The 54,613-nt window shown below is 65.9% G+C and carries 56 protein-coding genes and 2 tRNA genes (1 of these 58 running past the window's edge); 23 read left to right on the plus strand and 35 right to left on the minus strand.

Translation table 11 applies throughout. From position 1 onward, the window contains the following. Positions 1-904, minus strand: partial view of a gamma-glutamyltransferase family protein gene (locus ACP7AB_RS09645; RefSeq protein ID WP_425992336.1) — the 5' portion only. 851 nt of this gene lie to the left of the window's left edge; 904 of the gene's 1,755 nt are visible here — the first part of the coding sequence; its start codon is at positions 902-904; its stop codon lies off the left edge, out of view. Between the two features lie 168 nt (positions 905-1,072). Here ACP7AB_RS09645 and ACP7AB_RS09650 point away from each other — a divergent pair. Then, a tRNA-Arg gene (locus tag ACP7AB_RS09650) sits at positions 1,073-1,149 on the plus strand. Between the two features lie 86 nt (positions 1,150-1,235). Here the strand turns inward: ACP7AB_RS09650 and ACP7AB_RS09655 are convergent. The 6 genes from ACP7AB_RS09655 to ACP7AB_RS09680 all read right to left on the minus strand — a co-directional run bounded on the left by ACP7AB_RS09655 (position 1,236) and on the right by ACP7AB_RS09680 (position 9,429). Continuing rightward, positions 1,236-2,258, minus strand: coding sequence for a site-specific integrase (locus ACP7AB_RS09655; protein ID WP_426046137.1), 1,023 nt, complete (start codon positions 2,256-2,258; stop codon positions 1,236-1,238). A gap of 936 nt (positions 2,259-3,194) precedes the next feature. Further along, positions 3,195-3,608: a hypothetical protein gene (locus tag ACP7AB_RS09660; protein WP_425992308.1), complete on the minus strand. Its 414-nt coding sequence runs from the start codon at positions 3,606-3,608 to the stop codon at positions 3,195-3,197. 463 nt (positions 3,609-4,071) lie between these two features. Further along, entirely contained in the window at positions 4,072-4,884 is an 813-nt protein-coding gene (locus ACP7AB_RS09665; protein ID WP_425992334.1) for a class I SAM-dependent methyltransferase, read from the minus strand. A gap of 412 nt (positions 4,885-5,296) precedes the next feature. After that, positions 5,297-7,420, minus strand: coding sequence for a TonB-dependent receptor (locus tag ACP7AB_RS09670; RefSeq protein WP_425992307.1), 2,124 nt, complete (start codon positions 7,418-7,420; stop codon positions 5,297-5,299). A gap of 322 nt (positions 7,421-7,742) precedes the next feature. Continuing rightward, on the minus strand, positions 7,743-8,720 hold the full coding sequence (locus ACP7AB_RS09675; RefSeq protein WP_425992305.1) for a FecR family protein: 978 nt from the start codon (positions 8,718-8,720) through the stop codon (positions 7,743-7,745). A 106-nt stretch (positions 8,721-8,826) separates the two neighbouring features. Further along, positions 8,827-9,429: an RNA polymerase sigma factor gene (locus tag ACP7AB_RS09680; RefSeq protein WP_425992303.1), complete on the minus strand. Its 603-nt coding sequence runs from the start codon at positions 9,427-9,429 to the stop codon at positions 8,827-8,829. 176 nt (positions 9,430-9,605) lie between these two features. Between ACP7AB_RS09680 and ACP7AB_RS09685 the strand changes: the two genes are divergently transcribed. Beyond that, positions 9,606-10,559 carry a glucosamine inositolphosphorylceramide transferase family protein gene (locus ACP7AB_RS09685; protein WP_425992301.1) on the plus strand — a complete coding sequence of 318 codons (954 nt, stop codon included), beginning with the start codon at positions 9,606-9,608 and terminating at the stop codon, positions 10,557-10,559. Further along, positions 10,556-11,710: a glycosyltransferase family 4 protein gene (locus tag ACP7AB_RS09690; RefSeq protein WP_425992299.1), complete on the plus strand. Its 1,155-nt coding sequence runs from the start codon at positions 10,556-10,558 to the stop codon at positions 11,708-11,710. The genes ACP7AB_RS09685 and ACP7AB_RS09690 overlap by 4 nt, the downstream gene beginning before the upstream one ends. Positions 11,711-11,746: 36 nt before the next feature. On the opposite strand, the gene ACP7AB_RS09695 is transcribed toward ACP7AB_RS09690, so the two are convergent. After that, a complete protein-coding gene (locus ACP7AB_RS09695) occupies positions 11,747-12,337 on the minus strand; it encodes a class I SAM-dependent methyltransferase (protein WP_425992297.1) in 591 nt (196 codons plus the stop codon). A 310-nt stretch (positions 12,338-12,647) separates the two neighbouring features. Between ACP7AB_RS09695 and ACP7AB_RS09700 the strand changes: the two genes are divergently transcribed. Next, positions 12,648-13,157 carry a hypothetical protein gene (locus ACP7AB_RS09700; RefSeq protein ID WP_425992296.1) on the plus strand — a complete coding sequence of 170 codons (510 nt, stop codon included), beginning with the start codon at positions 12,648-12,650 and terminating at the stop codon, positions 13,155-13,157. A gap of 486 nt (positions 13,158-13,643) precedes the next feature. Here the strand turns inward: ACP7AB_RS09700 and ACP7AB_RS09705 are convergent, their stop codons facing one another. Together ACP7AB_RS09705 and ACP7AB_RS09710 are read right to left on the minus strand one after the other, a co-directional pair. Beyond that, positions 13,644-14,066: a PilZ domain-containing protein gene (locus ACP7AB_RS09705; protein WP_426046138.1), complete on the minus strand. Its 423-nt coding sequence runs from the start codon at positions 14,064-14,066 to the stop codon at positions 13,644-13,646. Positions 14,067-14,395: 329 nt separating this feature from the next. After that, complete coding sequence (locus tag ACP7AB_RS09710; RefSeq protein ID WP_425992294.1) at positions 14,396-14,935, minus strand: tyrosine-protein phosphatase; 540 nt, start codon at positions 14,933-14,935, stop codon at positions 14,396-14,398. 381 nt (positions 14,936-15,316) lie between these two features. Here ACP7AB_RS09710 and ACP7AB_RS09715 point away from each other — a divergent pair, with 381 nt between their 5' ends. The 7 genes from ACP7AB_RS09715 (at position 15,317) to ACP7AB_RS09745 (ending at position 25,211) form a co-directional block, all read left to right on the plus strand. Then, positions 15,317-16,570: a TolC family protein gene (locus ACP7AB_RS09715; protein WP_425992292.1), complete on the plus strand. Its 1,254-nt coding sequence runs from the start codon at positions 15,317-15,319 to the stop codon at positions 16,568-16,570. Beyond that, positions 16,567-17,541, plus strand: coding sequence for a hypothetical protein (locus ACP7AB_RS09720; RefSeq protein WP_425992290.1), 975 nt, complete (start codon positions 16,567-16,569; stop codon positions 17,539-17,541). The genes ACP7AB_RS09715 and ACP7AB_RS09720 overlap by 4 nt, the downstream gene beginning before the upstream one ends. Before the next feature lie 3 nt (positions 17,542-17,544). Further along, positions 17,545-20,649: an efflux RND transporter permease subunit gene (locus ACP7AB_RS09725; RefSeq protein ID WP_425992288.1), complete on the plus strand. Its 3,105-nt coding sequence runs from the start codon at positions 17,545-17,547 to the stop codon at positions 20,647-20,649. Further along, the gene (locus ACP7AB_RS09730) at positions 20,624-21,295 is read left to right on the plus strand and encodes a winged helix-turn-helix domain-containing protein (RefSeq protein WP_425992286.1); all 672 of its coding nucleotides are present in this window, start codon (positions 20,624-20,626) and stop codon (positions 21,293-21,295) included. The genes ACP7AB_RS09725 and ACP7AB_RS09730 overlap by 26 nt, the downstream gene beginning before the upstream one ends. A 37-nt stretch (positions 21,296-21,332) precedes the next feature. After that, complete coding sequence (locus ACP7AB_RS09735) at positions 21,333-22,700, plus strand: sensor histidine kinase (protein WP_425992285.1); 1,368 nt, start codon at positions 21,333-21,335, stop codon at positions 22,698-22,700. Between the two features lie 41 nt (positions 22,701-22,741). After that, positions 22,742-23,899 carry an MFS transporter gene (locus tag ACP7AB_RS09740; RefSeq protein WP_425992283.1) on the plus strand — a complete coding sequence of 386 codons (1,158 nt, stop codon included), beginning with the start codon at positions 22,742-22,744 and terminating at the stop codon, positions 23,897-23,899. Between the two features lie 365 nt (positions 23,900-24,264). Then, positions 24,265-25,211, plus strand: a protein-coding gene (locus ACP7AB_RS09745; protein ID WP_425992281.1) for an IS630 family transposase whose coding sequence is annotated in 2 segments (ribosomal slippage) — positions 24,265-24,601 and positions 24,601-25,211 — 948 coding nt in all. Because the reading frame shifts where the segments join, the coding sequence is not laid out codon by codon here. Positions 25,212-25,517: 306 nt separating this feature from the next. Here ACP7AB_RS09745 and ACP7AB_RS09750 read toward each other — a convergent pair. Next, a complete protein-coding gene (locus ACP7AB_RS09750) occupies positions 25,518-25,673 on the minus strand; it encodes a hypothetical protein (RefSeq protein ID WP_171981852.1) in 156 nt (51 codons plus the stop codon). Between the two features lie 116 nt (positions 25,674-25,789). Continuing rightward, positions 25,790-26,008 (minus strand): hypothetical protein, encoded by a 219-nt coding sequence (locus ACP7AB_RS09755; RefSeq protein ID WP_425992279.1) that lies wholly within the window; start codon positions 26,006-26,008, stop codon positions 25,790-25,792. 627 nt (positions 26,009-26,635) lie between these two features. On the opposite strand from ACP7AB_RS09755, the gene pyrC reads away from it, so the two are divergent. Further along, entirely contained in the window at positions 26,636-27,706 is a 1,071-nt protein-coding gene (gene pyrC, locus ACP7AB_RS09760; RefSeq protein WP_425992277.1) for a dihydroorotase, read from the plus strand. A gap of 32 nt (positions 27,707-27,738) precedes the next feature. Here pyrC and ACP7AB_RS09765 read toward each other — a convergent pair whose 3' ends face one another. From ACP7AB_RS09765 to ACP7AB_RS09780, 4 genes are all read right to left on the minus strand, one after another. Continuing rightward, the gene (locus ACP7AB_RS09765) at positions 27,739-27,969 is read right to left on the minus strand and encodes a hypothetical protein (RefSeq protein WP_425992275.1); all 231 of its coding nucleotides are present in this window, start codon (positions 27,967-27,969) and stop codon (positions 27,739-27,741) included. 24 nt (positions 27,970-27,993) lie between these two features. Further along, a complete protein-coding gene (locus tag ACP7AB_RS09770) occupies positions 27,994-28,935 on the minus strand; it encodes a DUF6671 family protein (RefSeq protein WP_425992273.1) in 942 nt (313 codons plus the stop codon). 6 nt (positions 28,936-28,941) lie between these two features. Next, complete coding sequence (locus ACP7AB_RS09775) at positions 28,942-29,451, minus strand: SgcJ/EcaC family oxidoreductase (RefSeq protein ID WP_425992271.1); 510 nt, start codon at positions 29,449-29,451, stop codon at positions 28,942-28,944. Between the two features lie 77 nt (positions 29,452-29,528). Beyond that, positions 29,529-30,503, minus strand: coding sequence for a sodium-dependent bicarbonate transport family permease (locus ACP7AB_RS09780; RefSeq protein WP_425992269.1), 975 nt, complete (start codon positions 30,501-30,503; stop codon positions 29,529-29,531). Between the two features lie 96 nt (positions 30,504-30,599). Between ACP7AB_RS09780 and ACP7AB_RS09785 the strand changes: the two genes are divergently transcribed. Beyond that, the gene (locus ACP7AB_RS09785) at positions 30,600-31,469 is read left to right on the plus strand and encodes a LysR substrate-binding domain-containing protein (RefSeq protein ID WP_425992267.1); all 870 of its coding nucleotides are present in this window, start codon (positions 30,600-30,602) and stop codon (positions 31,467-31,469) included. Positions 31,470-31,532: 63 nt separating this feature from the next. Here ACP7AB_RS09785 and ACP7AB_RS09790 read toward each other — a convergent pair whose 3' ends face one another. Then, positions 31,533-32,597 (minus strand): TerC family protein, encoded by a 1,065-nt coding sequence (locus tag ACP7AB_RS09790; RefSeq protein WP_425992265.1) that lies wholly within the window; start codon positions 32,595-32,597, stop codon positions 31,533-31,535. Positions 32,598-33,093: 496 nt separating this feature from the next. Here ACP7AB_RS09790 and ACP7AB_RS09795 point away from each other — a divergent pair, with 496 nt between their 5' ends. The 3 genes from ACP7AB_RS09795 (at position 33,094) to ACP7AB_RS09805 (ending at position 34,706) form a co-directional block, all read left to right on the plus strand. Continuing rightward, on the plus strand, positions 33,094-33,348 hold the full coding sequence (locus ACP7AB_RS09795) for a YdcH family protein (protein ID WP_425992263.1): 255 nt from the start codon (positions 33,094-33,096) through the stop codon (positions 33,346-33,348). A 97-nt stretch (positions 33,349-33,445) separates the two neighbouring features. Continuing rightward, positions 33,446-33,916 (plus strand): tellurite resistance TerB family protein, encoded by a 471-nt coding sequence (locus ACP7AB_RS09800; RefSeq protein WP_425992262.1) that lies wholly within the window; start codon positions 33,446-33,448, stop codon positions 33,914-33,916. A 193-nt stretch (positions 33,917-34,109) separates the two neighbouring features. Then, positions 34,110-34,706, plus strand: a complete 597-nt coding sequence (locus ACP7AB_RS09805; protein ID WP_425992260.1) for a carbonic anhydrase — start codon at positions 34,110-34,112, stop codon at positions 34,704-34,706. Positions 34,707-34,780: 74 nt separating this feature from the next. On the opposite strand, the gene ACP7AB_RS09810 is transcribed toward ACP7AB_RS09805, so the two are convergent. The 12 genes from ACP7AB_RS09810 to ACP7AB_RS09865 form a co-directional block, all read right to left on the minus strand. After that, positions 34,781-35,380 (minus strand): NAD(P)H-dependent oxidoreductase, encoded by a 600-nt coding sequence (locus tag ACP7AB_RS09810; protein ID WP_425992259.1) that lies wholly within the window; start codon positions 35,378-35,380, stop codon positions 34,781-34,783. Between the two features lie 241 nt (positions 35,381-35,621). After that, positions 35,622-36,221, minus strand: a complete 600-nt coding sequence (gene fixJ, locus ACP7AB_RS09815; protein WP_425992257.1) for a response regulator FixJ — start codon at positions 36,219-36,221, stop codon at positions 35,622-35,624. Then, positions 36,214-37,671: a PAS domain S-box protein gene (locus tag ACP7AB_RS09820; RefSeq protein WP_426046139.1), complete on the minus strand. Its 1,458-nt coding sequence runs from the start codon at positions 37,669-37,671 to the stop codon at positions 36,214-36,216. The genes fixJ and ACP7AB_RS09820 overlap by 8 nt, the downstream gene beginning before the upstream one ends. An 80-nt stretch (positions 37,672-37,751) precedes the next feature. Further along, positions 37,752-38,390: a helix-turn-helix domain-containing protein gene (locus ACP7AB_RS09825; RefSeq protein ID WP_425992253.1), complete on the minus strand. Its 639-nt coding sequence runs from the start codon at positions 38,388-38,390 to the stop codon at positions 37,752-37,754. Between the two features lie 86 nt (positions 38,391-38,476). Continuing rightward, positions 38,477-38,863 carry a c-type cytochrome gene (locus ACP7AB_RS09830; RefSeq protein WP_425992251.1) on the minus strand — a complete coding sequence of 129 codons (387 nt, stop codon included), beginning with the start codon at positions 38,861-38,863 and terminating at the stop codon, positions 38,477-38,479. Between the two features lie 151 nt (positions 38,864-39,014). Then, complete coding sequence (locus ACP7AB_RS09835; protein WP_425992249.1) at positions 39,015-39,428, minus strand: BLUF domain-containing protein; 414 nt, start codon at positions 39,426-39,428, stop codon at positions 39,015-39,017. 184 nt (positions 39,429-39,612) lie between these two features. Beyond that, entirely contained in the window at positions 39,613-40,380 is a 768-nt protein-coding gene (locus ACP7AB_RS09840) for an SDR family NAD(P)-dependent oxidoreductase (RefSeq protein WP_425992247.1), read from the minus strand. A gap of 149 nt (positions 40,381-40,529) precedes the next feature. Continuing rightward, positions 40,530-41,312: an LOG family protein gene (locus ACP7AB_RS09845; protein WP_425992245.1), complete on the minus strand. Its 783-nt coding sequence runs from the start codon at positions 41,310-41,312 to the stop codon at positions 40,530-40,532. Then, positions 41,309-42,910 (minus strand): MBL fold metallo-hydrolase RNA specificity domain-containing protein, encoded by a 1,602-nt coding sequence (locus ACP7AB_RS09850; RefSeq protein WP_425992243.1) that lies wholly within the window; start codon positions 42,908-42,910, stop codon positions 41,309-41,311. Before ACP7AB_RS09850 ends, ACP7AB_RS09845 begins: the two co-directional genes overlap by 4 nt. Positions 42,911-42,924: 14 nt before the next feature. Further along, complete coding sequence (locus ACP7AB_RS09855; protein ID WP_425992241.1) at positions 42,925-43,551, minus strand: LysE family translocator; 627 nt, start codon at positions 43,549-43,551, stop codon at positions 42,925-42,927. Further along, the gene (locus tag ACP7AB_RS09860) at positions 43,548-43,853 is read right to left on the minus strand and encodes a hypothetical protein (RefSeq protein ID WP_425992239.1); all 306 of its coding nucleotides are present in this window, start codon (positions 43,851-43,853) and stop codon (positions 43,548-43,550) included. Before ACP7AB_RS09860 ends, ACP7AB_RS09855 begins: the two co-directional genes overlap by 4 nt. Position 43,854: 1 nt before the next feature. Beyond that, a complete protein-coding gene (locus ACP7AB_RS09865) occupies positions 43,855-44,718 on the minus strand; it encodes a universal stress protein (RefSeq protein ID WP_425992237.1) in 864 nt (287 codons plus the stop codon). A gap of 229 nt (positions 44,719-44,947) precedes the next feature. Here ACP7AB_RS09865 and ACP7AB_RS09870 point away from each other — a divergent pair, with 229 nt between their 5' ends. After that, positions 44,948-46,111, plus strand: a complete 1,164-nt coding sequence (locus ACP7AB_RS09870) for a patatin-like phospholipase family protein (protein WP_425992236.1) — start codon at positions 44,948-44,950, stop codon at positions 46,109-46,111. 88 nt (positions 46,112-46,199) lie between these two features. Here the strand turns inward: ACP7AB_RS09870 and ACP7AB_RS09875 are convergent, their stop codons facing one another. Next, positions 46,200-46,721 (minus strand): pyridoxamine 5'-phosphate oxidase family protein, encoded by a 522-nt coding sequence (locus ACP7AB_RS09875; protein ID WP_425992234.1) that lies wholly within the window; start codon positions 46,719-46,721, stop codon positions 46,200-46,202. 315 nt (positions 46,722-47,036) lie between these two features. Next, a complete protein-coding gene (locus ACP7AB_RS09880) occupies positions 47,037-47,774 on the minus strand; it encodes a cyclic nucleotide-binding domain-containing protein (RefSeq protein WP_425992232.1) in 738 nt (245 codons plus the stop codon). A 212-nt stretch (positions 47,775-47,986) separates the two neighbouring features. On the opposite strand from ACP7AB_RS09880, the gene ACP7AB_RS09885 reads away from it, so the two are divergent. The 4 genes from ACP7AB_RS09885 to ACP7AB_RS09900 are packed head-to-tail and all read left to right on the plus strand — an operon-like array spanning position 47,987 to position 49,976. Next, a complete protein-coding gene (locus ACP7AB_RS09885; protein WP_303696883.1) occupies positions 47,987-48,112 on the plus strand; it encodes a hypothetical protein in 126 nt (41 codons plus the stop codon). A 24-nt stretch (positions 48,113-48,136) separates the two neighbouring features. Then, positions 48,137-48,976, plus strand: coding sequence for a universal stress protein (locus ACP7AB_RS09890; RefSeq protein WP_425992230.1), 840 nt, complete (start codon positions 48,137-48,139; stop codon positions 48,974-48,976). A 14-nt stretch (positions 48,977-48,990) separates the two neighbouring features. Further along, a complete protein-coding gene (locus ACP7AB_RS09895) occupies positions 48,991-49,392 on the plus strand; it encodes a hypothetical protein (protein ID WP_425992228.1) in 402 nt (133 codons plus the stop codon). Further along, positions 49,392-49,976, plus strand: coding sequence for an NAD(P)H-dependent oxidoreductase (locus ACP7AB_RS09900; protein WP_425992226.1), 585 nt, complete (start codon positions 49,392-49,394; stop codon positions 49,974-49,976). Before ACP7AB_RS09895 ends, ACP7AB_RS09900 begins: the two co-directional genes overlap by 1 nt. A gap of 87 nt (positions 49,977-50,063) precedes the next feature. On the opposite strand, the gene ACP7AB_RS09905 is transcribed toward ACP7AB_RS09900, so the two are convergent. From ACP7AB_RS09905 to cpdR, 3 genes are all read right to left on the minus strand, one after another. Next, on the minus strand, positions 50,064-50,870 hold the full coding sequence (locus ACP7AB_RS09905) for a tryptophan 2,3-dioxygenase (RefSeq protein ID WP_425992224.1): 807 nt from the start codon (positions 50,868-50,870) through the stop codon (positions 50,064-50,066). A gap of 200 nt (positions 50,871-51,070) precedes the next feature. Beyond that, positions 51,071-51,145, minus strand: a tRNA-Val gene (locus ACP7AB_RS09910). A gap of 169 nt (positions 51,146-51,314) precedes the next feature. Continuing rightward, the gene (cpdR, locus tag ACP7AB_RS09915) at positions 51,315-51,674 is read right to left on the minus strand and encodes a cell cycle two-component system response regulator CpdR (RefSeq protein WP_271084958.1); all 360 of its coding nucleotides are present in this window, start codon (positions 51,672-51,674) and stop codon (positions 51,315-51,317) included. A 169-nt stretch (positions 51,675-51,843) separates the two neighbouring features. Between cpdR and ACP7AB_RS09920 the strand changes: the two genes are divergently transcribed. Continuing rightward, positions 51,844-52,719 (plus strand): N-formylglutamate amidohydrolase, encoded by an 876-nt coding sequence (locus ACP7AB_RS09920; RefSeq protein ID WP_425992222.1) that lies wholly within the window; start codon positions 51,844-51,846, stop codon positions 52,717-52,719. A gap of 267 nt (positions 52,720-52,986) precedes the next feature. Here ACP7AB_RS09920 and ACP7AB_RS09925 read toward each other — a convergent pair whose 3' ends face one another. Next, the gene (locus tag ACP7AB_RS09925; RefSeq protein WP_425992220.1) at positions 52,987-53,688 is read right to left on the minus strand and encodes a DUF599 domain-containing protein; all 702 of its coding nucleotides are present in this window, start codon (positions 53,686-53,688) and stop codon (positions 52,987-52,989) included. A gap of 116 nt (positions 53,689-53,804) precedes the next feature. Between ACP7AB_RS09925 and ppa the strand changes: the two genes are divergently transcribed. Next, on the plus strand, positions 53,805-54,371 hold the full coding sequence (ppa, locus tag ACP7AB_RS09930; protein ID WP_425992218.1) for an inorganic diphosphatase: 567 nt from the start codon (positions 53,805-53,807) through the stop codon (positions 54,369-54,371). The last annotated feature ends 242 nt before the right edge of the window (positions 54,372-54,613 follow it).

The following is a 54,613-nucleotide window of genomic DNA, read 5'->3' on the forward strand; positions in this document are numbered from 1 at the left end:
CCACGCCGCTGGACGGCGGCGGCGGGATGCAGATCACATAGACACGGAACGGACGACACAGGGCGTCGCGGACGATGGGCCGATAGGCGGCGAGGTCGGCGTCGCTCAGCGAGCCCGGGCGCGGCTCGGCCCGCACCGTCTCGACGATGGCCTCGGCGATCGGACCGGTGCGCAGGGCTTGGATCCCGTCGCGGGCGATGGTCGCGACCGTCTCGGCGTAGGCGGGGTTTCGCAGGGTGTCGCCGGCGACGTAGCGGCTGCCGTCGGGCCTGGTGAAATACTCGGTGGCCCAGCGGGTGCGCGCCTGCCCGAATGTTCCGGCGATAAAACCGGCCAGACGCGGGCTGACCGTGAACCCGTCGCGGGCCAGACGCTCGGCGTCGGCGAACAGGGAGGACCAGGGCAGGCTTCCGTGCGTCGCCTGCGCCATCGCCAGGGCGGCCACGGCGCCGGGCGCGCCCGTGGATCGCCCGCTCAACACGGCGTCCACGAAGGGCAGGGGGCGGCCGTTCTCGTAGAACAGTTCGGGCGTCGCCGCCGAGGGCGCCGTCTCGCGCCCGTCATAGGTCGTGACCTCCTGCGTCCCGGCGTCATAGACCATGATGAAGGCCCCGCCGCCGAGGCCCGAGGACTGGGGCTCGACCAGCCCCAGCACCGCCTGCACCGCGACCGCGGCGTCCACCGCCGACCCGCCGCGCCTCAGAACCTCCATCCCCGCCTCGACCGCCAGCGGATTGGCCGCTGCTACGAACGGACCGCGCGCCGGACGGGTGGCGGGGGTCCCGGCGGCCTCGGCCGGGGCGGACGCGCCGCCGACCGTCGTGGTCTGGCAACCGGCCAGCGCCAGGGTCGATGCCAGCGCGAGGACGGCGACGAGCAACGGACGGAACGGCGAATTCGACATGATCATCTGGGAGGCGACCCGAAAACACTGGCGCGGACAGGCGCCTCCCCCCGACCTAAGCCCCGCCGTCCGCCTCTCCAAGCGCCCGTTTTACAAAGGCCTCGAAAACCGGGTTGCGCCCGGCAAGACGACCCGCTAGATACCCGCCCTCGCCGTAAAGGCCTGTGCGCGCCCGTAGCTCAGCTGGATAGAGCATCAGACTACGAATCTGAGGGTCGGACGTTCGAATCGTTCCGGGCGCGCCATTTCTTTTCAATGACTTAGCGGCCCTTTGGGCTGAAGCGGGCGGGCTGTTTTACAGTCTTTTTACACCCGGTTTTACAGTCGGCATTCACGCCTTGTTCGCGGCGTCTCGGGTCTTTCTGGCCTCTCTTAGGCTCACGACCTTGTCCACGCGGTCTTGCGCGCCGTCCGCCATGCGGCGGCGATCGGCCTGACGGCGGTAGATTTTCGCTGCTCGGTCAGTGGCGTGCTCAAGCTGGGACATGATCTCGGCATCCGATCCTCCGGCCATGGCGATTTCGACGCCCCGCGCGTGACGCAGGCCGTGGATGTCCAACGGGCAGTAAACCTCCCCCTTCTCGGTGACGGCCGCGCGGACCTTTCCTGCCTGGGCCAGCCGCGCCATCAGCCGATCGATGGCCTGGTTCAACTGGCGAGCCTTCCAGGGCATGCCGTCGGCGTTGTAGGCGATCGTCATGGCGACGTTGGGAGTTCGGGCCATGAGCGCCGTGAGTCGAGGGTCTTCGCGCTTGTCACACAGGATTTTCTTCTTTTCGGTCACCCAGAACAGGCGCGTGTGAGCCGCGCCATCATCGTCATAGCCGATGGGTCGAGCATTGAGAGGGATCGCGCAGATCGTCGCCCGGCGGAAGCCGCCCCAACGTCCAAGCCCGATGGCTCGGGCGAGGCCGGGGGTCTTGCGCGCGATCGCGTCCTCAATCGCGGCCTCAACTTCGTGGTCCTCCCAAATCGGGTGAGCCTCAGGCGCGCCGTGAGGACGCTTGACCTTGGCCAGCTTGTGGAAGGGGTCGCCCTTTATCCGCACGTCTGCCTGATCGTTGACTGCCGGCGCCAGCGCGTTTTTCAAGACCTGCATCCTGACGTTCGCCGCTCTGTGCCCCCGGATCGCCCAGGCGTCGCGCAGGTCGCGCAGCCAGGCCTGAGTGACCTCGAACAGCAGGACGTCGCCGAAGTCGGCGGTCATTTCGTCGATGTGGTCCTGGCAGGCCCGCTGTGTTGATCGGGCGTTCGAGAGGAACTCGGCCGATTTGTTGTAGGCCCTCAGCATGCCGCCGATGGTGTTCGGGGCGGGCTTAGAAGCCGCCTCCTGCGCCTTCGTCAGCCGGGCCAAGATCGTGTCGACTTCTGCCTGAAGCTCCAGCGTTCCGTCGGTCGATCCGAGAGGGCCTTCGTGGTAGTCGCCCTTGCGGAAGTAAAGATAGACGCGGCCCTGCCGATGGACACGGTGGATGTATCGGACCTTGATCAGGCCGTCTTCCGCCATTTCGAGCCCCCTGCGCGGGCGCGAACTCGGTCGAGCGCGGCCTCAACGCGGGTCTCCGCGACATCGGCCAACCCCCGCGCACTCGGCGATGCGGCAGTAGCATTTGCCGGCTGTTGGGAGACCATCAAACGCGGCGGCAGTGTAGCCACCCATTCGTCGATTTGGGCACGGCTGTAGCGCACTAGGCTTGCACCCATGTCCAACGGTCGCACGGGACAGACCTTAGTGATCGTCTCGACCCCCACGCCGATATAGGCGCAGAGCTGATCGCGGCTTAGCAAGGTCGGCCAGGTCTCCGGAACATGGCGGGGATGGCCGGGCTCGAACTCCGCTCGGCGCGGTCGAACTCTAACCTGAGACCCTTTGTGGTCCGCGCGGACCCGCTCATCGAGTGCGCTGCGCGGCTCGGTCGGGCGATACGGAGTCGGCGTAGACTCGAACGGCAACCGCGTCGCGCGACGGCCTCGTTCGTAGTCTGTCAGGTGCGTTACGCGTTCCGTGAACCCCATGGTGAGGCCTCCTATATCGGGTCGAAACCGGCGGCCGCGATCTTGTGGATGGGCTGCGGTTCGCCAAGCGGGTGATGGCCAGGGTCGAGTTCCACAATGCGGTCTGGGTTGGCGTCCCGCGCCAGCTCACCTGCCAGCCACTCATCGCTGACCAGTTCCGACCGACGCTCGACCCCGTGGGGCGGGAGCCAAGCAGCCAGGTCAAGAAGGGGCCGCTTCATCACCGTCGCGCTTCCCGTCAGTCTCAAGGTTGTGGTGGCCTCCAAGCGAAGCCTCAGTGACTGCGCTCAGTTGCCAGGACGATTGCAGCGGCCGCCACCTGCACATTTCGGTCAGAGAATTGCCCCCCGGGCGCGGGGCGAACCCCTCCGACGGCCACTACCGTTCCATCGGATAGGCTAGCAGACATGAAGGGGAGCAGCTTTTCGCCGGGGGCGAACGGAACCCAGAACGGCAGCTCATTGTAGACTTCCCCGCGATGCCAGATGAACCGGACCTCCCGCTCCAGCAGCACCGCTGCTCCTTGGGGGAAGAACCCGTCAGTGTCTGGACGATGCTCGTGAACGACAAGGTTCAGCATCAAGATGTTGTCGCTGAACGGCGGTAGGGGGCGCACCGCGCGCAGTGACGCCCAGACGGGTCGAGCGCCGAAATACGGCCGAGGTGGGAAAGAGGTGGCTTCCATCATAGGTTTATCTCTAGCACGACCCATAACCACGTGTCAAGAAACACGTTTATTTTCAACTACTTGTCAAGCGCATTTTTCGACACATGTCGCCTGACTAGGCGTCGTTGGCGGCATCCATGACCTGTGGATCGGCGTCGAAATCGGACCCCATCGAGTGGCAGCCTAGGTGGTTGAATTCGCCATGTAACAATACGTTGGCGCGCATGCTGATAGGCGTCTGTCGGGACCCCGTCTCGCCCCGAAATATTATTCTCATTCAGTATGTTATTTCATATCGGGTGGGGTCCCGCCTTCAACGCCGATCAACAGAGCAGACGCCTTTTGGACTGCCGGAAAGGGTGGAGACCGGACTGTCGCTTGAGGGTGGAAGACGGCCGTTCCGCAAAGCGACAATATGCGCGAGCCGATCCCGCTCTACGGGGCAAGGCGGTCGGTCCGGTGGCCCAAGGAACCGGTGGCCGGATTAGGCGCGGGTGCCGACGGCCAAAAGGTATTCCACGTCGAAGCGCGCCTTGTCAGCGCTCCCGCGGTTCCAGCGCGTGGTCAAAGCCTCAAGCGTGTCGTCGAGCTCACTTTCGCGCCCAGCGTTTTTCGCGTTGGCGCGGGCAACGATTGTCGGCCCGTAGGAGGCCGCCATATGGGCCGCGTAGTCGGTGGGCTTTTCGAAAGCAGTGACTTCGAGATTCTCACGATCCAGCTTTCGCCAACTCACCCGATCCCCGAACAGCTTTTCAATGTGCTGCTCACTTCCCCACAGCGGGGGCGGCTGGGCTCCCTGCGGCGGCGGCGGTGCAAACGGCCTCATCGTCGCGAACAGATCGCCGACCATGCCCTCTGGTGTCCAGTTAAGCATCCCAATGGTCCCGCCAGAGCGGCACACGCGGACCAGCTCGCCGGCCACTTTCTCATGTTGCGGAGCGAACATCGCACCGATTGATGACATGACGACATCGAAGGACTCGTCTTCGAAAGGCAAATTCTCGGCGTCGGCTTCTACCCATTCCAGATGGACGCCCTCACGCTTTGCACGTTCGCGGCCGGCGTCGAACAGCTCGGGAGTGAGGTCGCTCGCGGTAACGTGCGCGCCGGTGGCGGCGGCAGGGATCGCAGCGTTGCCCGTGCCCGAAGCAACGTCGAGAATTTTCATGTCGGAACGAATATCGCACGCTAGGACCAGGCGGGAGCCAAGCGGGAGCAGGAACGTCTCGACCATGCGAGGATAGTCGCCCGAAGCCCACATCTGGCGGTGGCGCATTTTGAGATCCGAATCGGACATCGCAGACACGGTTGACCCTCCCTCGCGACCTGCTGAACAGACACGTTTAACGGACACGTTTAACGGACACGCGCAGCCGCTTCAGCATATCGCCAACCGCGACAATGTGAAACAGCTAAGGGCCGCTTTGGGTCGGACTCAGCTCTTGGCTGTCGGCCCCAAAACAGAGATTGGGGCTACCGCCGCAAACCGGACCCGCCGAAGGGCTGTTCGGGGTGGGGAGCGGACCTACGCTTGGAACGGGACCGGAGCGGCTCAGCGCCAGAACAGGTCATTGGCGTCGGGCCGAAAAGCTGACTTTGCAAACCGCCGCGACGGGTCAGGCTCCGTCATTCCCGACCTGCCCGCTTTGCGCCCAAGCCCCATTCCGCGAAACAATACCGCGAGTACGTTGAGTGCGCTCATATCGCGGTTACCGATCGGTGAACGCCCATCGAAGGCTGACCCCCGCCGTTGTCGGCCTGAGCGGCGTGACCGCGTGTGAATCCGTCAGTCGGAACGGATCGCTGTAGGCAAAGGTATTCGCCTCTGTATCGAACACGTTGTCGATGAAGACGATCGCGGACCAGCTACCGCCCTCGAGGCCGACCGACGCCCGGGCCCTTGTGAAGTTTCCCTGGCGGTGGCGTTCTTCGGCGTCGAACGTCACATAGGAGGGACCCACGTAGGAGACGTCGCCGGTCACCGTTAGCCTGTGCTGACCCCAGATCGATCGGCGATACTCCACGCTGGCGTTGGCGGCCGCGCCGGGTACGCCGGGAAGGCCATTGTCGGCACTGGCATTGAAATCCGGGTCAGGGCGGGTGATCCGGGGATCGGCGACGAGGGCATTAACGCGGATTTTGAGATCATCGCTGACCTGCCAGTTCGCCTCGACTTCGGCACCCACATCGACCCCATCTCCGACATTGACAACGTAGCCGAGTCCACTGGGCAGAAACTGGTCGCTCTCGATGTCGATCCACCGGGAGGCGTAGGCCGATGCCCGGTATTGAACGCGGCCGTTCCATGCGAAACCCCGCGAGCCGACCTCATAGTTCCAAAGTCGATCGCCGGCGTATTCCCGGGCTGGCATTCCAGGAGCGCCGGTGAACCGCTGTCCGGCCGGACCGGCAGTATTGAATCCGCCCACGCGGTAGCCTTGACTGACCGAAGCGAACAAGGACTGGAAGTCATTTAATCGCCAGGACAGCGCAAGCTTGGGCGACAGCCCGGACGCATCGCCCGACCCGGCGAAAGTTCGGCCCACCTTCCTCTGTATGACAGAGGAATCGGTGCTGTAGTCGAAGCCATAGACGCGTGCTCCCGCCGTCATCGTCAGCACATCGGTCAGATCCCACGACGCTTCCCCGAACAGGGCCAATTCGAGCAGATCGTCCTTTCGCGTCTCGCCGTAGATGCGGACTTCGGACGTCGAGCGCAGGACCGACAGGATCGTCTCGGACCGGACGTGGCCGACACTGACGAAGGTGCCAGCCAGCCACTGAAACCCGTTGCGTCTGTTGGAGGCCAGTGTGGCCTCGGCCACGACCATCGAGATGCGCTTGCCCTCGTCAAGCGCGCCAGAGCGGGCACTGGACCCGAAGCGCGGCAGGGCGCTGGAAGCGTCATAGCGGCTATCGAAACGGTGATCGAGCCAGACCACGGAGCCATCGACCCGGCCCCAGTCCTGCAGGCCCTGTATGTTGACGAACCCCTCATTGAAAAGGTTGGTGTGCGGTTCACGTACCAGGTTGGCGCGACGCAGAGCGCCGCTGCCGCGATAGACATAGTGAGTGTCTTCAGTCTGGATCGTCTGGCTGACTCCGCCGACCTGAACGGTCCAGCCGGACCCCAGATTGACGAGGCCGGAAAGCCTCCCCCCGTATCTTCGTCCTTCATTGACCCTTCTAAGGGCCAGTTCGACGTCGTTGATATAGCCGCTGAAGGTCTCGTCGTAGGCGGCGGCCCGGACTGCGGCACGCCCTTCGAACAAAGGGAGGTTTCCGATCAACGAATAGTCTCGGTTGTCGCCAGCGGATCGTGTGCGTGAGAGCGTAGTCGCGAGTTCCAGATCGGTGCTCGTCAGATCGGGGCGCCGCGTGACCATTCGAACCACACCGCCGATGGGTCCGGCCCCGTAGAGCGTCCCCTGAGGGCCTCGCAACACTTCGACCCGATCGATGTCGATAAGCCTGAGATCAGGATCGGGCGCGTTGTAGGTGATCGGAACCTGGTCGAGATATAGCCCCACGGTCGATTGCGTCTGGCCCGTGAACGCGCCGTCAGACACGCCCCTCAGGAAAATCTTGTTGCGCCCGGGTCCGAGGTTGGTGACCGTCATTCCGGCTATCAGGGTCTCTAGATCACCCAGATCTACTGCGCTCCGACGCTCGATCCGGTCGCCGAGGATCGCGGTCAGACTGGCCGGAGCATTGCGCAGGCTCTCGGGGCGGCGCGAGCCCGTTACGACGACCTCGCCCAGATCAGCGATAGCAGGAACCGGCGGCACAGGATCGACGACCGGTGTTGGTCGCGAAGATGTCGCTTCCGCCACGCGACTGATGATGACTGCTCCGTCGGATCGGATGACGAAGCCACATCCCGATCCGCGAACGACCCGGCGAAGCGCAACGTTCAGGGACATGCGACCGCGCACCGCCGTCGTGGTGCCCCGACAGGCGGAAAGGTCGCCCCCCAATGTCACCCGCGCCTGAAGCGCAACATCGAGCAGTGCGCTCTCGACCGATTGGGACGGAATGTTGAAACCTGTGTCGAGCGATCCCGTGCGCGCCGATGTCGGGCCGGATAGAAGAAGCGATCCGGCGACCGTCAGCCAGAAGACCGAGCCGCGCAGACCTGCGGAAAACGCGCGGCTTCTAGCCCCCGTCACGCACAGTCAGGCGGATTTCAGACGCGGTCCGCTGCACCCGGACGGGCACGAAACCTTCAAGTTGTGCCAGCATGGTGGCCTCGTCGTCGATGCGCAGCGCCCCCGTAAACGACAGGCTGGCCGCAGAAGGGGATACCCTAACCGGCTTGTCGAAATAGCGCGACAGATCAAACGCCACCGATTGAATATCGCTGTCGCGATACACCAGAACCCCCTGGCGCCAGTCCGAAGCGTGAGACGGATCGATGCGCAACAGCCGGGGTCTGGAATCACTGACCTGCTCGAACCCCTGCCCCGCCGGCACGCGTATGAGGCCGAAGCCACCTGATCCAGTTACGGCCACGAGGCCGCGCGCGACATCGACCCTGAAATGGTGGTCGTGGCTGACGACATTGAACGCCGTGCCCAGCACCTCGACACGTCTTTGATCGGCCGACGAGACCACGAAAGGCCGGCTCGCGTCGTGAACAACATCGAAGGCGGCCTCTCCATCCTTCAGGTGAACCTGGCGAGCCCGTCCATTCAGCCGGACGCCTATCGTCGAATGCCGGTTGAGCTCAACATGGGAGCCGTCGCCCAGGACGACCGAGCGCGGGGCTTCATCGGCCGTATAGATCACCTCGGAACCCATCGGCATGAACTGGAACCACAGGCCCAACCCGAGCAAGCCAGCGAAGGCCGCGGCGATCGCAGGGTAGACGACTGAACGGCGTGATCTCGGGTAACTGACAGCCAGGGGCACGGACGATGGCCCGGGCGCGTTGGCGGCGGTGGGCTGGCCGACACCGTCGAGCGTGGACCACAGAGATTCTGCGTCGTCATAGGCGAGCCCATGGGACGGGTCGGCCTCCAGCCAGTCCTGGAACGCCAACCAGACGGCTTCAGGAGCGTCTTCGTCCCGGAGAGCGGCGAACCACACCAGAGCCTCCTCGGCGGGATCCTGATCATCCGGAATCGCGATCATGAAGTCACTGTGTCCAGCAGATGCCGCAAAAGGCGGACGCAAGGTTTAGACGGCACCGATCGGCTGCCACCTCCCTTGCCGTTCGAGCTTCCCTGCCCGGCATCTCTCATGACGATGCCACCTCTGCCAGGTGTCGCAATGCCCGCATCATGTGTTTTTCCACCGAACTCTTTGAAATGCCGAGATCGGACGCAACCTCGCCATAGCTGCGGCCATCGAACTTGTGGCGCTGAAAGACATCACGTGTCGTCGGGCTCAGATCCTCCAGCGCATTGATGAGTCGACGGAGCTGCTGGCGCGCCGCCACCGCACGCTCGGCTGTCGGCGCTTCGTCCTCGTCTTCAATCGGCCCCGTAGTGTGGTTCGTCCATCGCCAGGCCCCGTCGCGCCGGGCCGAACGCTGCGCCGAACGCAATCGGTCGGTGAGCAGATTGGCTGTCAACCGATAGAGAAAGGCACCCGGTTCGCGGACGTCCTGACCCTCCGGAAGCGCGGCGACCTTCAGGTATAGCTCCTGCAGGACGTCCTCCACATCGACATCGCTTCTCAGTCGGGCCCGCACGAAGCGACCGAGCGCATCCCTCTTTTCCAGATAGGCCATCACAAGAGGCGAGGCGTCGAAGACGGGCAACGATTCAGGCTCTCTCGGCGGACTTGCGGCGGACTTGCGGCGGACGGTGCCGAACGGCTCGGTCGCTGTTTCTGTCATGGCCCGTCGTTTTTCATGAGGCAAGACGCAGACTGTGCCGTCTGAGTTACGGGGCCTCGTATCGCTCCGGGAACCGTTGGCGATGACGACGAAGACGGGCAGACAGTTGCGTACATCGGGGAGCCTCGCGCGATCGGCGGGCCCCTGCCGTGTTTGACCTATGGCGCAGCGGATTCGTGCGGCGTCCGATCGACGCGGTCATGCGCGAAGCCGGCCCGAGGTCGGACGCGATCGTCTGGCTGCCGTCGGGTGGACCCTTCCAGTATTTCGCTGATCCCTTTCCCCTTTCGCGCGACGGCCTTGTGACCGTGTTCGTTGAGGCGTTCGACTATCGAACCCGGCGCGGGGAGATCCGGTATTTCCAGTATGATGCCGACGACGTGCTGGTCGCCGAGGGTGAGGCGTTGTCCGAGCCCTGGCACCTTTCCTACCCTCAAATCATAGAGGACGGCGGCGAGCTCTACATGCTGCCGGAAGGGCACAAGAGCGGCGGGCTGATCCTGTATCGGTGCGTACGCTTTCCTGATCAATGGGAACGGGCGGCGCGCCTGCTCGACGTTCCGGCCATCGATGCGACCGTCGTGCGCCACGCCGATCGCTGGTGGATGTTCCACGCCGTGCCGGGCCCCGACGACCGGGCGATGCGAGAACTTCATGTCGCATGGTCGGAAATCGTGACCGGACCGTGGACGGCGCACGCCGCCAATCCCGTCATGACCGGTTTCCCGCATTCACGACCGGGGGGGACCGCACTGGCAATCAACGGATGTATTGTCCTGCCGGTCCAGGATTGTGGTGAGGCCTATGGGGTCGCAATCAGCCTGCTGCGGATCCAGACCCTGACTCCCGACGATTTTCAGGCCGACATCGTCGGTCGGATCGAGCCTCAGGGTCGGCTTTCGGGTTTCGACGACGGTCTGCACACCCTGTCCGGTCATGGCGAGGTCACCTGTATCGACGTCAAATCGATCCGTCGTTCGCCACATGAGAGCTGGGTCCGTGCCGAATACAAGTTGCGGCGTTTGCTGGGCCTGAACGGGCCCGGCCGGGCACGCGGCCCTTCGCACCGTTGGCGATCCTCTACCCATCCCTCTGTTCGGAACCTCGCCGCCGGGACTGCTCGCCCATGAAGATCGCCATTGTGATGCCGCGCGGCAGCCGCTTCTGCCCGGACCATCCGAACTCCATCGAGACCGTGGTGGGGACCCTGCTTGCCTCCAGCCAGTACCGGCGCTCGACCACGATCATCTGCGACGAAGGGGCCAGCCATACTGGATCGGCTAATGTCGTCACCGTCCCCAAAGGCCTCGGGAGATCCGCGCGCAACAAGGCCGTGGAGGCCGTGCTTCGCGCTACCCGACCGGACCAGATCGAGTACCACCAGCACCTGAAGTCGGCAGCGGACATTTCCCGACGCTTCCCAGACACGCCTCATGTCCTCTATCGCCACACGCGCGTGAAACCCGCGCGTCATCCGATCGAGGGTCTGCGCTACCGGGCGCGCCTGAGACAGTTCGAAAAACTGGTGTTCGTGAGTCAGGCGGCGAGGTCGGAGTTCGTCCGTGACTATCCCTCGTTTGCAGACAGGGCAGCAGCGATCTGCAATCCGATTGATGGCACGGCCTGGTACGCAGACCCCGCCGCAAAGGAAAAGCGGATCGTTTTCGCCGGACGACCGACACTGGAGAAAGGGTTCGACCTGTTCTGCACGGCTTTGGCGGACGTGCTGGACCGCGCGCCGGAGTGGCAGGCCTCGCTGATGCTGGCGGAATGGGAAAGGCACGAAGACTGGGCGGGCCCTTGGCTGGCCGGACTGACGCGGTTTGGCGCGCGGGTTCAGGTCGTTCGCTCGGCACCTCTGGCGCGGGTCCAGGACGTGACCCGCCGGGCCGCGATTGCGGTCACGCCGTCGCGAGTCCCGGAAGCTCTGGGCTTGAGCGCGCTGGAAGCCCATGCGGCAGGCGCAGCGGTCGTCTCGTCGGGACGCGGGGGTCTGATCGAGGTCAGCGGGCCGCACGCGGTCTATGTGGAGCCCATCGAAGCCTGCGCCTTGTCCGATGCCATATGCGCCCTGATCCTGGATGACCATCGACGCCTCGCCATCGCCCGGGCAGGACAGGCCTATGTCGCCGCCGTGCATTCGCCCGCAAGCCGGGCAGGCCAGCTCGACCTGATGCGCGCCGAATTGAGTGTTTCGCATTCAGCGAAAGCGGCCGACATCTGGCTTGGCCAGCGGCAGGACTCCGTGCGGGACGGCTTGCTCCCAGCCTCGTCTGTATAGGCCTGCACAAGTCCCCGGGATGCGGACAGTGGCGCATCATTCCAGCCGGACCAGACTGTCATAGACGTGGGTGACCGCATCAAAGGTCACCCGTGATGGCAGGCCGGCGAAGGGTGCCGCCGCGAACCAGCTTGTAGTCAGACCAGCCAGAACGGGGTCTGCGATCCGATCCGTGTTCCAGCCTAGAAGCAAACGCCCGGCCGGCCGCAGGATTTTGGCCATGGCCGCCAGGATCTGCGTCTGCTGGTCAGTCCTGTCGACCCCATGCCCCAGCACGCCGTTGCACAGGATCGCGTCAAACGTCAGGTCATTGAACATCTGATCGACCCGACAGGCGTCGCCGGTCCGATGATGACCCGAAACGCCCCAGCGCTCAGCGCCCGGGTCGATGTCGGTCGTCCAGACCTCGGCACCGGCGTCCAGGAGAGGCGGGTAGTCATCACGGTTGTAGCCTCGACATCCGATAACGAGGATTCTGCCTGCTTCCTCAGCGAGGGCCGGGATCAGGACCTGCGCCATCATGACCCGGTCCGGCAAGGCGACGATCTGCTCGGCACCCGCCGACCGTGCCAGCTGACGACCGAAACCCCGACCTAGCCAACGCGTGATACGCGTCAAATCGTCCATAGTGATCTTCCCACGGTTTCGGAGACGCCAGGATACGTTGTTTTGGAGCGGGAGGGTGACGACGAAGCGACGGAAGCCATGCCATGGCCGTTGTGTTTGACGACATTGGACGCCTCACTTCAGCCGGTCGCCCGATGGACTTCGAACGGCTAGCGGCTTTAGGATGACCATCTCACCAAAATGCCAGGTGCAGTTCGATGCGATCGCTTCTTCGACGGCTCACGCCCCGGTCCGGCCCGGTCCTGCACAGTCTGAAGGGCGTCTGGACGCTCCGCCCGGATGACTGCCCCTGTGACCTGCATTTCGTCGAATGGATGGAACAGAGAAACGCGCGCGACGAGGTGGTCTTCCACTTCGGAACGGGCAGTCACCATCACGTCGGCATCAAGATGGGCGAGAGCGACCTTGGGGTCTCGGTCATGGGGATCACAGCGACCGCAAGGAATACGACACCTACATCGACCTGGTCACCCACCGGCCCGAACTGGCACGGTCCTACTGCGTCTATTTCGGCGACATCTACACCGCCAATGCCGCCCTGCTCCCCACCTTCGACGTCGTCACCCTGTTCCGCCTTTGCGAGTTCCGCACCGAAGAAAATGACGCCTATGGAGCCCTGACAGATCTGGAACTGACGCGCCTGTTCACCGAGCGCACCCGTCCGGGTGGCCATTTCTTGTTCTATACTGGCTCCTACGCCTACGCCCAGGCAGAGACGGTCATCACCGAATGGGCCGCGTCAAGCACGGTCGAGGAGGTCGAAGGATTCAAGACCCTGCGGGTATTTCGCAAGGTCGGGGCGGGGGCCCCGGAAAGTTGACTTCGGCAAGTCTAAAGGGGCCCTTTTCGTGCAGAAGTCAGGCCAGCCAAGGTCGAGACTGTGTTGGTCAAGTTGGCCTTCGAAACCGTCACACTCCAGAAATGGACGCCTAGCACCTTTGGTCACCATAGCCGCCGCATTCGCCTTTGGATGCTAGCGATACCTCCTCGACATCGAACTTTCCGACCCGGCCCTGGCTGACTGAAAGCGGACGTTTCGAACCGCCGCGTTGAGCCCGACTCTGTCGTTTGAGTCTTCCGACGTAAATGTCTCGAATGGGTCGGTTTCGGGCATTGGTTTGACGCCCGATTGCAGACATTCGATGGACGCGCCGTAAGCGGACATCGTGCAGGTCCGTTCGGGGTGGATAGGCGACATCGGACTTTTTCAACAGTATTGGCCGAGCGCGGACGTTGCGGAACTTTCCTTGGTTGTCGCAGCCTCGGGAGGCTCCAACGTATTTTGACCGCCTTCAGATGTGGAGGCCTAGTAGCCCTCGTCGACATTCGGGCGGAGTGTAGACCTGCGCATTTGTGCCCCAGCCAGCCGTAAGGCCTCGATTTGACGCTCGGCTGTCTGATCCAGAGTGGCGATCAATCGGACCCCGACTTCATCGCCGCGTTGCCAAACTACATCCGCCACATGTTGCGAACCTGAAGGTTGAATCTCAATTTTGATCCGGCCCGACATCTTGCTTTGAGAACGCAGGCGAAGACGTGCGCCGTCCCCATGCAAATCTCTGACAACTCCGTCGAAGACCTCGCCCCACAGACCGTGCGTAATCTGGCAACGCAAAACACACCGCTCCCTTCCAACCGAACAGCGGTCGAGGTTGGGCTGCGCGGCGTTCGATCCCATCTTCATCTGCTCAACCTGCCAACAATGTGCTTCGAAACCATTGAGGGCCATTTCGCCGCTAGCCGTCGGGCGACTTCAATGTCCGAAACGGGTCGGGAACGGCCAAAGGCATCGGACCGAAAAGCGGACGTTCGGATTATCGCCATCCCCAACCAGTCGCGAAAGCCGACTAGGATTTCGACGAAGCCGCCCGCATGAAGCCGTCTACCTAATACGACCGGATCGGCGATGTGATTGAGGAGTTGGTCAAGTTAACGCTGCGGACCCGTGATCGCTCCGATTATCTGGTGGATCGCTACAGCGAACGGAAATCTTCGGGACGCCTGAAGGCGGAGAACACTATCGTTACGGCGGCGATGATGCAGGACTGAAGTCTCGCGTCAGCTACCGGTATAGCCAAGCGAGGGCTCCATGGCCTCAAAGGTTCTGTTCATTCCATAGCCCTTCCCGAAGGGAGCATTGATATGGCCGTAGCGGATCGAAAGCTGATCCTGGGCGATCCGTTCATCCGTCGATTTCAACGCTGCCAGATACAGCGAGGCCGCCAGGCCACTGCGATCGGCCCCTGACTCACAGTGGATCAGGATTGGCTTGGGCATCGACCGCATGAGCGCGATCAGTTGCCAGGCTTCGGCATTCGTCAGGCCGCGTCGAGCTGACATTCGGAAATCGACGTGCTGCATCCCCTGGGCACGCGCCGCGAGGACCTCGTCATCATACCAGTCGGTCCCGGTATTCTCACCGCGTAGATTGATAATGGTGCGGATGCCGAGGGTTCGACGATATCGATTAATGTCATCGACGGACGGCTGAGCGGAGCGATAGAGCTCTTGCGCGACCACGGTGTGGAAGTTGTCCCGCGACGCGACGATCGCAGTGTAAACCAGAAGGCTTACGAGGGCGGCGAACCCACGGCGCAAACTGTCCTGAACAACAGGGCGCGCATCTTGGCTTGAAGGTCGAGCCGACGGCTGGTCGAGCTGAAACCTTCAGGCACCACCTCAACGTATCGATCACAGGACATCGCCACCATCCGCCGAGACGGGGCTTTCTAGGCCTGCGCGACCGCTGACGCGCATTGGGAATCGACAATGTGCGGCGATGTCCCGGCGTCGGCACACTGGGCCGTGGCAAACTCCCTCTCCAACCCAATCCAGAGAAACTACGCCAGGCTTGTTGTGACCGCCCTGGGCCTGACACTGTCCGGATGCGCGACCTATCAACCCGCTCCGGTGGACCTTCCGCCCGTCCTTTCGGCGCGGCGAGCCGAAATCCTGGACCCGGCGTGGGTGAGGGCTGTCATGGGCAACATCGCGCCCGGAGCGTCGCAGGACGGTCGGGCTGACCGTCTTTCTCTCTTCGCGGCCGCCTTGATCTATAATCCCGACATAGAGGCATCGCGGGCCGCCGTGGCATCGGCCGTAGCCGGGGTGCAGGCGGCGCGTGTCGCGTCTGCGGCAAACCTCACGCTCACTGCCGAATATGCGAAAGATGCCAGCGCGACCTCACCCTGGCTGCTCGGCGCGGTCCTGGACCTGCCGCTCGACCGAGGCATCCGTCGCAACGCGCGGACGGTCGTTGCTAGCCTGGCTGTGGATGCCGCCCGCTATGACCAGGCCGAGGTGATCTGGATGGCTCGGATGGCGATCCGAAAGGCCTTGACCGATCGGCTCATAGCCGCACGGCGCGCCGACGCTTTCCAAAGGGTCGTCGATCTGCGCGTCCGTCAGCAAACCGTGCTTGAGCGCCGGGTCGCAGCGGGGGAAGCCAGCCGGGCCGAGTTGGATCGCGTTCGGGCCGATGGCGCGGACGCGGTGCGAGGCCAGGGGGATGCCCGCGTTCAGGCGCGGGATGCTGAGCTTCGCCTTGCCGCAGCGGTGGGATTGCCCACCGACGCCCTTTCGGGGCTCACGCCGGAATGGCACGAGTTCGACACACCGGTCGGCGACCCAGGTGTCGGCGTAGACTCCGCGCAGTTGACCCAGGCGCTTCTGAGCCGTGCGGATGTGTTGAAAGCCATCATCGCCTACGACCAGGCCGAGGCCGATCTGCGGCTGGAGGTGGCGAAACAGTATCCCGCCCTAACAATCTCACCGGGCTACACTTGGGAACGTGGGCTGATGAAGCTGCCGGTCTCGCTGGGGCTCGCGCTGCCGCCCTGGGATTTGAACCGCAGCGCTATCGCACTGGCGCAGGCGCGACGGACCGAGGCGGGGCTCAAGCTGGAGGCCATTCTGGCTTCGGCCGATGCGGCGCTACAGGCGGCCCTGGCCGAAACCCGCGCCTCACGCCTGGCGCTTGATCAAGTCAGGACGGTCGAGACGCCTACGGCGAAAGCCTTGGCGGATCAGGCTGATCGCGAGATCAGGGCGGGTGCCATCGACCGGGCGGAATGGGCGGCGGCTCAGGCTGGGGCGGCTCAGACGCGCCTTGTCGAGCTTGATGCTTTGGCGCGCGTCCATGCCGCCGATGCAGCCCTGGAAGACGCCGTCCGTCGCCCGCTCGAAGGCCCGGAGACCCAAATCCTCTACGCATCCGATCGGAGCCGCCAATGACCCGCCTCGCTGCCATCGGGTGGACGGCCCTGGGGGCAGTGGTGTCCTCGGTCGTGCTGGTCGGCTTTGTGATGCCAAAGTCGGGGCTCTTGCCCGCACCAGCGGAAGCGCAGGGCGAACCGATTGTGGACGGCACTGTCCATCTCGAACCGGACCAACAGCGCAGAGCAGGCATAACGACGGCATTGCCGGTGTCCGGCTCCGCGCCGACAGTCCAGTCGGCCTATGCGCGCGCCCTGGACGTGGGGCCTCTGGCAGCGATTGACGCCGAGATATCAGCCGCCAGCGCGGCGGCGTCCGCCTCTCGCGCCGAGGCGCTTCGGCTGACGAGTCTGGCTGCCCAGGACCAGAGCGCATCGGCACGGTCGGTCGAAGCGGCGCGCGCCCAGGCGATCGCGGATCAGGCTCGCGTCGATCTCGCGTCACGCCGCATCGGCCTGGAGTTCGGTCCCGGTATGGCCCGCCTTGGCTTCGGACAGAGACGCGCCCTGGTGGCCGAGATCGCGGCCGGGCGCGCGGCCCTGATCCGCATCGACCGTCCGGGCGGGACAGTCGCCGGTCGCGTCCGCATCCTGGATGGAAATCTCAGCGCGATCCCGGTTTTTCTCGGCGCTGCATCGACGTCCGATGCGCGATTGCAGAGCGCCGGAATGTTGGCGGTCGTGCGAGGACAGTTGGCGGCTGCTGCGATGGGGGGACGCGTGCTGGCCGCCACGGTGGAGACGGATGCCGCTGAATCAGGGACGATCCTCAACCGGGACTCGCTCGTCCGTTGGCGGGGCGGCCTCTGGGCCTATGTCCAGACCGGCCCAGACACCTTCGTGCGCCGTGAACTGAGTGATGCGCGGCCGGTTGAAGACGGATGGTTCGTTCCGAGCGGTTTCACCTCGGCCGACAAGGTCGTCGTCGCGGGCGCAGGAGTCCTCCTGGCCATCGAACGCGGCGGCGACGCCCCGGCCGAGGAAGACTGAGCCATGCTGTCGCTGATCGTCCGGCTCGCCCTGCGCCATCCCGGCATGGTGGTGCTCGGCACACTGTTGTTGTTGGCGTTCGGCGTCGTGACCGTGGGCTCGGCGCGCTACGATGTCTTTCCCGAATTCGTGCCGCCCCAGGCTACCGTTCAGGCCGAGGCCCCCGGCCTCACCCCTGAACAGGTCGAGGCACTCGTCACGCGCCCGCTGGAGACCACCATCAACGGCTCCAACGGGGTCGCGACGGTTCGCTCCGAGTCGATCCAGGGTCTGTCGGTCATCACCGTTATTTTCGCGGAGGGGAGCGATCCGTTCCGCGCGCGTCAGGTTCTCGGCGAGGCGCTCAGCGAGGCTGCGGGGCAGCTGCCGGTGGGCGTGTCCGCGCCCAAGCTCAGCCCGTTGACCTCTTCGACTATGGACCTGCTCAAGATCGGCTTCGTCAGCGACACGCTGAGCCCGATGGCGCTGCGGGACCTGGTGCAATGGACCGTGCGTCCCCGCTTGCTCGCCACGGCCGGGGTTGCCCGTGCGACGGTCTTTGGGGGCGAGTTGCGCCGGCTTGAGGTCCGCGTCCGACCCGACGCCCTGATTGCCCGCGATATCCCCCTGTCGGACGTCCAGAGCGCGGTCCAGGCGGCGGCGACAGTGCGCGGCGGCGGCTTCTCGGAAACATCGACCCAGCGAATCCTGATCGAGCCGACCAGCGGTGCGGTCACGCCGCAAAGCCTGTCGGGGGCGGTCCTTCCGGCGGGCACCGGTCTGCCGGTGCGCCTCGGAGACGTGGCCGACGTTGTCGAGGCGTCCGCGCCCCGGTTCGGCGACGCCAGCGTCATGGGCCGACCGGGTGTTCTGGTCTCGCTCTCCAGCCAGTATGGAGCCAACACCTTGCAGGCGACACGGGCGGTCGAGGCGACGATCGCAGACTTGCGGCCGGGTCTGGAAGCCCAAGGAGTGAAACTCTATCCGGCGCTGCACCGTCCGGCCAACTTCATCGACGCCGCCCTCGGGGGCATCCGCACGGACCTGTTGATCGGAGCGGCGCTGATCGGGCTGATCCTTATGGCTTTCCTGCGCGATCTGCGAGTCGCTTTCATCGCCTTCATCTCCATTCCTCTGTCGCTGCTGGCCGCCCTCATCGTCCTGGATCGGCTCGGCCAGACGATCAACACCATGACGCTGGGCGGGCTTGCCGTCGCGCTCGGCGTGGTGATCGACGACGCCATCGTCGGGGTCGAAAACATCGTGCGGCGTCTTCGCGATGCCGGTCCCGACACAGATCGCCAGGCGGTCATCGAAGCAGCTTCGGTCGAGGTCCGGGCACCGGTGGTCTATGCGACCTACGTTCTGGCCCTGACGATCGCGCCGATCCTGTTTCTGACCGGCCTTCAAGGTTCGTTCTTCGGACCACTGGCGTTCGCCTTTCTGCTGGCGACCCTGGCCTCCCTGGTCGTGGCCGTGACGGTCACCCCGGCGCTGTCGCTTCTGCTTCTTCGCCGTGTGAAGCTGCACGACGAACCCAGCTACATCACCACACTAAAGAACGCCCACGCCCGTCTGCTCGATCCGATCTGTGCTCGTCCCCGTGCCGTCGCGCTGGGGACGCTGGGCGTCGGGCTCGTGTCGCTGCTCGCCTTCTTCGCGTTTGGCTCGGAGCTTCTGCCATCGTTCCGGGAGGGCCATTATGTGCTCAAGATCAACGGACCGCCCGGAGCCTCGATCGGCTGGATGCAGGCCGTCGGCGTGCGCATTTCGCGCGACCTTTTGGCGGTGCCCGGCATCGCGACAGTCGAACAGCAGATCGGTCGCGCCGAGTCGGGAGAAGACACTTTCCCGCCTCACCTCAGCGAAATGCATGTGGAGCTGAAAAAGGGAGCCGACGACAAAGACGTGCGTGAGGCGATGGCCGAGGTCTTGGCGCGCTATCCCGGCATGACGACCGAAACATTGACGTCCCTCGGTGACCGGATCGGAGAATCCTTGTCCGGGGAGACGGCGCCGGTCGCCGTTGCGATCTATGGACCCGATCTCGACGTTCTCGACCGGGTCGCCGCACAGTTGGCTCAGACGCTACGGGCCGTTCCAGGCGCGGCTGAAGTTCAGGTCCGCGCGCAACCGGGCGCTCCGACACTGCGCGTCAAACTCGACCCCGCCCGGATGGCGCTACGTGGTGTCACTCCCACCGATGCCTATGACGCTATAGATACGGCGTTCCAAGGCCTCACGGTCGCTCAGGTCACCGACGCCGATCGTCTGACCGAAGTCGCCATCACCTTACCGCCTGAACTCCTTCGCGATCCCGAAAGCCTCGGAGCCGTTCTCGTCCGCTCCGCAACGACCGCAGTTCCCTTGTCCCAGATCGCGACCCTCCGGCTGGTGGATGCCCGGACTTCGATCAACCATGAAGGAGGCCAGCGGCGACAGGTAGTGACGGTCCGTCCGACCCGCGCAGACGTCTCCGGCTTCGTTCGTGACGCAAAGGCTCGCGTCGCATCGGGGGTGACGCTGCCGCCGGGGGTCTCACTACAGTTCGCGGGTGTCGCCGAGGGACAGGCCGCCGCTGCGCTCCAGATTTTGACCAACGTCGCCGCCGCCTCCATCGGCGTGGTCGCGCTGCTCGTGCTCGCGTTCGGCGGTGGACGCCCGGCGGGTCTAATCCTGGCCGGGACGCCCTTTGCCCTGGGCGGCGGCATCGCCGCCGTCGCCATGACCGGCGGTATTCTCTCGCTCGGGGCGTTGGTGGGTTTTGTCACTCTGTTCGGCATTGCGGCGCGTAACGCTATCCTGCTGATTTCCCATGTTGATCATCTCGTCGAACAGGAAGGCGAGCCTTGGGGCCTGGAGACGGTCCTTCGGGCGACCCGCGAGCGGGTTACACCCATCTTGATGACGGCGCTCGTCACTGGGCTGGGCCTTGCGCCGTTGGCGCTGGAGGCGGGTCATGCCGGGCGCGAAGTTCAGGGACCGATGGCGGCAGTCATCTTGGGTGGGCTGGCGACGTCCACCTTGATGAGCTTGCTGCTGTTGCCCGCGCTGGTTCTCGCCTACCGCTATCCTTCGCCCGCTGAACCGAGGCCCTTCGCCCATGCGCCTGCTGCTGATCGAGGATGACGCGGAAACGGCCGACTTCGTCGCCCAAGGCTTGGCGCGACGTGGACACACGGTCGAGGTCGAAATGGACGGCGGGCAAGGCCTCGATCGAGCGCGAGCGGGCGGGTTCGATGTGCTTGTGCTGGATCGGTTGCTGCCGACGCGCGACGGCCTGTCGATCATTCGGGACCTGAGGGCCGCCGGGATAGACCACCCGACGCTGATGCTGACCGCGCTTGGGTCGGTCGTGGACCGGGTGGCGGGCCTGGAAGGCGGCGCGGACGATTATCTGGTCAAGCCCTTCGCCCTGTCCGAACTGTTCGCCCGCGTCGAGGCCCTCGGCCGACGCCGGGGACAGGTGCCGGGCGCATCCCTACAGCTCGCCGATTTGACCCTGGATCGGCTCAGGCGCGAGGTTCGCCGGGGCGAGGCGAAGATCGATTTGCAGCCGCGCGAGTTTCAGCTTCTGGAGTCCCTGCTCCTCCAATCTCCCAATGTGGTCACGCGCGCGATGCTGCTGGAGCAGGTCTGGCGGTTCCGCTTCGATCCGGGCACCAATCTGGTCGAGAGCCACGTCAGCCGCCTGAGGGCCAAGATCGATCGCGGTGATGACCAGGCATTGATTCATACCGTGAAAGGCCAGGGCTATGCGGCGTTTGCGTCCTGACAGCTGGCGTCGGACAACCAGCGGCCGGATCGCTCTGTTGCAGGCGGGGCTGCTCGCCTTCGCCATCGGCGGCGCGGGCCTGGGCGGCTGGCTGGCCACCCGGGGGCTCGCCGAGCGCGATGCGCGCGACCGGATCACGCTTGAGATCGACGCGATGGCGCGAGAGATCGCGTCCGAGGGGCGACGGGCCGCCATCGACGCCGTGATGGCGCGGGCCGAGCGACCTGGCGCCTTGGAATACCGGCTTGAGACCGAGACCGGCATCGTGCTGGCGGGCGACCTCACCACGCCGTCGGCGGGCAAACGATGGGGCATCATCGACGTCAGCGACGAGACCCCAGGATTCGAGGGCAAGCAGCGGCTTCTGGTGCATCGCCAGACGATGCCGGACGGCTCGATCCTGACGGTGGGTGACGATCTCGGGCGTGGTGAGGCGTTGCGCGATCGCCTGTTTCGCTCCTTCCTCGCCTGGGGTCTTGTGTCTCTTGCCCTGGGCTTGACAGCCGGTCTCCTGCTGAACCGGCGTGCCTTGTCGCGTATGGACGGGCTGGTAGGGGCCGTCGCCGCCGTGGCCGATGGCGACCTTGCGGCCCGTGCACCCTTGCGAAGCCTGCCGGCGTCACGGCGCGACGACATCGACCAACTGTCGGAGGGTATCAATCAGATGCTCGATCGCCTGGACCTCCTGGTCGCTGCGGTTCGCCGGGTGTCCGCCGACGTGGCGCACGATCTGCGAACGCCCCTCTTTCATGTGCAGCAGCATCTGGCATCGGCGGAGGCGGCCACGACGTCCGGGGCGCGTCAGCGGGCGATCACGGCTGCCGGCCAAGGCGTTTCATCGGCCCTGCGCGTCTTCGAGGCCATGCTTCGCCTCGCGGCCATCGATGCGGGCGAGGCGCGCGCTCGCTTTTCCGAAGTCGATATCAACGAAGTAGCGGATCGCGTGGTCGATGCCTATCGACCCGAGGTCGAGGCGTCCGGCCGAACCCTGTCGCTGACGTCTGGGTCGAATTCGCAAGTCTATGGCGATGCGGATTTGATCGCCCAGGCTTTGGCCAATCTCATCGAAAACAGCCTCAAACACGCAAGCGCGGGCGCCCGGATTGCGGTCGGGATCGACGGCGCCATGAACGAGGTCAGCCTGAGTGTCGCGGACGATGGCCCTGGTATTCCGGCCGAACTGATCGAGATGGCGCTGAGGCCCTTCTCGCGGCTCGACGGATCACGCTCCTCGCCAGGCACTGGCCTCGGCTTGCCCATCGCCGAAGCGGTCGCGCGGCTGCATCACGGCTCGCTGGTCCTTCAGGATGCTCAGCCCGGCCTGAAGGCGACAATGACGTTCCCCATCATTCCCGTTGATGGCGCGCACGGCGAGCAGCCTCCGATCGCGCAGGCGAACACATGACGCCTTCTACATCAGGACGGCGGCCATCCGGCCTGCGTGCGGTGCCCGCCGGCGTCTGGACTCTGGGGTTCGTGTCTCTGTTCATGGATGTGTCTTCAGAGATGATCCACAGCCTGCTCCCGGTCTTCCTGGTCAGCGGTCTGGGAGCCAGCGTGGCGCTGGTCGGTCTGATCGAAGGTATGGCCGAGGCCACGGCCTCGATCACTAGGGTTTTCTCTGGCTACCTCAGCGACCGCCTGGGCAAGCGCAAGATGCTGGCCGTCATCGGCTATGGGCTTGGCGCTCTCACCAAGCCCATCTTCCCGCTGGCGGTCACGCCGTTCGAGGTCTTCGGCGCACGTTTCGCCGACCGGATCGGCAAGGGCATTCGGGGGGCACCGCGTGACGCCCTCGTCGCCGATCTTGCGCCCCCAGAAATCCGGGGCGCGGCATTCGGGCTGCGGCAGTCGCTCGACACCATCGGCGCCTTCGCGGGTCCATTGGTGGCCATGGGTCTTATGGTCCTGCTCGCTGGCGACATTCGGGGGGTCTTCGCCTGGGCCATCGTTCCGGCGCTGATTGCCGTCGCCTTGCTGGTGTTCGGCGTTCGCGAGCCAGAGCCGACAACAACCCCGAAGGTGGCACGGTCGCCGATCCGATGGAGCGAGCTACACACCCTGGGCACGCCCTTTTGGTCCGTCGTCGGCTTGGGTGTCGTCTTCACCATGGCCCGGTTCAGCGAAGCCTTCCTGGTGCTGCGGGCCCAGGACGTCGGCCTGCCGATCGCGCTGGTGCCGGTGGTTATGGTGGTGATGAACGTGGTCTATTCCCTGGTCGCCGCGCCGGCGGGAAGCCTGTCCGACCGTGTCGATCGTCGCTGGGTGCTGGCCGCCGGTCTCGTCTGCCTGATCATCGCAGACCTTCTGCTCGCCAGCGGATCCAGTGTGGCTGTCGTCCTTATCGGCGTGGCCTTGTGGGGCCTTCACATGGGTTTGACCCAGGGTCTGCTCGCGACCTTGATCGTGGATACGACAGACGCATCCCTCCGAGGCACGGCCTTTGGCCTGTTTGGTCTCGCCACGGGCGTCACGATGCTGGTGGCGAGCGGACTGGCTGGCCTTCTCTGGAGCACGCTGGGTCCGAGCGCGACGTTCTTGGCTGGATCGTTGTTCGCCGGGATATGCCTCGCAGCACTGGCGGGGGTCGTCCTGCGCCGGTGAAATGGCCGAGCCGTTTCGGGGGGTGGTCGCCGTCATCGATCTGGTCGTGAACCTCGTCAGCGCCGTGCTGCTGGCTGGGAGGGCACCACCATCATCATGGGCATGATCACGATCATCACCACCACGGCCATGGCGACGACAACCTTCGTTCCGCTTACTTCCATGTGATGGCGGAAGCCCTGCCGTCGGTCTTGGCCATCATAGCCCTGTCGGCGGGCCACTATGTCGGCTGGACCTCGACGTTCCAGCCCCCCTGGCGCATGTGCGCGATCTAGAGCACTTCGCGATCTGATTGAATCGCAGGGGATTCCCAAGGGAGCCGGGTTCTGATTCAACATTCCTGCTGGAGGCGGAGGCCAGCATGAATGAGCAAGGCGCTTTCGGTGGATCTGCGGGATCGTGTGATCGCCGCGATTGAGGACGGGATGTCGTGCCGTCAGGCGGCGGCGCGGTTCGGGGTCAGCGCGGCCAGTGCGATCCGCTGGCGGTCACGGATGCGGACGCAGGGCGATGTACGACCTGGACCGCTGGGCGGGGACCGTCGATCCGGTCGCATCGAGAGCCTCGCCGGCCTGATTCTGGGTCTGCTGGATCGGCAGACGGACATCACGCTTGCGGAGCTTCGGGCGGCGCTGGCGGAGCAGGGCGTGGCGACCAGCCTGTCGAGCCTGTGGCGGTTCTTCGTGCGCCGCCGGATCACGCTCAAAAAAAGTCGGCGCACGCGGACGAACAGAGCCGTCCCGACGTCCTGATGCGACGGCAGGCCTGGTTCGAGAACCAGCTCGATCTCGATTCGGAACGGCTGGTCTTCATCGACGAAACCGGAGCCTCCACCAAGATGGCCCGCCGCCACGGGCGTGCGCCGCGCGGCCAGAGGCTGAGGTGTAGCGTGCCCCATGGTCACTGGAAGACCACCACCTTCGTCGGCGCCCTGCGGCTGACGGGCATGACCGCCCCGATGGTGCTCGACGGCCCGATGAACGGGACCTGGTTCCTGGCCTATGTCCAGCAGGTGCTGGCCCCGACCCTGAATCCCGGCGACGTGGTGATCATGGACAACCTCGCCGCCCACAAGAGCACGCCCATCAAGGACGCGATCGAGGCCGTCGGCGCACGACTGCTGTTCCTGCCGCCCTACAGCCCTGACCTTAATCCGATCGAGAACGCCTTCGCCAAGCTCAAGGCCCTGCTGAGAAAGGCCGCCGCCAGATCCATCGAGCAGCTCTGGGACGCCATCGCCCGCATCATCCAGACCTACTCACCTCAGGAATGCGCAAACTACTTCGCCGCCGCAGGCTACGATGCAGACTGATCGGAAAATGCTCTAGCCGCCGCAGCCGCCGCACCAAGGCGTCTTGTAGGCGATCAGGGGCTTCGGTGGCTCCGCCAGGGCGGAGCGGCGACCAAGGCCCAGGCGGGCTAGACCCCAAGCAAGATTCGGCGGGAAGGCAACGAATCAGCCATGTCATGGCTCTCGATCACTGAGTGAGCGACACCTTGAAGGGTGTCGCGGGGTCTGGCGGTGGTCACGGTGTTTCGGTCGCGGTGCGGAACGGACCTAGAAAATCGCCTGACAACGAAAAGACGCCCGCTCTTGCGAGCGGGCGTCCCCTTCATCCTACATCTCGTCGCAGCAAGAGCCGCCGTCGCAGCAGGCGGCGAGCGCCTGACAGCAGGACGCGACCGCCTTGGAGACGGCCTCGGGAGCGGCGGCGAAGGCGGCCGTGCCGGAGACGAGCAGCGCGAAGGCCGCGATTGTCAGAGTGCGTTTCATGATGTGTATCCATTGAAAAAGAGAAGTTTGGTGTTCAAGCGGATGCTTTACCGGGGTGGCGGGTCTTCGGCTTCAGGCTGGATCGGGGTGAGCGGCGTCTCGCTGTAGCGATAGGTCTATGGCACCCCGACGACAGGAAGACTGAGCGCCATCGGCTCCACGATCATCGCTTGGCAGAGGACCGCGCAATGCGGCGCGCAGACAGGCTTGCCCGTATCCTCGCAGGGAATCGGCTCATCGGTTCCGCTCATCGTCATCGTCGCCGTCATCGAACCTGGAGTAGCCTCGGCGGCGAGGACCACGGTCGACACCATGAGCATCGCCAGCAGCGCCACGAAGGCACTTGCGAAGGCTCTGGTGCTATGGCGGAGGCCGTTCATACCCCGTCTTACGACAGGAGTGTCCGGTGCGTTACCTGAAATGTCGTGGAGACGAAGGGTGGCAATAAGCCCCTTGCTGTTGGCTCACCGAGTGTGATTCAGGTCGAGATCGACATGATTGCTATATCAGCCAGGCGGCACACCTAACGCGCTTGCACATGCGGTCCCGTTCTGAGACGCCAAGTGAGCCCAAGCTAGGACTATGCTATTGTGTTACATAGCGGGATGATCTAGTCTATTGAAATTGCTGGATATTGCGCCAGCCTACGAATCTGAGGGTCGGACGTTCGAATCGTTCCGGGCGCGCCATTTCTTTCAATGACATTGCAGCAGCTTGTGATCTGCCTCGATGTCTCGCCGCAGCGGTTGGAACTGTAACAGCCGCTCGACGCCCGTTGTCGACTTTGAATTCGCGTCGCTTCTCTCCGGCTCATGAGTCTCGGGCTCATTGGCCTGAGCCGGTCCTTTCTGGCCGGGGTTGCCGCGGGTGGTGGCCGACGGCGGTGGGGCGGGGCGGCTCAAGGTCTACGTCGCAAGCCCCGAGTGCTTACCTTCTCTGTCAGGCAAGGCTAGGCTGCCGGAATGCAGGAACCATCAAACGCGACCCGGCTGAGGATCCGTGCCCCGGACGACTGGCACGTTCATCTTCGCGACGGCCCGATGTTGAGGTCGATTGTCGACCACACGGCGCGCCAGTTCCGGCGCGCGATCGTCATGCCCAATCTGACGCCGCCGATCACCATGGTCGCCGCCGCCGAAGCCTATCGGGCGCGAATCCGTGAGGCTTTGGGTCCCGGTCTCGCGTTCGAACCCTTGATGATCTGCTATCTCACCGACGATTCTGATCCCGATGAGATCGCGCGCGGATATGAGGCCGGGGTGTTCACCGCCTGCAAGCTCTATCCCGCCCATGCGACCACCAATGCCGATCACGGCGTCACCGACATCCGCAAGATCTATCCTGTCCTGGAGCGATTGCAGCGGCTCGGCATGCCTTTGCTGCTCCACGGAGAGGTGACGGACCAGGACGTCGATGTCTTCGATCGCGAAGCCGCCTTCATAGAGCGCGTCTACTCGAAGATCGTCGTTGATTTCCCGGCGCTCAGAACAGTGTTCGAGCACATAACGACCGCCGACGCCGTCGCCTTCGTCGAGAGCGGAGGCTCGAACCTGGCGGCGACCATCACGCCCCATCATCTGCGGATCAATCGCAACGCCATGTTCTCGGGCGGCATTCGCCCGCACTTCTATTGTCTGCCGGTGGCCAAGCGCGAGCGGCACAGGCTCGCCCTGCGGCGCGCGGCCATGTCGGGGTCGCCGAAATTCTTTCTCGGGACGGATTCTGCCCCCCACCTGATCGGACAGAAGGAGTCCGCTTGCGGCTGCGCCGGCATCTTCAACGCGCCCTTCGCGATCGAGAGCTATGCCGCGACGTTCGACGAAGACGGCGCGCTGGACAAACTCGAGGCCTTCGCCTCCGAACATGGCCCGCGTTTCTACGGCCTGCCGCTGAACACCGACAGTATCGTCCTGGAGCGGGTCGATGTCATCGTTCCCCAGCGGATCACAATGCTGCCCGAGGGCGAAGTCGTGCCGTTCCACGCGGGGGAGACCCTGCCCTGGAGGCTTTGCGATGTCGCGCTGATCGCGTGACCAGCCTCACGGTCTCGCAGCAGATCGTCGCGTCATGACCGGCCCTCATCGCAAGGCGACGGGCGCATCAGGAGGCTGCGCCGCGACACGATCAGATTGGCGAGTATCTGGAGGTCATTGGTCAGATCGATCGGATCCTCGATCAGTGAGGACTTCAGGGCCGACTTGAGCCAAGGGCTCATGTCGGGGTGTTCCAGAACCCAGTGAATGCGCGCGTCGATCGTCTCCAGATCTGCGCAAGGCGTATCGATTTTCTGGTCCAAACCAGCCGCCCCTCAATTTTGATCCTAAGGATTGCAGTCGCCGCACGAGCCGGGATCGGCAGTGGAGGCGGGAACCGGGCGCTCCTGCCTATGCCCGCAGCCGACACAGGCGAGACACTCGGCGCGGATCTTGATCGTCGGCTCGCCGCAGTCCTCGCAGGGCAGCCCCGGGAGCCGCTCCGTGACCGAAAATCCGGGCCGGGCGCACTCGGGACACCGGCTTTGCGATTGCCGCACAAGGTCCAGGGTAGCGTGGCGGATCGCACGCATCCGGCGGCGATTGCGGTGGGCGCGCATGTCCGTCTCGACAAAGGCCTCGCCCGACCGCAGCACCATCCGCCTGATCGCCTGGTCCAGGGCTTGCCAGTGCGCGATGTCCTTGACGGGCGGGACGTCCAGTACGGGTGCGCCATCAGCGCAGGCCGAGACGATCAGGCCCTGGGCCGGAAACCCCACGCGAGTGGCGAAGCGTCGCGCGGCCTCTGTCGTGGTCACGATCTCATGCGCGAAGCGGGTCTTCGGATCGGCGAAATGGCCGACCAGTTCCAGGCCGGTCAGACGGTCGATCAGGACCACGATCTCGCGCCCGAGGGGCACGAACGGCATGAAGGGGTGGGGCCCGAAACTGCCCTCGCTGGCGAGACCGAACCGTGCGTCGGGGGCGCGGTCGAATCCCGCAGCGATCTTGGCGCGGGCGGCATCGAGAGGCGTTCCCTTGCGCTCAACGGTCCGGCTGAAGGTTCCGAAGACGTCAGTGTCCAACCCCGCCGCAACCTTGAGCGTCAAACCGAGAAACCGCGAGACGATCGGCGCGATGGCCGTCTCCTTGCCGTGCATGGTGGCCAGAACGGCGCATTCGCCGGGCCAGGGCGGCCCGCCTTGCCTGGCAGGAAAGGCCAGTGGGCGGACCGTCCCGGGCCCCACCGCGAAGTCATGATTCGACAAGGCGGAGGCGACGAACGGCATGGGACCTCAGTGCGCCGCGGGGACCGGGGCGGCCTCGGGCATCATCGAGGAATGCAGATGGTCGATCTTCCAGGCGTCGTCCTCGAACCGGTAGATGAACGAGTAGCGGGCGTGGACGTCACGCGTCTGACCCGTCGCGGCGTCGGTCAGGGTGACCGTCCAGGTCCCGACCCGCGAGGCGGTGTGACAGTCGATCTCGATGGTGCTGGTATCGATCCGCGCCACGGGCTTGTTTTTCAGGAAGCTGACGAAATAGTCCCGAACGCCGGCAGGGGTGGTGCGGGGCGTATTGGAGACGGTCGGCAACAGAACCGGCTCATCGGTGAACAGGGCGGTCACGACATCAGGATCACGCGTGGCCCAGGCTTCGGAGAAGCGCCCGAACTGCGCTTCGATGTCGGCCGTCGTCGCGGCCGGACAGGGCTGGGTCGTCTGGGCCGTGGGCATCGCCCAGGCCGACATCGGCGCGCCCGTCGAAATCAGGGCGGTGGCAGTGACGAGGGAAAGGATGTTCATGCTGGCTCCGTGAGAGGTCCGGCGATTTCCGGAGGGTGGTCCTGGGGATGAAGGGGGTTGGCGATTCGAGGGCGCGTTCACCTCCAGAGCCAGACAGCCGCAGCGGTATAGAGGGCGATGCCGACCGTCAGGTTGAACGGGAAGGTGATGGCCAGAGACGCCGTCACGAAGACGCCTGCGTCCGCCTTGGGCGCCGCAAGCCGCATGGCGGCGGGTACGGCGATATAGGATGCCGATCCGGCCAGGATGGTGAGCATGGCCGCATTGCCGACGTTGAGCCCGGCGAGCCACGCCAGTCCCAGCGCCAGGCCCGCCGAGAGGAGGGGAAACCCGATGGCAAAGGCGACCACGGCCGGGCTCAGCTTGCGGCCGCCCTCCATCAACCTGCGCGCGGCGATCAGGCCGATGTCGAGCAGGAAGAAGCACAGCGCGCCCTGGAACAGGGGGCCGACGAACAGTTCCAGCTTGGCCATCCCCGCCGCCCCCGAGACCAGGCCCACCAGAAAACTGCCCAGCAGCATGACGGTAGCGGCCCCGACGAAGACTTCCTTCAGGACGGTTCTGCGCTGCCCGGGTTCACCGCGACCCGCGCCGTTCAGCAACAGCAGCGCGGTGAGGATGGCCGGCGTCTCCATCAGGGCGAGGACCGCGGCCATATAGCCGCCGGAGGCTAGGCCGAGGGCCGCCAGATGCTGCTGGCCGGCGGCAAAGGTCACGACCGAAACGGACCCGTAGGTCGCCGCGAGGGCGCAGGCCGTCGAACGATCCAGCCTCGGCATCCGTTTGAGAATGACGAAGGCGACGAGCGGCATCAGGGCGCTCAACGCGATGCCGATGGCGCCGGCGGACAGGAAATCGCCATTCAGCCCGGCCGCTCGCGCTTCCACCCCGCCCTTGAAGCCGATGCAGAGCATCAGATAGAGCGACACGGCCTTGGCGATCGGCTCCGGTATGGACAGGTCCGACCGCGCGAAGGCGGCGGCCGCGCCGAGGAAGAAGAACAGGATCGCGGGCGAGGTGAGCAGGGCGAGGCTGGCGGAAAGGTCGGGCATTCTGTGGGGTCCATCTGAGGCTGGCGTCCTCTGCTCTCGACGATTCATCCAATCCAGTTTATTAGAGTAATATTCCCTATAACGGATTCGAATGACGTGAAGTCGCGCCTGGTCAATCTCGAGCTCGACCTCCTTCGGGCGTTCGTGACGGTCGTGGAAACGGGGAGCTTCACTCGGGCGGCCGCCCTGTTGGGGCGAACCCAGCCCGCCGTCAGTCTGCAGATCCGCAGACTGGAGGATCAACTGAGGTCACCGCTTCTGGATCGGGCGGGCAAGGGCGTGGCCGTGACGACGGAAGGTGCCGGCCTGCTGCCGCAGGCGCGCCGGCTCTTGCGGTTGAACGACGAAATCGTTTCCACGCTCGGCGAGGGCGATCTGGAGGGCGAGGTACGGTTCGGCGCGCCAGAGGACGTCGCGACGATGCATCTGCCGGGCATCCTCGGTGGCTTTGCGCGCAGCCATCCCCGCATCAAGCTGTCCGTGACGTGCGACTACACAGCCAATCTGCTCGACCAGATGTCACGCGGGCTGCTCGATCTCGCCCTGATCAAGCGCGAGCCGGTTGGGCCCGAGCTGGGCGTTCGGGTCTGGAGCGAGCCCCTGGTCTGGGTGGCGCTCGACCCGTCGATCCTGGAGGCGTCCCCTCTGCCCCTGATCGTCGCTCCGGCTCCAGACATCTATCGCAAGCGGGCGCTGGGCGCGCTGGAAGGGGCCGGCCTCGCCTTTCGCGCCTCCTTCACCTCGCCCAGCCTCGCAGGCCAGATGGCGGCGCTGCGGGCCGGCCTTGGCGTCGGGGTCCTGCCGGCCGCCATGGCCCCGCGTGACCTGACCGTTCTCGGCGACCCGCTGCCGCCGCTCAGCGACAGCGAGATCGCCATGGTATCCGCGCGTGGCATGGGCGGACCCGCCGGGTTGTTGGCCCAGGAGGTTCTTCGCGCCCTGGAGCGCGGCCCGATGTCGTCATGACGCCAGTCCGTCGGGGCCAACACCATCAGGCCGCGCTGATCGGGAAGCGCAGTGGGGCGGGCGTTACGGCCCGTCCCGGCCGTCGCGGGTCTTGATCCAGGAATAGAGCATCGAGCCACCGATCAGGCCCAGGGTCGCGATCAGGGACCACTGCGGCTCGAGGTAGGGCACCAGAGCCTCGCCGGTCATGTCCTTCCAAGCCTTGTACAGGCCGAAATTCCAGATGATCTTGACCCCGATCAGCACCAGCACCATCGACAGTCCGTACTTCAGATACTTGAAGCGGGCGACGGCCTCCGCGAGCATGAAATACATCGATCGCAGGCCCAGGATCGCAAAGATGTTGGAGGTGTAGACGATGAAGGGGTCTTTCGTGACCGCGAAGATCGCCGGCACGGAATCGACCGCGAAGATGATGTCCACCACCTCGACCATGACCAGGGCGAGGAACAGCGGGGTCGCGAACAACACCAGACGGCCAGAGCCCTTTGGATCGGTCTTTTTGACAAAGAAGTTATGGTTCTCGATCGTGTCGGTGACGTTCATCCGCTTCTTGAGGAGCTTCAGAACCGGATTCTGGTGCAGATCCATTTCGTGACTGCCGCCGAAAATCATCTTCCAGCCGGTGAAGATCAGGAAGGCGGCGAAGATGAACAGCACCCAGGTGAACTCGTTCACGATCGCCGCGCCCAGCGAGATGAAGATCGCCCGGAACACGATCGCGCCCATGATGCCCCAGAACAGTACGCGGTGCTGATACTCGCGCGGGACCGCGAAGAAGGTGAAGATCATCCCGATGACGAAGATGTTGTCGAACGCCAGCGCAGTTTCCAGCAGATAGCCGGTAAAATACTGTAGAACGGCTTGCTGGTTTAGGTTGTCCGGGCTCATGTAGTAGACCGGATCGGGCTCGTATACGAAGTAGACATAGGCCCCGAAGGCGATGGCGAGGGAGGCGAACGACGCCCACATCACCGCCGACTTCTTGGCCGATACCACCCCGTCTTTGTTGTTCACGACGCCGAGGTCGATCCACAGCAGGAAGCCTATGAAGGCCAGGAAGGCGATCCAAAGCCAGATCGGCTGACCCACATAGGTCGCAGCCAGAAACGGAAGGGATTCAAACATCCCGCACCCCTGAATAATGAAAATGGCGCTGCGTTACGCCGTCCATGCGGGGATCCGACATCGCAGCCGACGCCTCGGCTGCCAGAGGGGCCCGGACCCGTGGAGGGGCGGTAATGAAGGCAGAGTCGCGCCGCGTCAACAGATGGCGCAGCATTTGACGAGAGCTGGTAGGGTTTTGGTATCTCTGATCCAGTGATTGCGGCCGTCATGGCGAGCAATCCTCTGTAGGCCCCGCGACGCAGTCTGTTAAGGTCGGCCTGGCGAACCTTGCAGGCCTCACATAATACTTGATCATCAGTGGCATAAGCACTTCTTATTGGCGCGTTTGGCGTCAGAAGTGCAGCGTGTGTGTGCGGCCCGGGCCCCTCTGACGATCGATGTCGATCGTGATGTCGGATCGCATCGGGTGCGCTCGATGACGGGGTCCGGCTGTGAATCCCCCATCGAACCGACGGCTTCGGCGTCGAGCGCTCCCCTTCAGAGAAGGAGAGGCTCCATGTCTATCGTGTTGGCGCACCGGCTACGGGGATTTCATTCCCTGCTGGAGATGGCGCTGAGGGACGAACGGGCGCGACCGCGACCCGACGACCGTACCGTCGCGAGCATCAAGAAGAAGAAGCTGGTCATCAAGGACCGGCTCGCCGTCTTCGACGGCCGCCAGATGCCGTCCGCGTCGCACCAAGATCATGCTGGAGTCTGGTTCACGGCAACGGCGGAATCGCGAGGCGATTCCTCCTCCGGTCAGGCTTAAGCGACCAGGAGGGTCGGCAACTTCCCCCAGCGCCGCCCCCGATGGCCCCAACACAACAACTCGTCGCCCCGTAACAGGCGCTCGAATGAGAGGTCCAATGTCCAGAACAAACAGATTGCTGCGCAAACCTGATGCGATTGACGCCGACGACGTGTGGGCGCCCGGAAGCATCGTCCAGATGGACGCTGTCGTCGCGGCCTGTGCCATGGTTGCGCAGGCCGACGGCTGGGTCACCCCGGATGAGCGTACGCGCATGGTTGACCGCATGCGTCACTCACCGACGGTCGCGTTCTTCGGCACCGACGACGTATTGGCGTTGTTTGAGGCGCTGAACCTGCGGTTCGAGCGCGATCTCGACGAAGGAGAGGCCACGGCGGAGCTCGCTGTCGCCCGCCTTCGAGGCCAGCCGGGCCCGTCTCGCCTGCTGATCGAAACGGCCTGCTCAGTCGCCGAAGCCGACGGCGGCTTTGACGCGGAAGAGCGCGCCGTGATCCTGAGGATTTGCAAACTCCTGGGCGTCGATCCGGCATCGTTCGACCTGATCCCCGGTGAAGGAGATCGACGATGAAAGTCGGAGCATCACCCAACCCCGCCATCCACGCATGGGATCTCCAGCTCTCCCAGGTGACCGTTCGGGTGGCGGCGCATCAAAGCACGCCCACCGATCGTCCCGTCGATCCGCCTCGGTCAATCAGCGATGACGCCGGGATCCGCAGACCCAGTCGGCATACCTTCGATATCCGCGTCTGAACGGCTGCGGCATGACGGTCCGTCCGGACGACCCCCTGATCGCGGGCTATCACCGTTTCCGAACGGGGGTGTGGCCCGCCCAGGCGCAGCGCTATGCCCAACTCGCGCGGCGACGTCAGCAGCCCGCCGCGGCCGTGATCGCCTGTTCCGACGCCCGGATCGATCCTCAGACCATCTTCGACGCTGAGCCGGGCGAGCTGTTCGTTATCCGCAATGTCGCAGGCCTGGTTCCACCCTATGCCCCTGATGGCGGGTGTCACGGGACGAGCGCGGCGCTGGAGTATGCGGTCAAGATCCTGAAGGTCCGCCGGATCGTCGTGCTTGGGCATGCCAACTGCGACGGCATTCACGCCATGATCCATGGGCCGCTTCGCAACGCCCGGGACTTCCTCGGCCCTTGGATGGACATCGCCGAACCGGTGATGTGGCCGATGCCCGGGCAGGGGGCGGGGGAGGCCTTGGAAACAGCGGTCGAGGCTGCGGTCCTCAGTCTTTCATTGAGCAATCTGCGGACCTTCCCGTGGATACGGGACGGCGAGAAGGCGGGTCATCTGGCGCTTTCGGCCTGGCGGTTCGACATCGGCGCCGGCGAGCTCCGGACGACGTAGCCGATCAGATCGGCCGCCGTTATCGCGGGGATCAACGAAACCCTTTGGCCTGGTGCGGGCCTCGTGGCCGTCGGTCAATGATAGGCCGATGCGATAGCGTGCGCGTGGCGCCGCACCTCGTCGAGATGGCCCTGTATGACATCGGCGCGCAGGCCCGGAACGATCCCGCCGAGATTGTGATGCCCGATCACGTCCAGCCCCACGACCGCGGCCAGATGGCTGTCGAAATGATTCAGCATCGCGCTCCAGGCCCCGGACGCCTCGACCCAGTGTTGGGGCGCGCCCGAGCAACTGAAGCTGACCAGCTTTCGGCCGGCCAGCAGCGGATGGTTGCCGCCCTGGCTGTGGGGCGAATAGCCGAAGCCCATGCCGAAGACGCGGTCGATATAGCCCTTCAGCATGGCCGGGGCCGCGTTGAACCAGAGCGGATAGACGAGCACGAAGACGTCGGCGTCGGCGATTTCCCGGCGTTCCTCGACGACATCGGAGCGGGGCGCAAAGCCGGGATGATCCGGCAACTCGCCGGGGTGCAGAAGGGGGTCGAACCGCATCCGGTAGAGGTCGCGCAAGAGAGCGACATCGCCCGCAGCCTCAACCTCGGCCGCATAGGCTTTCGCCATCGCCAGGGTGAAGCTGTCGGGGCGCGGGAGGGCGGCGACGATCACGTGTTTCATGGGCCCGTTCCCGAGGCGGCGAGAGTGTTCGCAACGCTGACTCATGCCCCTCCAGGCTCGCCGCGCACTGACGCAGATCAAGAACGCCCGGGCGCGAGCCAGACCCTGCAGGCAACCCGGCAGCGCATCATCGAGGAGGGGCTTTTCCACGATAGGGACGCTAACGGCCGCGGCCTTGAGTCCGAGGGCGGCGGTAGGCGCCGTCGTGATCAAGATCGCGGGCCCCTCGACGCCCTGCAATTCAGAGTCCGGCGGCGAGTGCGATCCGCATCAGTTCGGCCATGTTGCGAGCTCCGGTCTTGGTCATCAGATTGGCCCGGTAGATCTCGACGGTTCTGGGGCTGATGGCCAGATCGAAGGCGATCTGCTTGTTGAGCCTGCCCTCGACCACGCCTTCCAGGACATCGCGCTCGCGAGGGGAGAGGTCAGACAGCCGGGCCTGCGCCTCCAGCCGGGCCGCTTCGGGAGCAGGCCCGGCGCGGTGGACCGAGAGAGCCTGTCGGATCGCTCCGATCAGATGCCCGTCGTCAAACGGCTTTTCCAGAAAGTCGATGACCCCGGCCTTCATGGCCTCGACGGCAAGGGCGACATCGCCGTGCCCGGTCATGACGATCACCGGCAGGGTCTCGCCGCGCGACCTCAGTTCGCGGATGAGGTCGAGCCCGGTCAGCCCGGGCATGCGAATGTCGGTCAGGACGCAACCCTCCGCGACAGGCAAGGCCTCCAGGAAGTCGGTCGCGGAGGCGTAGAAGGCCGCATCGAAGCCGTTCACCTCCAGCAGGAAGGCGAGGGCCTCGCGCAAACCAGCATCGTCGTCGATCACATGGATGCGGTCAGTCATGCGCGGGATCCCCGGCCCGGGGCAGGGTGAAGGAGAAGGTCGCGCCGCCATCGAGATTGTCGTCGGACCAAATCCGCCCCCCGTGGGCCTCGACGATGGTGCGACAGATCGAGAGACCCACCCCCATCCCCGTCGCCTTGGTCGTGACGAAGGGGGCGAAAAGACGTTCGCGAACCGACGGCTCCAGGCCCGGGCCCGTATCCTTGACGCTGATCCGTATCATGTGGTCGTCGTCGGCGCGAATGCTGACCTCGAGCTGGCGACGCGGCGACCCCGCCATCGCATCGAGAGCGTTGCGGATCAGATTGAGCGCCACCTGCTGGATCTGGATCTTGTCGACGATCACGGTTCCCAGATCGCGCGGCAGGCGCAGATCAACCCGGACGTCCTGATCCTTGATCCCCACCAGCGCAAGCGCACTGGCTTCCTCCATCATCCTGGCGGGATCCTCGAGCGTGTGTTCGGTCTCGCCCTTGTCCACGAACTCCCTGAGGTGTTTGATGACGTCACCGGCCCGAAGGGCCTGACCTGCGGCGCTGTCCAGAGCCTTGCGCAGTTTGGCGAGATCGGGGTCCGGCCCATCGAGCAGAGTCACGGATCCGCGCATGTAGCTGGCGATCGCAGACAGGGGCTGATTGAGTTCGTGGGCGAGGGCCGAGGCCATCTCGCCCATCGCGGTCAGGCGCGAGACGTGAACCAGTTCCGACTGCAGTTCCTGCAGGCGTCGCTCCTGATCGCGGCGCTCCGTCAGATCGCGAATGAAGCCGGTGAAGAACCGGCTCGTACCGACCCTGGCCTCGCCGACGGCCAGTTCCATGGGAAAGGTCGATCCGTCTCTGCGTTCGCCGACCACGATCCGTCCGATGCCGATGATCCGGCGTTCGCCGGTGCGCTCATATCGGTGGAGATAATGGTCGTGCTCGGTTCGATAGGGCTCGGGCATGAGAATGCGAACATTCTGTCCGATGGCTTCCTCCGGGGACCATCCGAACAGCCGGACGGCGGCGGCGCTGAACGACTGGATGACGCCCTGGTCGCCGATGACGATCATCGCTTCGGGCACGGTTTCCAGGATTGATTGCAGATGGGCCTGGCGGCTCGCCGCCTCGCGGCTTCGCCACCACAGCCGCTCGCCGGCGACGGCGATGAAGGGACCCAGGAGGGCGAAACCGAAGGCGTCGATCAGATTGGCGGGATCGGACCACAGGGCGCTCTGGAGCGTCACGGCGTTGATCGCCAGGCCCAGGGCCGTGGCCAGCAGCGCCGGGCCGCGACCGCCCAGAGCTGCAGCGACGAGCACCATCGGGACATAGAGGATGAACAGGCTGCGCTGGTCGAAGACCGGGCTCAGCGCCAGGCGGATGCCGACCGCGATGACGGCGCCGACGATGGCGGCCAGGTAACCCTGACGGCGGGACAGGGACCGGTGGATAGCGGACGTCAGCTGCATCGGCGCACTCCGAGCCGATCGCGAGTGCGACGACGCGTCGCCGGTCGTAGCACGTGCGATCCGCGGAAGAAGCGTCACAGTCAGGCGCCGGCCATCTCCGAAAGGGCGCCGAGCCGGCGGATGCGGTATGTTCGGGCACCGATGAATTCGACGAGCCCGTCGGATTGAAGCCGTCCCAGCATGCGCGAGATCGTTTCCATGGTGAGACCCAGATAGTCAGCCATGTCCTGACGACCCATGGGCAGGGCGACGGTCTCGCCCCTGAAGCGCGCGGCGATATCGATCAGGAAGCGAGCCACCTTCTCGCAGGCGGTCGTCTGGCCCAGGAGCAACATGTGGGATTGGGCCCGGTGGAGTTCCGCGGCCGTCGCCTGCCAGATCAGGCGGTCAAGCTGGCCGGCATCGTAGGCCGCCGATCCGGCGCGGCGCAGGGCGAGCACCTCGCAGTCGCCGAGCGCTTCGGCCGAAAACCGGTGGACCGCGTCCATCTCAATGCCGATGACGTCTCCCGGATAGTAGAAGTCGCCGACCTGACGGCGTCCGTCTGCTGACAGACGGCTGGTCCGGACCACGCCCTCGACCAGTTGATAGATGAGGTCGGCGTCTTCGTCCTGGACGTAGATTTCGGCGCCCCGGCGAATCTTCAGGCGCGCTGCGACCTGCCAGGCGTCGGCGTGATGCGGGCTCGATACGGGGCCTTGCGGTGAGGCGAGGGTCATGGCGGGCCGTCCTTGTCTTGATGACAGGGACAACCCCTAAGCCGCGGCGACCGGGCGCGTTATTCGGTAGTCGCCCCTAAGGGTCGCTACGGAGGTGGTCCGTTTACCGATCCGACGCTGTCGAGATAGGCGATCAGATCGGCGATATCGTCCGCCTCCATCTCGACCTGCGGCATCGCCGGGTGCGCCGTGACCAGGCCCTCGGCGAGGGCTTCCTGCAGGTCGGCGACCGGATAGCGTTGGGCGAGTCCGCGGAAAGGGGGCGCCGCCCTCATCGGACTGGGCCCGGATCGGCCCACGGCGTGACAGCTGGAACAGCGCATCTCGGCCAGCACCTCTCCGCGCGCGGATGAGCCAGTGACTCCCCACGGGCCGCCCGGCGACAGAACGGCGACGGTCTGCGGCTCGGTCGGTCCGCGCGATCCCGAGCAGCCGGCGGTGGCGATCAAGAGGGCAAGCAGGATAATGCGCATGACGGACTCCTCGCAGACACTATGGTTCCGATTGCAGCGGCGCGCTTTGATGCGGATCAAGGCGGCGGCGCCAACCGGTCTTCGAAACAGAATACGGCCTGGAGCCGCAGGGCCTTGGCCCGACGGTGTGCAGAGGATCGGGCGGGCGCGATCAGGATCCCGCCATCCCCTTCATGAAGCCGATCAGACGCAGCGCGTCCGCGTCGCCAGGCGGCGTAGAGACCGCGCCGAGAGGATCAACGAGCCGGGTCACATACTCGGCGTTTCCGGAGTAGGCCATCGACCAGCCGTCGAAGCGGCGTCCGGCGATGGCTCGATCGAACACCACGGCCAGTTCGCCGTGTCGGGGATCTCGCCGAATACTCGCCATGAGCCCTTCGATCGCAGAGTCCGGCCCTTCCAACACATGCGCGAACCTCGACTTCGTGACGACCAACGCCCCCGTGACGTTCAAAGTCCGGTTGCGTTCCGCCGAAACCGTGACGATGCGGTCGATTTCTGCCGGCCTCTCCGCGAGAGGGATCAGGATCCGACTCACATAGAGGAGGGATCTCAACTGCGACACGACCGTCGCCTCCCCGGTCGCCGACCTTGCCGACGGGCTTCGCCGGCCTCGTTCCGGCTCGATCCGGTTTCAACGCGCGCGCGCACGATCTTGCGGCCGACGCTCGCCCGACGGCCGGGGGTCTCTTCGCCGGTCGTGGCGACGACCGGACGGAGGGAGCGTTGGTCACCGGCGGTCATCAGGATCACCGGGCCGTGTAGCCGCCGTCGATCACCAGCTCGGACCCCGTGACAAACCGGGCTTCGTCCGAGGCGAGATAGACGGCGCCCCAGGCGATGTCGTCGGGCTCGCCCATATGACCGAGAGGATGCAGATCGGCGATCGCCTGCCTCGCCGCCGCTGGATCGCCCAGGGCCTCGAGATGGTGCTGGACCATTGGCGTCCAGATGAAGCCCGGATGGATCGAGTTCACCCGGATGCGATCACCCGCGTAGAGCATGGCGTCGGTCTTGGACATCAGACGCACAGCGCCCTTGGAGGCGTGATACGGCGGAGAGTCAGCCGCGCCGACGAGGCCGTAGATCGACGACAGGTTGATGATGGACCCGGCTCCGGCCTCGCGAAGATGGGGGATCGCGTGTTTGACCCCGAAGAACACGCCCTTGACGTTGACGGCCTGCACCCGATCCCATTCGGCCTCCGTGATCTCATGGGTCGGCTTGTTCACCCCGGCCACGCCGGCATTGTTGACGAGGGTGTTGAAGCCCCCGAAGCGGGCGGCGACCCTTGCGAAGGCCTCGGCGACGTCGGTCTCTATCGTAACGTCGCACCGCTCGAATGCGGCGGACAGCCCTTGGGCCGTGAGCTCGTCGACCAGCGATCGGCCCTCGGGCTCAAGCGTGTCCAGAACGGCGACCGCCGCACCCTCCTGCGCCATTCGGGCGGCGATCGCCCGCCCCAGCCCGAGGGCTCCGCCGGTCACGATCGCTGTCTTGTCGGTCAAACGGCCCATCTGGTCTCTCCGCAGCATAACCTCTGAGAGGATGGGCGCTTCTGGCGGCCGCGCCTTGATCTGGCGCAAATCCAGCCGTCAGGCCGGTCCGACGTTCGGGCATCCGCGACGCGATACGCCCGCATGCGAGGGCGGGGTGCCTGACCGTTTCACAGCGCCGGCTTCGGACCGAGGGGACGACCGGGAACCAGGCCGCCGTCCAGCAGGGCCAGCCAGGCGTCCTCGGCAGTCTCCGCGAAAGTGAAGAGATCGAGGTCCGCAGGCGAGATGAAGCCCTGGGCTTCGAGGACCTCGAAAGAGATCAGCGAGGTCCAGAAGGCCCGGTCGAACAGGATCACCGGGATGGGCGGGGCCTTGCCGGTCTGACGCAGGGTGAGAATCTCGAAGAGTTCGTCCAGGGTGCCGAAGCCGCCGGGAAAGACGATCAGGGCGTTGGCGCGCATCGCCAGATGCATCTTGCGCATCGCGAAATAGTGGAAGCGGAAGGTCAGGTCAGGCGTCGTCCAGGGGTTCGGCTCCTGTTCGCTGGGAAGCGTGATGTTGAATCCGATCGACGGTGCCCCGGCCTCGGCCGCCCCGCGATTGGCGGCGGCCATGATTCCCGGGCCCCCGCCGGTGGCGATGACATTGTCCCTGACGTCCCCGTCGCCTCGAACCGCGCCCCCCTCCAGAGAGGCCAGGGCGCCGAAGCGGCGCGCCTGGGCGTACCAGTGGCGGTGGTTCGCCGGTCCCGTCTCGTTGACGCGGGCGCTACCGAATACGACCAGGGTCGATCGGACGCCCCAGGCCTTGAGGGCGAGTTCGGCCTTTCCGAACTCCAGCTGGAACCGAACGCCCCGCATGGCGTCGCCGAGCAGGAAATCCTGGTCCAGAGCGGGGAGACGGTAGGAAGGCGAGGCCCGCTGCAGATGATTGGACGGCGCTTCGGTCACGGACGACCCTGCCCCGCCCCGGTTGCGACCGCCGCCGTCAGGCGCGCCAGCAGGGCGTCCCGTTCGGCGTCCGTCGGCAGGGCCTGAAGCGTCTCGTTGAGCGTCTCGAGCAGACCCGCCCGGGCGTTGTGCCAGTCCGGCCGCGCTTCCGCTCCGGGCGCCAGTCGGGCCGCGGGGCCGTCGAGGGCCTCGACCTGCGTCGACGTGAGGCTGAAGGTCTGGTCGAGCCGCGGGATGGTGACCTGGTCGCCTGAGCGACCGGCCGCAGTGATCCGGTCCCGCAGGCCTTCGAGCGCCTCGGGCTCGCCATGGGCCAGGAAGACCTGACCTCGAACCGGCTCGCGGGCGGCCAGCCAGTCGATCAGGGAGGCGGCGTCGGCGTGACCGGAATAGACGTCGAGGGACCGGATGCGGGCGTTGACGCGAACGTCGTCCCCCTGGATCCGAACCAGCGGCGGCGTTTCCAGAAGGATGCGGCCGAGCGATCCGGCGGCCTGGAAGCCGGTGATCAGGACCGTGGTCTCCTTGCGCCACAACAGCCGTTTGAGGTGGCGACGGATCCGGCCGGCGTCGCACATCCCGCTGCCGGCCAGGATGATGTGCCAGTCGCGCAGCCGTTCCAGCCCGTCGCTGTCCTGGGGCCTCAGCAGGGTGTGGAGCCTGGGCGCATTCCGAAGCGGGAGATAGGGATTGACCGAAGCGTCGGCGTTCCAGCCACGCCGCAGAAAGACCTCCGTCGCCTCGATCGCGAGCGGCGAATCGAGGAAGATGTCGGTGGCGAGGTCCGGCTCCGCCTCCATGATCGCCAGAAGGTCGAGGATAAGCTCCTGGGCGCGTCCGATCGCAAAGGTCGGCATGAGCGGGGGACCGCCCGCCGCCTGGGCGGCTCGCACCTCCTTCGCCAGCAGAGCCCGCCGATGCGCCAGGTCCATGTCCTCGCGCACGCGATCGCCGTAGGTGGATTCCAGGACGAGGTGGTCGACGCCGGCCGGTCCGTCCGGCCGCACGAGGTAGGGCTGCTCGCCCGAACCGAGGTCACCGGAGAACAGCATGTGGACGATCTCGCCGGCGTTCTCGATCTCCAGCTCGATCGAGGCGGCGCCGAGGAGATGGCCGGCCGGCCAGTAGCGGACCCGCAGGCCCGGCGCCGGATCCAGCCACTCCCCGAACTTGACCGTCTCGAACAGGGCCAGGGTCGGTGCGACGTGTTCTGGCCCGTAGATCGGCTCCACCGGGGCGATTCCGCGCCGCTGGTTGCGCCGGTTGAGATGGTCGACATCGCCTTGCTGGATGTCGGCGGAGTCGGCGAGCATGACCTCGCAAAGGTCCCGGGTCGCCCGGGTGCTGATGATCGAGCCCTTGAAGCCGGCCTTGACCAGTTTCGGCAGCAGGCCGGAGTGATCGATGTGGGCGTGGGTCAGGAACACCCCGTTGATCGCCGCAGAATTGAAAGGGAACGGTTCGTGGTTGAGGGCCCGAAGGGTCTTGGGGCCCTGGAACATGCCGCAGTCGACGAGGAAACGGCCGTGGTCCGTCTGGAGCAGGGCGCAGAAGCCGGTCACGCAACCGGCCGCGCCGTGAAATGTCAGGGTCAGCATGAATACACCTTTCGTCAGTTCGCCAGGGCGAGCCAAAGGGCGACTGCGGCGAGGCCCGCCGCCGAGATGAAGCGCAGCATCCGCCGCCGGCCTGCGCCCCAGGTGGCTGTCGTGCGCGCCGCCCCCAGAACGATGCCGAGGTGGATCAGGACGCTGATCGCGATGTGGGCCAGACCCAGGCTGAGCAGTTGGACCCACGGGGCCGCGTGGCCCGGCCTGACGAAGCCCGGCAGGAGAACGCCGTAAAACAGCAGGGCCTTGGGATTGAGGAGGTTGGCGAGCAGGCCGCGCGCCACGAGACGGCCGGCGCCGCCATTCGTGGCGATCGTTCCTGTCGAAGGACGCAGGGCCTCCGCGGCGAGCGCGAACAGGTAGATGACGCCGCCCCATCTCAGGGCCGTCATCGCGACCGGCGCGTCCGTCAGGCCGCGGGTGAGGCCGAACACGGCCAGGACGAGGTAGACGCCGAGCCCGGCGGTGATGCCCAGAACGCTCAGGACGCCGGCCAGGCGGCCGCGTCCGGCCGCGATCACGGCGAGGTAACCCATGTTGGGGCCCGGTGTGAGCTCGATCAGCACCATGGCCAGCAGAAAGCCGGGCAGCACCGCCGGGTCGACCGGCAAGGTCGGGGCGCCGGTCAATGAATCCTCAGGCAGGGCAGGGGGCAGTCGGCGGTCACATCGCCCCGCCACTCCAGCCGCAGATCCTCCACGCGCGCGACGAGATCGGCCTGGAGGGACAGGGAGGCGGTTCGGATATCCCTATCTCGCACCCGCATCACGCCCGGCCCGACGGGAACGCCGTCGCCCGGCGGCGTGTCGCCTCCCGCCGCGACCGCAGTCCGTTCGGCCGCGCCCGGATCGGCTGCCGGAGCCAGGACGACGTCCAGCCGAGGCAAATCTTCGGCGGCGTTGAGATCGGTGAGGAGGTTGCGGATCGACATCTCAGTGCGCCATCAACAGGGACGGCCCCTCGACATCGTCGAGCAGGGTGCGGGTGGCGCCCCCGAAGACGGCCTCGCGCAGGCGGCTGTGTCCGTAGCCCCCTGCGATCAGGACGCCCGCCTTCAGCCTTTTGGCCGCCTCGACCAGCGCGAGACCCTCTGGCCCGCCCCTGACTGTCTCGGTGCTGGCGCTTCCGACCGCATGGGCGCGGAGATAGTCGAGCAGAGGATCGAATGACGGATTGGCGGCCACTGGGTCCAGACCTTTGGCGCACTGTACGGCGGTGGTTGCGGACGACATGGCGATGAGAGGGAGGGCTTGCCTGACCGCCCGGCCGGCTTCGGCGCTGCCGTCCCAGGCGATCATGAGCGGTCCTTCCAGGCCGGAAGGATCCCCCCGGGCGATCAGGATGGGGACGCGTCGCTGCAGCAACGTCTGGGCGAAGGTCTCCTCGGCGATCAGGGACGTGGTCAGGCTCTCCTGACTGATCACCACCAGATCGGCCAGGGCCAGGCAATGGCTCAATGCGATCTCCGCCCGGCCCGTGGGAGTGGCCAACGCCATGCGGGGAAGGCCCTCTCCGTCTCCGAAGATCAGGTCGGCCGCATTGCAGATGCGGCGACACTCCGTCTCCAGCGTGGCTCTCGCCGCCTCCTGGCTCGCGAGGATCGCCGACGTCGTCTCATCCGGAAGGGTCGTGCCGAGCAGCATGCCGTAGCTGACGAGATCGACCATCGGGTCGGGCAAGAAGGGAAACACGACCACCCTGGCCTTGTTGAGGACGGCAAGCGCGGCGGCGAAGCCGAGTGTCGAGGCGTCACCGGTATGACCAAAAGTCAGGGCGACGATGGACTTGTAGCTCATAAGAGTCCTCCCAATGCGGCTCGCGGCTCTGTTCCCGCAGCGAGCGCCGACGGATGAGAGGACGCGCATCTGACCGGCCTGGCCTTGATCCAGATCAGATGCGGCGCCGTTGCCCGCCTGAGAGGGCTCCCTGAGACCCGACCTTGCATCGGCCGGGCGGATCGGATCAGAACGGTCGTGAGAGCCCTGTCAACGTTGCGGCGTCGCAACGCCGCCGGAACCGAGGTCCATGACAGACGCGCCGACCCGCTCCTTCCTGCGCCGCAAGCGCGATCTGGCCGATGACCCCGGCCAGCCGGTCGGTTTCAGGGATGTGCGTATCACCGCGCAAGAGGCGGAACATGGTCTGGCCTCCGCCATGGATCGCATCGCGGCGCCGCGTGCGCCCTGGTCGCGGGTCCCGTTCAATGTCCTGGCGATTTCCGGCGGCGCGGCGGGCGGGGCCTACGGCGCCGGGCTACTGGTGGGTCTATCGCGGGCCGGGCGGCGTCCGGAGTTCGCCCTGGTCACCGGCGTCAGCACCGGGGCCCTGATCGCCCCTTTCGCCTTCCTTGGCCCCGCCTGGGACGGCCGGCTCCAGGACGCCTACACGGGCGGTCACGCTGCGGCGCTCTTCGCCCTGCGCCGTGCGACCCCGGGCCTGGAGCCGGGCCTGTTCCGCGCCGCCGCACTCAACGGCCTGATCGCGCCCTTCATTGATGCACCCTTGCTTGAGGCCGTGGCGGCCGCGCACGCCGAGGGCCGTCGCCTGTTCGTGGCGACCACCGACCTGGATCGACAGCGCGCCTGCATCTGGGATCTCGGTGCGATCGCCAGCCAGATGCGCGAGGCCGGAGAAGCGAACGCCATCACTCTCTTTCGGCAGATCCTGGCCGCGTCCGCCAGCCTGCCGGGGGTTTTTCCGCCGCGCATGATCGCCTGTCGGTCCGGCGGTCGGATCTACGAAGAAATGCACGTCGACGGCGGTGTTGCGGCCCCCTTGTTCGTCCTTCCAGACGCGTTGCTGCGGTTGAAGGGGGCGGGGCGGCGGATGCGCGGCGGTCGCGTCTATGTCATCGCCAACACCATCCTGGAGCCCGCGCCCCTGGCGACGGCGAGTAACGTCCCGACGATCCTGCTGCGCAGCTTCGATACCATGCTGCAGTTCTCCTATCGGCAGGCGATCAGCGTGACTGCGACCTTCTGCGCCGGAGCCGGCCTGCCGCTGGCGGTCGCCTCGATCCCCGACACGGCCGGCCATGGCGTCATGCTGAAATTCGACACCCGGAGCATGACCCGTCTGTTCGACGCCGCAGCCTCGCGGGCGCGGGATGGAGAAGTCTGGGCGGCGGGTGCCGAGGCGCCTGAGACCGTTGCCGGTCTGCTGGCGAAAACCTTCCGCTTCAGCGACTGAGGGCGTCGGCCTGGAACCGTCGCCTGCAGGTCGCTCTCTTGATCCTCAGCCGGCCCGGTTCGTCGCGGACGATGCGCGAAGCGTCGGCTCAGATCAGGTCGATCACGCGCGGGGTCGCAACGATGGGCGGAGCCGTATCGGCGGGCTGGAGGCTGAAGGTCTGGGAGTGGCTGCGCCCCGCGATCACGCTGACCGGCGAGATGATCTCGGGGCGCAGATGGATCACGGCGACGGAATCGCCCCCGGGTCCGAAGACGTGCAGGTCCGGATACCGTTCCCGGACGGACTGATCGAGGCGCTCGACCAGGACCGGATCGGTGATCTCCACGGCCCGGGCGGCCATGGATACGCCCACGGCATCGCCTTGCTGCGCCTCGCTGCGGATGACGACGGAGACTCGAGAGTCGGCCCTGATGTTCGCCAGTTTCTGACTGGTCCGCGCTACGACCACATAGAGATTCAGCCCTTCGTTGACGTAGCCCACAGTGGTCGCCTGGGGCCAACCGTCAGGACGATTGACGGCGAGCGACAGAAGCCGTTGGGCGTCGAGCAGGGCCACGACGGCGGCGACCGCGCCGCCGCGGATGGGGGGTGGAGCGACCTCCGGCATGGTCAGACCCTCCTGGCGGCCGGGGCGAGGACGGCGAGGCCGGCCCCGAGAATGGCGATCTGGAATGGGCTGCTGGGGCGCATCTGGTGGTCCACGACGCGGTCCGGCTGCACAATACGGCCAGCGAGGCGTCGACAGGACCGTGGCCCTGTTGCGGTCGCGAAGTCTTGATCCAGCGCAAGCCTCGGATCATCGGCCGTGCCGCCCGGCCAAAGACGTCATGACGCATTTCTGACGGCGTCCCGCGGCGTCCAACGCGGCCGGACGGGCGCTCATCCTGGAGGCAGGGCGAAGGCGGGCGGCGGTCGCCCGCCGTCAGGCGCCGCCGTCGGACAGGGACCGCAGCCGCTCCGGCTGCCGGACCTGCAGCTCGGTCGGGGAGAGCAGGCGAATGACGCCCATGGTCTTGAGCCGGGTCAGGATCCGGCTGACGGTCTCGATCGTCAGGCCAAGATAGTCGGCGATCTCCGATCGGGTCATCGGCAGGCGGACGTGGTCCGTCAGGCTGGGGCGGGCGGGGTCGTGCGCCGGCTGATCCAGCAGGAAGGTCGCCACCCGCTCGATTGCGGTCTTGCGACCCAGGAGCAGCATCTGATTCTGGGCCGCAGCCAGTTCGTGAATGGCCCGTTCGAGCAGAACGGCCTCGAGCGCGGGGGTATTCCGGATGAGGGCGCGATAGTCGCTCTTGCGGAACCGGCACGCCGTGGTCGGCTCGATCGCCTCGGCGGAGAAGGTATAGGTCTCCCCGGTGGCGAGACCGAGGAAGTCGCCCGCGAACAGGAAGCCGATAATCTGGCGGCGACCGTCGGACAGCAGCTTGTACACCCGCACGGACCCGGCGGTGATGTTGAACACATGCTGGGCGGCGTCGCCCTGGCGGATGAGCGCCGCTCCGGCCTCCAGCGTGACGGGGTCCGCCAGGGCATCGAGGCTGCCGAGGTCGGCCTCCTCGATGCTGCCGCACACGCTTAGCATTCGGGCGCCGCAGCCGGCGCAGTCCGTGCTTCTGAGGCGATCGTCGCATTCGACGGGGAGAGCCTTGAGCTCGAACATGGTGGAATCCTGACGCCGCGAGGCTCAGTCTTGTCCGCGATCGCGGCGCACCGGGAGTTGATTCAGATCAAGGCGGTCCGAACGGCTTTCCGGCCGACGCCACGGCCCTGGTCCTCGCCTCCGGGGTCGTCGATCTGCACAGCATGTTTTGATCTCGGTCAAGGCGGCGCGCCGACCGTTGGGCGACCAAGGCGAGAGAAGGAGACCTGCGCATGCCCGCACAAGCCATCCCCGTCGTCGCGACGGTTATCGCCCTCTTCGCCCTCTTCATAGGGTTCGTCGGGGGCGCCGCCCTCTGGACCGCCCTTCCGCGTCGCGCTCCGCCGCGCGAGCGCTGACCCCAGGCTTCGAAAGGCCCGCGAATGACGTTCAAGACCCTGCTCGTGGCCGTGGACGAGGGCGTCGACAGCGACGCCCGCATCCGCCTCGCCTGCGATCTGGCGGCCGGACTGGACGCCCATCTGATCGGAGCCTGCGGCGTCGCCCTCAGCGTGCCGCCGACGGACGACCTCTACACCGGCGGCGCCATGTTCGGGGAGGCCTTCACCCTCCTCCGCGACCTCGCCGAGGCGGAGGTTCGCGGCGCGCTCACGCGTTTTCACGAGCTCGTCGGGTCTCGACGGGGCCGAACGGAATGGCGGGGCCGGCTGGGGCTTCCAGCCGATGTCGTGGCGCATGAGGCCCGGGCTGCGGACCTTGTCATCCTCGGCCGCCGCTCGGCGCGCGCGCCGACTCACGCCATTGATCCGGCTGATGTCCTGATGGCCGTCGGGCGCCCGGTCCTCGTGGTTCCGCCGGAGCGGGAGCGGGAGCGGGACCCGACCGGCTGGCCGGCGGTAGTGGCCTGGAAGGACAGCCGCGAAGCCCAGCGTGCGGTGGCCTCGGCCCTTCCCTTGCTGAGCCGCGCCCCCACCGTCCATGTCCTGGAGATTGCGGGCGAGGACACTGCCGAACAGGCCGCCGCGCGCACCGACGACGTCGTCGCCTGGCTGGGGCGTCACGGGATATCGGCAGAGGCTCATGTCTCCCCTCCCGGCAAGACCACCGCCGCCCGGAACATCCTGGGCTTCGCGGCCAGTCACCAGGCCGGGCTGATCGTCTGCGGCGGCTACGGCCATGCCCGTCTGCGCGAATGGGCGCTCGGCGGCGTGACCTCCGAACTGCTGGCCTCCGCGCCGGTCTGCGTCCTTCTCACCCACTGATCCCGAGGTTTGCGATGAGCGGCTTTCACCATATCCGGCTCGAACTCGCGCGCGAGCCCGGCCATCCGCACGGCGACGCCCGCGACGGATGGGACATCGTCGCCGCCCTCGACGAGGCGGGACGGCTGGATCTCGCGGCCTGTCGCGCCGCGCCCGACCGATGCTTCGTGCGCCGGTTCGTGCAGGACGCGACCGTCGCCACGGGCCGCCTGCGGCACACGGTCGGCGATCGCTGGCTGCTGGACCTGGACGGGCGGGACGATCTGGACGCCTCCGGCTTCCGCCTCGGCGAGGAGCAGTTCGCCCTCGGTGAATACGTCTCCATCGTGTCGGCGGACGGCCAGACCCACACCTACGGCGTGGAGCGGCTTGAACCGATCGAGACCCCGGCTTCGGGCGAACAGGCGATCGCCTGATGGCGCGCCGAATCCTGGTGCTGGACGGCCATCCTGATCCGGACCCCAAGCGATTTTGCCACGCCCTGGCCGACGCCTACGCCTCGGGGGCTGCCTCCGCCGGTCACGAGGTGCGCCGGGTCGACCTCTCGGGGCTCGAATTCCCTGACCTGATCCGTCGCGACGACTGGGAGGCCGCGTCGGCGCCGGCCGCGATCCTCGGCGTCCAGGCGGATATCGCCTGGGCCCAGCATCTGGTCATCATCCATCCGCTCTGGCTGGGGTTCATGCCGGCCCGGCTAAAGGCCCTGTTCGAACAGACCTTCCGCCCGGGCTTCGCCTTCGGACAGAGGGAACGAACCGTGGGTGACGGACGGCTCAAGGGCCGGACCGCGCGGGTCATCGTCACCATGGGCATGCCTGCCGCCATCTACCGTGGCTTCTACTTCTCCCACGCACTGACCGCCCTGAGGCGCAACATCCTGGGCTTCGTCGGCATCGGCCCGACCCGGACCACCATCGTCGGCAATGTCGAGGGCATCAGTGACGCCCGGTGCGAGCAATGGCTCGACAGGATCGTGGGGCTGGGGCGCCGGGCGATCTGACCCGACCGTCGGATCTTCAAGATCGAGGCGCTTGAGGTCGATGTCCCCGCCCATGGATGATGTCGGTTCCGTCCAGCGAACCGGGGCCTAAAGCTTGGTGCGCAACGACCACAACTCGGGGAAGCAGCGACGCTCGAGCGTGGACGACAGGTAGCCGACGCCGTCGGTGCCGCCGGTGCCGCGACGCCGGCCGATGATCCGTTCGACGGTCACCACATGTTTGTGGCGCCAGGTCAGGAGGGCGTCGTCCAGATCGACCAGTTTCTCGGCCAGTTGATAGAAGGGCCACCAGCGTTCGGTGTCGCGGTAGACCTCCAGCCAGGCGGCCTCGACGCCTTCCGAGGGCTGGTACGGCTGGCTGGCGTCGCGGTTCAACGCCTCTGCGGGGACGGCGATGCCGGCGGCGGCGAGCTGGCCGAGGGCGTCGTCATAGAGGCTCGGCGCGGCCAGGGCTTCCGAAAGGGCGGCATGGGCTTCCGGCCGGTCGAGCTGGAACGACAGGAACTTCGCATCCTTCAGTCCCAGCATGGTCTCCAGCCGGCGGAACTGGTCGCTCTGGAAGCCGGAGCTGGAGCCCAGTACGCCGCGGAAGCGCAGGTAGTCGGCGGGCGTCATGGTCGCCAGGATGTCCCAGCTCTGGGTCATCACCGCCTGGATGCGGCTGACCCGCGCCAGGCTCTTGTAGGCCGGGACAAGATTCCCGGCGCGCACCAGCGACTGGGCCAGGGCGACCTCGTGCAGGATCTGCTTGAGCCAGAGCTCCTTGGTTTGGTGGATGATGACGAACAGCATTTCGTCATGCTCGTCGCTGATCGGGTTCTGGGCGGCCAGCAGCCGGTCCAGGTCCAGATAGCGGGCATAGGTCATGTCTGCGGCGGGCGTCGGATCGGTCATGACCGCTGTATCGGCCGGTTCCCCACAGGCCTCAAGTCACCCGCCCGGAACGGGATGACTCTCATCGGCCTCCGGGCAGGACAGGCGCTGCGCCGGACATCCGCCTTGCCGGGTCTCCGCGACGGCGCTCGCGGACCGCAACGTCCGGGCCGGGCGCGGGCGGAAGGTCTCTTCAACGCTTTGAATGTCTTGGGAAGGAATGGTGGACGCGACAGGGATTGAACCTGTGACCCCCTCGATGTCAACGAGGTGCTCTCCCGCTGAGCTACGCATCCGCCAGAACGGTTCCGAACGGGTCCGGAACGGGAAGGAGCGGTCTATACCCAGACGATGCGACGGCCGCAAGGGCGAAACGGGGGTGATATTGGGGCATGCCAAACGAAGGGGGCGCTTGCGCGCAAGTCGGGAGCCGTCAGGCGGCGAGCGGTAGCGCCCCTTCTTGTCTCAGGCCGCCGCGCACATCTTTTCGACTTCGCTGACGAGGTCGCGCAGATGGACGGGCTTGGACAGGACCTTGGCCTGGGGGCTGGCCTGGGCGGCGCTGAGGGCGACGGCGGCGAAGCCGGTGATGAACATGATGCGCAGGCCCGGCTGGCGTGCGGCGGCGACACGCGCCACCTCGATCCCGTCCGCCCCCGGCATGACGATATCGGTCAGCAGAAGATCGTAGGGACCATGTTCCAGCGCGTCGATGGCGTCGTCGCCGTTCTCGCAGTCGATGACCTGGTGGCCAGCCCGCTCAAGTGCACGGGTCAGAAATCCCCTCAGCGATGCGTCGTCTTCGGCCAGCAGAATGCGCGCCATGCGTGGAAGTCCCCTGTTCAGAGCCTCGACGCTAGTCCCGGAACTGTAAACCGGCCATGAAATTCCCGCGTTATGATCGCGCGCTCTGCCGACAGGTCCGTGGAAAACCTCTCCAGCCGCATCGAAAATCCGCGTCGCACTTTTGCGGATCAGGCCCTATGCGGGAGCCATGACGCCGCCTTTCGACGCCAGTCCGCCTCCCTTGGACCCCCTGCCCGCCTTCGTCGTAACGCCGGCGGACGGGCTTGCGGGCGCGATGGTGTTCGCCTCTCCGCATTCCGGCCGGGAGCGACCCGCCGACATGGGAGAGGCGGCGGACCTGACCTCATCAACCCTGCGCAGCGCCGAGGATGTCGGCGTCGACCGGCTGATCGCGGGAGGACCATCGCGGGGCGTGCCGATCATCGCAGGGCGGGTGTCGCGGGCCTATGTCGACCTGAACCGGGCGCCGACCGAACTGGATCCAGTCCTGTTCGACGGCGAGATCGAGGCTGAGCCGACGGCCAGGGTCTCGGCCGGTTTCGGCGTCATTCCCCGCCGGGCCGGGGACGGGACGCTTCTCTATGACCGGCGGCTGTCGCAGGCCGAGGCGCCGGGCCGCCTGGCGTGGGTGCACACGCCCTATCATGACGCGCTGGGCGATCTGATGCGGGTCGCCCGGGACCGGCATGGCGCGGCCCTGTTGATCGACTGGCATTCGATGCCTTCGCGGGCGGCGGGGGCGACAAGCCGGAACCAGAGAGGCGTCGATGTCGTGTTGGGGGACCGGCACGGCTCGGCCTGTCGCGGCGCGACGATGCGGAGAATCCGCGCCCTGTTCGAGGCCCAGGGCTGGCGGGTCGGCCTGAACGCACCTTATGCGGGCGGCTATTCGACCGAACGGTGGGGGCGGCCGGATGAAGGGTTCCAGGCGGTGCAGGTCGAACTGAACCGGGCGCTCTATCTGGACGAGACGACGCTGGAGCCGTCCGGCGATCATGACCGGTTCGCCAAGGCGCTCGACCGGGTCATCGCGGCGCTGGCCGCCGAGACCTGGCCGCGCTGAGTTTCGACCCGGTGTCAGGGCGAAAAAAGCCGCGCCCGAGGGCGCGGCATAAAAGTCTATAGGGAGGAAACGCCCAGGAAGGGCATGACGCCCGAAGGCGTCGAAGCTCAATCTAGGTTGCGGTGCACAACGCGTCAAGCGGGCTTTTGTGATCAATGATCACGGCGTGTTACCGGTAGTCGTGGCGGCCCTGCCTTGATGTAAGCGCTTTCACGACACGTTTCGTGCGCTGCGGGTCCATCGACGATATATTGCAGTGCGAAACAGCTAGGCTCCTCGCTCGCGATTGACCTCGAGGAGGCGTCTGGCGGTCCGGATCGCGCGGGCGGCGGGCGATGCGGACTGACGCCAGACCATGAGGGCGAAGGCCGAAAGCACGCCCGCGCACAGCCAGACCGGTCCGAAAAGCCAGGCCGCTGCGGCCAGGGCGAAATAATAGCCGCGCACGCCCTGGCTGAAGGCCGAGAGCGCGGGGTTCAAAACCTGGGCCGTCGCCTCGCCGAAGGCGACCTTGTCCGCCTCGGAATGGACTTCAGGGGCCGCGCCGATGAGGGCGAGGGCGTAGTTCATCTGGCGGATCGACCAGATGAAATCGAGCAGGCCCCGCGCCAGGCACAAGAGAACCAGACCCAGTTTGGCTTCCAGCAGCCCGACCGGCACCGCCTCGGCCCCGACCGCGGAAAATCCCTTCAGGGCCTGGTCTCCGCCGAACAGGATGCCGGCGACGCCTGCGATCAGGAGCAGGTTGGAGGAGGCGAAGAAGGAGCCGGAGTTGATGGAGTGTCCGAGAAGTTGGCTGTCCAGCAGCCGGACTTCACGGTGTGTCATCGCCGTCATCCAGGCGTGGCGAACGGTCAGCATATCCGTGTTGAGCGAGCCGCTGCGATGCGCCAGCAGACTCAGCAGCGGACCGTAGCCCAGCCAGCACAGCAGGAAGAGGGCCAGACCCAGCCAATCGATCGTGGTCATTCCCGCCAGACTCCCTCATCTGTCTTTCTTCGTCAGCGCGCGCCGCGCTTGCCGTTCGCCGTCCGGAGGCTTATCACGCCCGCCTCCCTTCGCAGACGCACAAAACCGAGCCCGCCATGAACATCGACGCCATCCCGGTCGGTCCCAACCCGCCGTGGGACCTGAACGTGATCATCGAGATCCCGCAAGGGGGCCTGCCGGTCAAATACGAGATGGACAAGGCCTCCGGCGCCCTGTTCGTCGACCGCTTCCTGCATACTGCGATGTACTATCCGGGCAATTACGGCTTCGTGCCGCACACCCTGGCGGACGACGGCGATCCCTGCGACGTCATCGTGCTGAACCCGACGCCGGTGGTTCCGGGCTGCGTCATCCGTTCGCGCCCGATCGGCGTCCTGATGATGGAAGACGAGGCCGGCGGCGACGACAAGATCCTGGCCGTGCCGGTCGACGCCCTGCACCCCTACTACACCGACATCGCCAGCTACCGGCAGCTGCCGACCATCATGGTCGAGCAGATCGAGCACTTCTTCACCCGCTACAAGGACCTGGAGAAGAACAAGTCGGTCCGCGTGAAGCGCTGGGGCGACGCCGGCGAGGCCGCCGAACTGATCGTCGAAGGCATGCGCGCCTATGAGGCGGCCGAGAAGGCCAAGAGCGGCAAGGCGGCCAACGCCGCCTGATCCGCTCCGGAGCGTCGAAGATAAAATCTTGTTCGACGCCCGAATTACCGCCGCGCCGGTCTTTGCGGGCCGTTTTCGGGTTTGAGCGCGCCTTGGTCTGCGGCTGAGGTATAATCCCTCCCACGGTTCGCGGAGGGTGTGAACAGCGGCGACTTCGTCCGTTTCGTCCGTTTCGTCAGGGTGTTTTTCGTCCGGACATCGGACGAAGCCTTTCCCCGCCCGGTCGAGGCGACGTTGCTGAT

This window comes from Brevundimonas sp. TWP3-1-2b1, assembly GCF_049896165.1.
GTDB lineage: Bacteria > Pseudomonadota > Alphaproteobacteria > Caulobacterales > Caulobacteraceae > Brevundimonas > Brevundimonas subvibrioides_B.

What these genes read in the sequence shown, in the direction of transcription:
- ACP7AB_RS09800 (WP_425992262.1), top strand. Translation starts at nt 33,446, where the DNA reads ATGTCCAGAACAAACAGATTGCTGCGCAAACCTGATGCGATTGACGCC.
- ACP7AB_RS09840 (WP_425992247.1), bottom strand. Translation starts at nt 40,380, where the DNA reads ATGGGCCGTTTGACCGACAAGACAGCGATCGTGACCGGCGGAGCCCTC.
- ACP7AB_RS09905 (WP_425992224.1), bottom strand. Translation starts at nt 50,870, where the DNA reads ATGACCGATCCGACGCCCGCCGCAGACATGACCTATGCCCGCTATCTG.
- ACP7AB_RS09775 (WP_425992271.1), bottom strand. Translation starts at nt 29,451, where the DNA reads ATGAACATCCTTTCCCTCGTCACTGCCACCGCCCTGATTTCGACGGGC.
- ACP7AB_RS09790 (WP_425992265.1), bottom strand. Translation starts at nt 32,597, where the DNA reads ATGTTTGAATCCCTTCCGTTTCTGGCTGCGACCTATGTGGGTCAGCCG.
- ACP7AB_RS09715 (WP_425992292.1), top strand. Translation starts at nt 15,317, where the DNA reads ATGGGCAACATCGCGCCCGGAGCGTCGCAGGACGGTCGGGCTGACCGT.
- ACP7AB_RS09875 (WP_425992234.1), bottom strand. Translation starts at nt 46,721, where the DNA reads ATGCCGGAGGTCGCTCCACCCCCCATCCGCGGCGGCGCGGTCGCCGCC.
- ACP7AB_RS09730 (WP_425992286.1), top strand. Translation starts at nt 20,624, where the DNA reads ATGCGCCTGCTGCTGATCGAGGATGACGCGGAAACGGCCGACTTCGTC.
- ACP7AB_RS09830 (WP_425992251.1), bottom strand. Translation starts at nt 38,863, where the DNA reads ATGCGCATTATCCTGCTTGCCCTCTTGATCGCCACCGCCGGCTGCTCG.
- ACP7AB_RS09900 (WP_425992226.1), top strand. Translation starts at nt 49,392, where the DNA reads ATGGCGCGCCGAATCCTGGTGCTGGACGGCCATCCTGATCCGGACCCC.
- ACP7AB_RS09865 (WP_425992237.1), bottom strand. Translation starts at nt 44,718, where the DNA reads ATGAGCTACAAGTCCATCGTCGCCCTGACTTTTGGTCATACCGGTGAC.
- ACP7AB_RS09860 (WP_425992239.1), bottom strand. Translation starts at nt 43,853, where the DNA reads ATGTCGATCCGCAACCTCCTCACCGATCTCAACGCCGCCGAAGATTTG.
- ACP7AB_RS09920 (WP_425992222.1), top strand. Translation starts at nt 51,844, where the DNA reads ATGACGCCGCCTTTCGACGCCAGTCCGCCTCCCTTGGACCCCCTGCCC.
- ACP7AB_RS09750 (WP_171981852.1), bottom strand. Translation starts at nt 25,673, where the DNA reads ATGAAACGCACTCTGACAATCGCGGCCTTCGCGCTGCTCGTCTCCGGC.
- ACP7AB_RS09850 (WP_425992243.1), bottom strand. Translation starts at nt 42,910, where the DNA reads ATGCTGACCCTGACATTTCACGGCGCGGCCGGTTGCGTGACCGGCTTC.
- ACP7AB_RS09885 (WP_303696883.1), top strand. Translation starts at nt 47,987, where the DNA reads ATGCCCGCACAAGCCATCCCCGTCGTCGCGACGGTTATCGCCCTCTTC.
- ACP7AB_RS09870 (WP_425992236.1), top strand. Translation starts at nt 44,948, where the DNA reads ATGACAGACGCGCCGACCCGCTCCTTCCTGCGCCGCAAGCGCGATCTG.
- ACP7AB_RS09695 (WP_425992297.1), bottom strand. Translation starts at nt 12,337, where the DNA reads ATGGACGATTTGACGCGTATCACGCGTTGGCTAGGTCGGGGTTTCGGT.
- ACP7AB_RS09890 (WP_425992230.1), top strand. Translation starts at nt 48,137, where the DNA reads ATGACGTTCAAGACCCTGCTCGTGGCCGTGGACGAGGGCGTCGACAGC.
- ACP7AB_RS09805 (WP_425992260.1), top strand. Translation starts at nt 34,110, where the DNA reads ATGACGGTCCGTCCGGACGACCCCCTGATCGCGGGCTATCACCGTTTC.
- ACP7AB_RS09825 (WP_425992253.1), bottom strand. Translation starts at nt 38,390, where the DNA reads ATGACCCTCGCCTCACCGCAAGGCCCCGTATCGAGCCCGCATCACGCC.
- ACP7AB_RS09700 (WP_425992296.1), top strand. Translation starts at nt 12,648, where the DNA reads ATGGATGGAACAGAGAAACGCGCGCGACGAGGTGGTCTTCCACTTCGG.
- ACP7AB_RS09820 (WP_426046139.1), bottom strand. Translation starts at nt 37,671, where the DNA reads ATGCAGCTGACGTCCGCTATCCACCGGTCCCTGTCCCGCCGTCAGGGT.
- ACP7AB_RS09725 (WP_425992288.1), top strand. Translation starts at nt 17,545, where the DNA reads ATGCTGTCGCTGATCGTCCGGCTCGCCCTGCGCCATCCCGGCATGGTG.
- ACP7AB_RS09660 (WP_425992308.1), bottom strand. Translation starts at nt 3,608, where the DNA reads ATGATGGAAGCCACCTCTTTCCCACCTCGGCCGTATTTCGGCGCTCGA.
- ACP7AB_RS09680 (WP_425992303.1), bottom strand. Translation starts at nt 9,429, where the DNA reads ATGACAGAAACAGCGACCGAGCCGTTCGGCACCGTCCGCCGCAAGTCC.
- ACP7AB_RS09720 (WP_425992290.1), top strand. Translation starts at nt 16,567, where the DNA reads ATGACCCGCCTCGCTGCCATCGGGTGGACGGCCCTGGGGGCAGTGGTG.
- ACP7AB_RS09675 (WP_425992305.1), bottom strand. Translation starts at nt 8,720, where the DNA reads ATGATCGCGATTCCGGATGATCAGGATCCCGCCGAGGAGGCTCTGGTG.
- fixJ (WP_425992257.1), bottom strand. Translation starts at nt 36,221, where the DNA reads ATGACTGACCGCATCCATGTGATCGACGACGATGCTGGTTTGCGCGAG.
- ACP7AB_RS09770 (WP_425992273.1), bottom strand. Translation starts at nt 28,935, where the DNA reads ATGCCGTTCGTCGCCTCCGCCTTGTCGAATCATGACTTCGCGGTGGGG.
- ACP7AB_RS09895 (WP_425992228.1), top strand. Translation starts at nt 48,991, where the DNA reads ATGAGCGGCTTTCACCATATCCGGCTCGAACTCGCGCGCGAGCCCGGC.
- ACP7AB_RS09705 (WP_426046138.1), bottom strand. Translation starts at nt 14,066, where the DNA reads ATGGCCCTCAATGGTTTCGAAGCACATTGTTGGCAGGTTGAGCAGATG.
- ACP7AB_RS09925 (WP_425992220.1), bottom strand. Translation starts at nt 53,688, where the DNA reads ATGACCACGATCGATTGGCTGGGTCTGGCCCTCTTCCTGCTGTGCTGG.
- ACP7AB_RS09665 (WP_425992334.1), bottom strand. Translation starts at nt 4,884, where the DNA reads ATGTCCGATTCGGATCTCAAAATGCGCCACCGCCAGATGTGGGCTTCG.
- cpdR (WP_271084958.1), bottom strand. Translation starts at nt 51,674, where the DNA reads ATGGCGCGCATTCTGCTGGCCGAAGACGACGCATCGCTGAGGGGATTT.
- ACP7AB_RS09780 (WP_425992269.1), bottom strand. Translation starts at nt 30,503, where the DNA reads ATGCCCGACCTTTCCGCCAGCCTCGCCCTGCTCACCTCGCCCGCGATC.
- ppa (WP_425992218.1), top strand. Translation starts at nt 53,805, where the DNA reads ATGAACATCGACGCCATCCCGGTCGGTCCCAACCCGCCGTGGGACCTG.
- pyrC (WP_425992277.1), top strand. Translation starts at nt 26,636, where the DNA reads ATGCAGGAACCATCAAACGCGACCCGGCTGAGGATCCGTGCCCCGGAC.
- ACP7AB_RS09690 (WP_425992299.1), top strand. Translation starts at nt 10,556, where the DNA reads ATGAAGATCGCCATTGTGATGCCGCGCGGCAGCCGCTTCTGCCCGGAC.
- ACP7AB_RS09880 (WP_425992232.1), bottom strand. Translation starts at nt 47,774, where the DNA reads ATGTTCGAGCTCAAGGCTCTCCCCGTCGAATGCGACGATCGCCTCAGA.
- ACP7AB_RS09810 (WP_425992259.1), bottom strand. Translation starts at nt 35,380, where the DNA reads ATGAAACACGTGATCGTCGCCGCCCTCCCGCGCCCCGACAGCTTCACC.
- ACP7AB_RS09795 (WP_425992263.1), top strand. Translation starts at nt 33,094, where the DNA reads ATGTCTATCGTGTTGGCGCACCGGCTACGGGGATTTCATTCCCTGCTG.